Annotated in this window: 49 protein-coding genes and 7 pseudogenes; 34 read left to right on the top strand and 22 right to left on the bottom strand. The window is 58.7% G+C overall.

Annotation, left to right across the window (positions count from 1 at the left end; translation table 11 throughout):
* Positions 1 to 624 precede the first annotated feature (624 nt).
* Complete coding sequence (locus ASD03_RS11030) at positions 625 to 1368, bottom strand: NYN domain-containing protein (protein ID WP_057213483.1); 744 nt, start codon at positions 1366 to 1368, stop codon at positions 625 to 627.
* 381 nt (positions 1369 to 1749) lie between these two features.
* Complete coding sequence (locus ASD03_RS11035; protein ID WP_057213486.1) at positions 1750 to 1977, bottom strand: BrnA antitoxin family protein; 228 nt, start codon at positions 1975 to 1977, stop codon at positions 1750 to 1752.
* 325 nt (positions 1978 to 2302) lie between these two features.
* Here ASD03_RS11035 and ASD03_RS11040 point away from each other — a divergent pair.
* From ASD03_RS11040 to ASD03_RS38820, 3 genes and pseudogenes are all read left to right on the top strand, one after another.
* A pseudogene (locus ASD03_RS11040) lies at positions 2303 to 2616 on the top strand (co-chaperone GroES).
* Between the two features lie 48 nt (positions 2617 to 2664).
* Complete coding sequence (gene groL, locus ASD03_RS11045) at positions 2665 to 4299, top strand: chaperonin GroEL (RefSeq protein WP_057213490.1); 1635 nt, start codon at positions 2665 to 2667, stop codon at positions 4297 to 4299.
* 144 nt (positions 4300 to 4443) lie between these two features.
* A pseudogene (locus tag ASD03_RS38820) lies at positions 4444 to 4688 on the top strand (IS5/IS1182 family transposase); the annotation flags it as partial.
* A gap of 378 nt (positions 4689 to 5066) precedes the next feature.
* Here the strand turns inward: ASD03_RS38820 and ASD03_RS11055 are convergent.
* Positions 5067 to 5354: a hypothetical protein gene (locus ASD03_RS11055; RefSeq protein WP_057213496.1), complete on the bottom strand. Its 288-nt coding sequence runs from the start codon at positions 5352 to 5354 to the stop codon at positions 5067 to 5069.
* Positions 5355 to 5677: 323 nt separating this feature from the next.
* On the opposite strand from ASD03_RS11055, the gene ASD03_RS38825 reads away from it, so the two are divergent.
* Positions 5678 to 5848 carry a hypothetical protein gene (locus ASD03_RS38825; RefSeq protein ID WP_156407934.1) on the top strand — a complete coding sequence of 57 codons (171 nt, stop codon included), beginning with the start codon at positions 5678 to 5680 and terminating at the stop codon, positions 5846 to 5848.
* Positions 5849 to 6553: 705 nt separating this feature from the next.
* Complete coding sequence (locus tag ASD03_RS11065; protein WP_057213503.1) at positions 6554 to 6874, top strand: hypothetical protein; 321 nt, start codon at positions 6554 to 6556, stop codon at positions 6872 to 6874.
* Between the two features lie 211 nt (positions 6875 to 7085).
* Here ASD03_RS11065 and ASD03_RS11070 read toward each other — a convergent pair whose 3' ends face one another.
* The gene (locus ASD03_RS11070; protein WP_057213506.1) at positions 7086 to 7481 is read right to left on the bottom strand and encodes a PRC-barrel domain-containing protein; all 396 of its coding nucleotides are present in this window, start codon (positions 7479 to 7481) and stop codon (positions 7086 to 7088) included.
* Positions 7482 to 7918: 437 nt separating this feature from the next.
* On the opposite strand from ASD03_RS11070, the gene ASD03_RS11075 reads away from it, so the two are divergent.
* Both ASD03_RS11075 and ASD03_RS11080 read left to right on the top strand, forming a co-directional pair.
* Positions 7919 to 8173: a type II toxin-antitoxin system Phd/YefM family antitoxin gene (locus ASD03_RS11075; protein WP_057213508.1), complete on the top strand. Its 255-nt coding sequence runs from the start codon at positions 7919 to 7921 to the stop codon at positions 8171 to 8173.
* On the top strand, positions 8173 to 8580 hold the full coding sequence (locus ASD03_RS11080) for a type II toxin-antitoxin system VapC family toxin (RefSeq protein ID WP_057213511.1): 408 nt from the start codon (positions 8173 to 8175) through the stop codon (positions 8578 to 8580). The genes ASD03_RS11075 and ASD03_RS11080 overlap by 1 nt, the downstream gene beginning before the upstream one ends.
* 608 nt (positions 8581 to 9188) lie before the next feature.
* Here ASD03_RS11080 and ASD03_RS11085 read toward each other — a convergent pair.
* Positions 9189 to 9539, bottom strand: a pseudogene (locus tag ASD03_RS11085) (beta-ketoacyl-[acyl-carrier-protein] synthase II); the annotation flags it as partial.
* Between the two features lie 94 nt (positions 9540 to 9633).
* Positions 9634 to 10221 carry a TetR/AcrR family transcriptional regulator gene (locus ASD03_RS11090; protein ID WP_057213517.1) on the bottom strand — a complete coding sequence of 196 codons (588 nt, stop codon included), beginning with the start codon at positions 10219 to 10221 and terminating at the stop codon, positions 9634 to 9636.
* A 99-nt stretch (positions 10222 to 10320) separates the two neighbouring features.
* On the opposite strand from ASD03_RS11090, the gene ASD03_RS11095 reads away from it, so the two are divergent.
* From ASD03_RS11095 to ASD03_RS11115, 5 genes and pseudogenes are all read left to right on the top strand, one after another.
* Positions 10321 to 11436: an efflux RND transporter periplasmic adaptor subunit gene (locus tag ASD03_RS11095; protein ID WP_057213520.1), complete on the top strand. Its 1116-nt coding sequence runs from the start codon at positions 10321 to 10323 to the stop codon at positions 11434 to 11436.
* On the top strand, positions 11436 to 14546 hold the full coding sequence (locus tag ASD03_RS11100) for an efflux RND transporter permease subunit (RefSeq protein ID WP_057213523.1): 3111 nt from the start codon (positions 11436 to 11438) through the stop codon (positions 14544 to 14546). Before ASD03_RS11095 ends, ASD03_RS11100 begins: the two co-directional genes overlap by 1 nt.
* Positions 14547 to 14668: 122 nt before the next feature.
* A pseudogene (locus ASD03_RS11105) lies at positions 14669 to 14923 on the top strand (transposase); the annotation flags it as partial.
* Positions 14924 to 15046: 123 nt separating this feature from the next.
* Positions 15047 to 15289 carry a type II toxin-antitoxin system prevent-host-death family antitoxin gene (locus tag ASD03_RS11110; RefSeq protein ID WP_057213527.1) on the top strand — a complete coding sequence of 81 codons (243 nt, stop codon included), beginning with the start codon at positions 15047 to 15049 and terminating at the stop codon, positions 15287 to 15289.
* Positions 15289 to 15681 carry a type II toxin-antitoxin system VapC family toxin gene (locus ASD03_RS11115; RefSeq protein ID WP_057213707.1) on the top strand — a complete coding sequence of 131 codons (393 nt, stop codon included), beginning with the start codon at positions 15289 to 15291 and terminating at the stop codon, positions 15679 to 15681. Before ASD03_RS11110 ends, ASD03_RS11115 begins: the two co-directional genes overlap by 1 nt.
* Positions 15682 to 15988: 307 nt before the next feature.
* On the opposite strand, the pseudogene ASD03_RS40400 reads toward ASD03_RS11115, so the two are convergent.
* From ASD03_RS40400 to ASD03_RS11135, 5 genes and pseudogenes are all read right to left on the bottom strand, one after another.
* Positions 15989 to 16221 (bottom strand): annotated as a pseudogene (locus tag ASD03_RS40400) (IS30 family transposase); the annotation flags it as partial.
* A gap of 1 nt (position 16222) precedes the next feature.
* Positions 16223 to 16472, bottom strand: a pseudogene (locus ASD03_RS38835) (helix-turn-helix domain-containing protein); the annotation flags it as partial.
* 927 nt (positions 16473 to 17399) lie between these two features.
* Entirely contained in the window at positions 17400 to 17840 is a 441-nt protein-coding gene (locus ASD03_RS11125) for a hypothetical protein (protein ID WP_057213530.1), read from the bottom strand.
* A 204-nt stretch (positions 17841 to 18044) separates the two neighbouring features.
* Entirely contained in the window at positions 18045 to 18527 is a 483-nt protein-coding gene (locus ASD03_RS11130; RefSeq protein WP_057213533.1) for an Lrp/AsnC family transcriptional regulator, read from the bottom strand.
* A gap of 38 nt (positions 18528 to 18565) precedes the next feature.
* Positions 18566 to 19168 (bottom strand): amino acid synthesis family protein, encoded by a 603-nt coding sequence (locus ASD03_RS11135; protein ID WP_057213534.1) that lies wholly within the window; start codon positions 19166 to 19168, stop codon positions 18566 to 18568.
* 362 nt (positions 19169 to 19530) lie between these two features.
* Between ASD03_RS11135 and ASD03_RS11140 the strand changes: the two genes are divergently transcribed.
* The 10 genes from ASD03_RS11140 to ASD03_RS11185 all read left to right on the top strand — a co-directional run bounded on the left by ASD03_RS11140 (position 19531) and on the right by ASD03_RS11185 (position 30680).
* On the top strand, positions 19531 to 20874 hold the full coding sequence (locus ASD03_RS11140) for an amidohydrolase (RefSeq protein WP_199197060.1): 1344 nt from the start codon (positions 19531 to 19533) through the stop codon (positions 20872 to 20874).
* A gap of 264 nt (positions 20875 to 21138) precedes the next feature.
* Positions 21139 to 22944 (top strand): helix-turn-helix domain-containing protein, encoded by a 1806-nt coding sequence (locus ASD03_RS11145; RefSeq protein WP_057213537.1) that lies wholly within the window; start codon positions 21139 to 21141, stop codon positions 22942 to 22944.
* 178 nt (positions 22945 to 23122) lie between these two features.
* Positions 23123 to 24109: a flavin reductase gene (locus ASD03_RS11150; protein ID WP_057213540.1), complete on the top strand. Its 987-nt coding sequence runs from the start codon at positions 23123 to 23125 to the stop codon at positions 24107 to 24109.
* 1 nt (position 24110) lies between these two features.
* Positions 24111 to 25625 (top strand): aldehyde dehydrogenase, encoded by a 1515-nt coding sequence (locus tag ASD03_RS11155; protein ID WP_057213543.1) that lies wholly within the window; start codon positions 24111 to 24113, stop codon positions 25623 to 25625.
* 35 nt (positions 25626 to 25660) lie between these two features.
* Positions 25661 to 26737, top strand: a complete 1077-nt coding sequence (locus tag ASD03_RS11160) for an LLM class flavin-dependent oxidoreductase (protein WP_057213546.1) — start codon at positions 25661 to 25663, stop codon at positions 26735 to 26737.
* 2 nt (positions 26738 to 26739) lie between these two features.
* Positions 26740 to 27549: an alpha/beta fold hydrolase gene (locus ASD03_RS11165; RefSeq protein ID WP_057208180.1), complete on the top strand. Its 810-nt coding sequence runs from the start codon at positions 26740 to 26742 to the stop codon at positions 27547 to 27549.
* Positions 27542 to 27931 (top strand): carboxymuconolactone decarboxylase family protein, encoded by a 390-nt coding sequence (locus ASD03_RS11170; protein WP_057208183.1) that lies wholly within the window; start codon positions 27542 to 27544, stop codon positions 27929 to 27931. Before ASD03_RS11165 ends, ASD03_RS11170 begins: the two co-directional genes overlap by 8 nt.
* Before the next feature lie 139 nt (positions 27932 to 28070).
* Entirely contained in the window at positions 28071 to 28904 is an 834-nt protein-coding gene (locus ASD03_RS11175) for a transporter substrate-binding domain-containing protein (RefSeq protein ID WP_057208185.1), read from the top strand.
* Between the two features lie 61 nt (positions 28905 to 28965).
* Positions 28966 to 29940 (top strand): amino acid ABC transporter permease, encoded by a 975-nt coding sequence (locus tag ASD03_RS11180; protein ID WP_057208187.1) that lies wholly within the window; start codon positions 28966 to 28968, stop codon positions 29938 to 29940.
* Complete coding sequence (locus ASD03_RS11185; protein ID WP_057208189.1) at positions 29937 to 30680, top strand: amino acid ABC transporter ATP-binding protein; 744 nt, start codon at positions 29937 to 29939, stop codon at positions 30678 to 30680. The genes ASD03_RS11180 and ASD03_RS11185 overlap by 4 nt, the downstream gene beginning before the upstream one ends.
* Before the next feature lie 303 nt (positions 30681 to 30983).
* Here the strand turns inward: ASD03_RS11185 and ASD03_RS11190 are convergent, their stop codons facing one another.
* The 3 genes from ASD03_RS11190 to ASD03_RS11200 all read right to left on the bottom strand — a co-directional run bounded on the left by ASD03_RS11190 (position 30984) and on the right by ASD03_RS11200 (position 32658).
* A complete protein-coding gene (locus tag ASD03_RS11190) occupies positions 30984 to 31394 on the bottom strand; it encodes a DUF2442 domain-containing protein (RefSeq protein WP_057208192.1) in 411 nt (136 codons plus the stop codon).
* Entirely contained in the window at positions 31387 to 31635 is a 249-nt protein-coding gene (locus tag ASD03_RS11195; protein WP_244494625.1) for a DUF4160 domain-containing protein, read from the bottom strand. Before ASD03_RS11195 ends, ASD03_RS11190 begins: the two co-directional genes overlap by 8 nt.
* Before the next feature lie 576 nt (positions 31636 to 32211).
* On the bottom strand, positions 32212 to 32658 hold the full coding sequence (locus ASD03_RS11200) for a MarR family transcriptional regulator (protein WP_057208194.1): 447 nt from the start codon (positions 32656 to 32658) through the stop codon (positions 32212 to 32214).
* A 151-nt stretch (positions 32659 to 32809) separates the two neighbouring features.
* Between ASD03_RS11200 and ASD03_RS11205 the strand changes: the two genes are divergently transcribed.
* The 12 genes from ASD03_RS11205 to ASD03_RS11260 all read left to right on the top strand — a co-directional run bounded on the left by ASD03_RS11205 (position 32810) and on the right by ASD03_RS11260 (position 45199).
* A complete protein-coding gene (locus ASD03_RS11205; RefSeq protein WP_057213550.1) occupies positions 32810 to 33577 on the top strand; it encodes an alpha/beta hydrolase in 768 nt (255 codons plus the stop codon).
* Between the two features lie 294 nt (positions 33578 to 33871).
* Complete coding sequence (locus tag ASD03_RS11210; RefSeq protein WP_057208198.1) at positions 33872 to 34411, top strand: Rrf2 family transcriptional regulator; 540 nt, start codon at positions 33872 to 33874, stop codon at positions 34409 to 34411.
* Between the two features lie 215 nt (positions 34412 to 34626).
* Positions 34627 to 35277, top strand: a complete 651-nt coding sequence (locus ASD03_RS11215) for a response regulator transcription factor (protein ID WP_057208200.1) — start codon at positions 34627 to 34629, stop codon at positions 35275 to 35277.
* 340 nt (positions 35278 to 35617) lie between these two features.
* A complete protein-coding gene (locus ASD03_RS41250; protein WP_063963300.1) occupies positions 35618 to 36013 on the top strand; it encodes a hypothetical protein in 396 nt (131 codons plus the stop codon).
* Positions 36014 to 36303: 290 nt separating this feature from the next.
* Positions 36304 to 37062, top strand: a complete 759-nt coding sequence (locus ASD03_RS11225; protein ID WP_057213553.1) for an SDR family oxidoreductase — start codon at positions 36304 to 36306, stop codon at positions 37060 to 37062.
* Positions 37063 to 37408: 346 nt separating this feature from the next.
* Positions 37409 to 37627 carry a CBS domain-containing protein gene (locus ASD03_RS40405; RefSeq protein ID WP_244494249.1) on the top strand — a complete coding sequence of 73 codons (219 nt, stop codon included), beginning with the start codon at positions 37409 to 37411 and terminating at the stop codon, positions 37625 to 37627.
* A gap of 24 nt (positions 37628 to 37651) precedes the next feature.
* Positions 37652 to 39136, top strand: coding sequence for a mechanosensitive ion channel family protein (locus ASD03_RS11235; RefSeq protein ID WP_057208204.1), 1485 nt, complete (start codon positions 37652 to 37654; stop codon positions 39134 to 39136).
* Between the two features lie 51 nt (positions 39137 to 39187).
* Complete coding sequence (locus ASD03_RS11240) at positions 39188 to 39781, top strand: glutathione S-transferase C-terminal domain-containing protein (protein ID WP_244494245.1); 594 nt, start codon at positions 39188 to 39190, stop codon at positions 39779 to 39781.
* 281 nt (positions 39782 to 40062) lie between these two features.
* Positions 40063 to 42666: a PAS domain-containing protein gene (locus ASD03_RS11245; RefSeq protein WP_244494246.1), complete on the top strand. Its 2604-nt coding sequence runs from the start codon at positions 40063 to 40065 to the stop codon at positions 42664 to 42666.
* Positions 42667 to 42695: 29 nt separating this feature from the next.
* The gene (locus ASD03_RS11250) at positions 42696 to 43061 is read left to right on the top strand and encodes a response regulator (RefSeq protein WP_057208208.1); all 366 of its coding nucleotides are present in this window, start codon (positions 42696 to 42698) and stop codon (positions 43059 to 43061) included.
* A 428-nt stretch (positions 43062 to 43489) separates the two neighbouring features.
* On the top strand, positions 43490 to 44407 hold the full coding sequence (locus ASD03_RS11255; RefSeq protein WP_225906472.1) for an MBL fold metallo-hydrolase: 918 nt from the start codon (positions 43490 to 43492) through the stop codon (positions 44405 to 44407).
* A gap of 144 nt (positions 44408 to 44551) precedes the next feature.
* On the top strand, positions 44552 to 45199 hold the full coding sequence (locus ASD03_RS11260) for a hypothetical protein (protein WP_057208212.1): 648 nt from the start codon (positions 44552 to 44554) through the stop codon (positions 45197 to 45199).
* Positions 45200 to 45550: 351 nt separating this feature from the next.
* Here ASD03_RS11260 and ASD03_RS11265 read toward each other — a convergent pair whose 3' ends face one another.
* From ASD03_RS11265 to ASD03_RS11300, 8 genes and pseudogenes are all read right to left on the bottom strand, one after another.
* Positions 45551 to 46480 (bottom strand): MBL fold metallo-hydrolase, encoded by a 930-nt coding sequence (locus tag ASD03_RS11265; protein ID WP_057208214.1) that lies wholly within the window; start codon positions 46478 to 46480, stop codon positions 45551 to 45553.
* 1277 nt (positions 46481 to 47757) lie between these two features.
* Entirely contained in the window at positions 47758 to 48060 is a 303-nt protein-coding gene (locus ASD03_RS11275; RefSeq protein ID WP_057208218.1) for a DUF982 domain-containing protein, read from the bottom strand.
* Positions 48061 to 48890: 830 nt separating this feature from the next.
* Positions 48891 to 49016 (bottom strand): exopeptide, encoded by a 126-nt coding sequence (locus ASD03_RS38840; protein ID WP_107028007.1) that lies wholly within the window; start codon positions 49014 to 49016, stop codon positions 48891 to 48893.
* Between the two features lie 215 nt (positions 49017 to 49231).
* Positions 49232 to 49426, bottom strand: a complete 195-nt coding sequence (locus ASD03_RS11280; protein ID WP_146160917.1) for a hypothetical protein — start codon at positions 49424 to 49426, stop codon at positions 49232 to 49234.
* 491 nt (positions 49427 to 49917) lie between these two features.
* Entirely contained in the window at positions 49918 to 54213 is a 4296-nt protein-coding gene (locus tag ASD03_RS11285; RefSeq protein WP_082557295.1) for a putative Ig domain-containing protein, read from the bottom strand.
* A gap of 238 nt (positions 54214 to 54451) precedes the next feature.
* Positions 54452 to 55081, bottom strand: coding sequence for an outer membrane protein (locus ASD03_RS11290; RefSeq protein WP_057208224.1), 630 nt, complete (start codon positions 55079 to 55081; stop codon positions 54452 to 54454).
* A gap of 284 nt (positions 55082 to 55365) precedes the next feature.
* On the bottom strand, positions 55366 to 56391 hold the full coding sequence (locus ASD03_RS11295; protein WP_057208226.1) for a helix-turn-helix domain-containing protein: 1026 nt from the start codon (positions 56389 to 56391) through the stop codon (positions 55366 to 55368).
* A gap of 242 nt (positions 56392 to 56633) precedes the next feature.
* Positions 56634 to 57102: pseudogene (locus ASD03_RS11300) on the bottom strand (Lrp/AsnC family transcriptional regulator).
* Positions 57103 to 57175: the final 73 nt, after the last annotated feature.

The raw sequence follows: 57175 nt of genomic DNA on the forward strand, positions 1-57175 counted from the left end.
CAGCGCCGCCCGCACCATACGGAATGTCGCGACAGCGGAAGGCAAGAAGGTGCGAGCCTCAGAGCGTGGCCAAAGCAGGGTAAAGAAGAGATCGACGGCATCGCTGTCGGGACTGTTGAAATCTATCGGATGCGCTAGTCGCGTACGATGCTACAGGCGACGAGCTCGATCGCAGCAACGCGTGCGGAACGGCGATGCCACGACCGATGGCAGTCGAGCGGAGACTTTCGCGCCCGCCAAACGCCCCGGAGAACCACCCGATCATCAAGCCCGGTTCTCCGCGCAATTTTTACGGCGATTTTGGAGGGCGCCGAGTGCTTTCCCATTGTCGCAAGGTACGCGACAGTTCGTACGAACAGCTATTGGCCGCTGGAATTCCGCGCCCTCGGCTTTGAAGGGAAAAGGTTATCCCCGATGGTCGCGTGCCAGCCGATTGAGCGCGTGCTGCAGATTGTTCTGCTTCATTCTTCTGACCCCATGGTGGGAGGCCTGCAAGGCCGATCCCAGAGAGAAGCAAGGCCCCGCGATGGATTTCTTTATGACGGAGAAGGAGCTCGAAGATGGCTTGACCTCGAGCCGCCGAATGGAGAATGTGAGGGGATTGCTCGCGTCCCTGCCGAGCACTCAGGCCTTCCTTTTGGATGCTTGTTGTTTAACGCGGATCCGTAGTGGCTTGCCCTCCACATGCTCGATATCGAAAGCGTTTGTCTTGCGCACGAGATCGCTGAGCTTGCGAAAGCCGTAGGTTCGCGGATCGAAGTCCGATGCCAGGTTCGCCAATTGCGTGCCGATGGCCCCAAGCGGGACCCATCCGTCTTCGCTTTCCATCTGGGAGATGACCTTCTTGATAACGGGGGCCGCGGCGTTCGGTTGCTGGAGCGGAGTGGGCGTCTGAGCCGATTCCGCACCATTTGACGCGGCGATCGGTAGGAGGTTTTCCGTGTAGATGAACCTGCGGCATGCTTGACGGAAGCTTTCCGGCGTCTTTTGCTCACCGAAGCCGAAAACATCAGTGCCTTGCTCGCGGATCCGCGACGCCAGGCGTGTGAAATCACTATCGGACGAGACCAGACAGAAGCCATCGAAGCGACCGCTGTGCAACAGATCCATCGCGTCGATCACGAGGGTGATGTCAGACGCGTTCTTACCGGTCGTGTACGCAAACTGCTGCTGCGGTATGATTGCGTGACGCGACAGCACTTCGATCCATGCTCTCGATCGTGCACTGGCAAAATCCCCGTAGATGCGCCTGACGCTGGCCTCTCCGATCTTGGCGATTTCCTCAAACAGGCCATCGACAATTTTTGCCGATGCATTGTCGGCATCGATCAGGACGGCGAGGCGCGGAGATCGTGCTTCACCAGACATTGAACTCTCCTTTCACTTCCGCGGCGGCTCGAATGTGTTCCCAGCTCTTCGATATTTCGGCGTCATTGCGAACCAAAGGTTGGACCAAACTCCTTTCGACGGCATGACCGGCCAAATTCCAATGCCGATCTTCTCCTTCCATTAGGGCTCCTCTCGGATCGAAGCGACCTCAACGCGCCAACGAAAAGGCTAGACGCGGTTGTCGGTTTTTCTCCTTTGCCCCATTGCGAGGCGGCAGCCACGTTGACTGTGGGCGGCAGGATGGGTTTTGGCTCCGGCAATTTGTGTGGCAGTGCCATATACACCCCTGTTCCACCGTCAATCTCGCGGTTTCGCAGCTACCCCGGTTGTTGCCGGGGGATGCGAGACGGATCTGCCGGATCAAGCATCCTTGTCGAGTTCGGTTGCGTTTCGAAGAGCCTCCTGCATTCTTGAGCGCCAATGGGCGCCCGATGACTTGAACCAGTCGACCACGTCGGTATCGACGTTGAGGGTGAGTTTCGTCGTAGAACCGTCGGAGGGTAAAGCTTTCTTCTTGAGCGCTCGCGGACGTTCGAGAACCTGCTGTACCAAGTCGCCGGTAGCGTGTGTCGAATTAGCTCTAACCATTTGCCAGCCTTATGCCTTTCTGATGCCATTTCTCGCCCGAGCTGGCACGCGTTAGGAAGTGGTAGGATTCTCAAAGCAGCCTTTGTATGCTTCATACATGGACGCCCTCTGGCAAGGGCTTTATGCGGGGATTGAGTGATCGGTTGCTTTCAGGCGATCGAAGCAGGCCTCTCATTAGAGCAGGCTTAGGGCACATACCGGCCCCAGCCGGAACTGACCCCTCAAAGCCTTAACGGCTATTTCTTGGCACTCCTATCAATCGAGTGCCAAAGGTGCTATCTAAGGATTGCAGCCGCCCTATGTGCAGGCCGCAGAAAGAATCTCTATGAAAATCCGTCCACTCCATGACCGCGCCGTCATCCGGCGCGCGCAAGGCTATCTCCAATCCAAGGGCGGGATCATCATTCGCGACATTGCCGAGGAAAAGCCGCAGGAGGGCGAAGTGATCGCCGTCTGTCGAGGCTCCCGTAATGAAGGCGGCAAGCTGATTCCGCTCGACGCCAAGGTCGGTGATAGGATCTTGTTCGGCAAATGGTCCGGTACCGATTTCAGGATCGACGGCGAGGACCCCTGATCATGGACGAGCCCGACATCATGCCCCTCGTCGAAGAGACCGTCGCGGCCAAGAAAGCTGCCTGACAGTCGGTTTTCCGACCCGCAATCTCAAGACCGAACTGGACGAACACAATGCCTGCCAAAGAAATCAAATTCTCCACTGATGCGCGCGATCGCATGCTGCGCGGTGTCGAGTTGCTCAACAACGCCGTCAAGGTGACGCTAGGCCCCAAGGGCCGCAACGTTGTCATCGACAGGGCCTACGGCGCGCCGCGCATCACCAAGGACGGCGTCACCGTAGCAAGGGAAATCGAGCTGGCCGACAAGTTCGAGAACATGGGCGCGCAGATGGTGCGCGAGGTGGCCTCTAAGACCAACGATCTTGCCGGCGACGGTACCACGACGGCGACTGTGCTCGCTGCCTCCATCCTGCGCGAAGGCGTCAAGCTCGTCGCCGCCGGCATGAACCCCATGGATCTCAAGCGTGGCATCGACCTTGCTGTCGCTGCTGTCGTCAAGGAACTCCGGGCGCGCGCCAAGAAGGTCGAGTCCACAGGCGAAATTGCGCAAGTCGGTACCATCGCCGCCAATGGCGACGCGACAGTCGGCGAGATGATCGCCAAGGCAATGGACAGGGTCGGCAATGAGGGAGTCATCACCGTCGAGGAAGCCAAGACCGCCGAGACCGAGCTCGACGTTGTCGAGGGCATGCAATTCGACCGCGGCTATCTCTCGCCCTATTTCGTCACCAATGCCGAGAAGATGCGCGTGGAGCTGGAGGACCCCTACATCCTCATCCACGAAAAGAAGCTTGGCAATTTGCAAGCGATGCTGCCGATACTTGAGGCGGTCGTGCAGAGCGGCAAACCGTTTCTGATCCTCTGCGAGGATGTCGAGGGCGAGGTTCTGGCGACGCTGGTCGTAAACAAGTTGCGCGGTGGCCTGAAGATCGCGGCCGTCAAGGCGCCGGGCTTCGGCGACCGCCGCAGGGCCATACTGGAAGACATTGCCGTCCTCACGGCCGGCCAGATGATCTCTGAGGATCTCGGCATCAAGCTCGACAACGTAACGCTCGACATGCTCGGCCACGCCAAGCGCGTGCTGATCGAGAAGGACACCACCACGATTATCGACGGCTCCGGCGATAAGGCGACCATCCAGGCGCGCATCCAGCAGATCAAGGCACAGATCGAGGAGACAACCTCCGACTATGACAAGGAAAAACTGCAGGAACGCCTGGCGAAACTCGCCGGCGGAGTCGCGGTCATCCGCGTCGGCGGCGCGACCGAAATCGAGGTCAAGGAAAAGAAGGATCGTATCGACGATTCGCTGAACGCCACGCGCGCAGCGGCTGAGGAAGGCATTGTTCCTGGCGGTGGTGTTGCCCTGTTGCGCGCGAGGTCGGTCCTGGTCGGACTGACCGGAGCGAATGCGGACGTCACGGCGGGCATCTCGATCGTGCTCAGGGCGCTGGAAGCTCCGATCCGGCAGATTGCCGAGAACGCCGGTTTCGAAGGCTCGATCGTCGTGGGAAAACTCACCGACAGCAGGAATCACAACCAAGGCTTTGACGCGCAGACGGAGACCTATGTCGATATGATCAAAGCGGGCATCATCGACCCGGCGAAGGTTGTGCGAACCGCTTTGCAGGACGCTGGCTCAATCGCGGCACTTCTGATCACTGCCGAAGCGATGATCGCCGACATTCCCTCAAAAGAATCTGCCCGGCCGGCCGGTAACGGCGGCATGGGCGGGATGGGATACTGAGAACAGTGCCCGAACGGCGTCGGTGCGCGGTTCGTTTATTGGTGTCGGTTGGGCAAGAGGTTTCCGATGCAGCAATTGTAGTGCAGCCATGCCTTTCGAACACAACTCCTGCCGCCGCCATCATCTGGAGAAGATGAAGTTGAGGGTGACGAACCCGGCACAACGAACCAGCATATTGCCGCAATCAGCAGAAACGGCCGGATGAAATGGCAGGCCTTCAACGGCTACGGCAAACGCTCGCTGCGGAGACCGCCATCGGACGATACAAATCCATTATCAGGCGGCGTTTACGGGCCGGTCGCTTCCCGCTCAGCAGACCGAAGTCGCCCTCGGCTGCGCAGTCCTAAAACGAATGCTTGCCGTGCGCACGCCCGAAAACCGTCCGCAAGGCAGCCACGGCATCGTATGCCACTTCAAAGATTCCCATCCGTTCAGGTGCGGGTCTCTGCACCAAACCTGTGCAGCGGGCTTCGCGTCGCGCTCAGTATGTATTGAGAACGTCGAGGGCTTGGTCTGCATTCTCACGATTGAGGCCAGTCATTCTCCACGCATCGACCTTCGCAGGCTTGCCGCTAAAGACGTGGTAGATCGTCCAGGATCCGTCCACTTCAACACGTCGGCCGAATTGATAGCGGCCATGAATTTGGTGTGGCGCGTGGCCCTCGTTCTTCCAGCGTATAATGGTGCGTGCATGCTCTCGGTGGGGCATCGTCGTTCTCCTGTTCTTCGTATCGCAGTGAACCGCTCGGTTACGCCCAGCGGTATCTTTAAGCGTGTGGCAGCGAGTTAGGAATGTTCCCGGCACCATCCAATGTGATGATGCGTTCAAGTTCGTCGGGTTCGATCGCGATCAAGCGCATGCGATACTGATTTTCTATCGTTGCCGGCACTTTGATAAAGGTCGCAACGCGTCGGTAGGCAAGCCAGGAAAGGCCTTCGATGAGGACCTCGTCTTCGTCCACGTCGTAGTCGCCGGCCGCGAACGTTTCCACGGTGTCGGGCAACTGGAAGGGCCGATTGAAGTGGATGGATCGATGGTTGGTTCGATTGAACATGATGTCTCCTTCCGACGCCGGCGTATGCGCGGCGGCGGGGTCCTGCTTGTGTGTCGAGAATTCAGGGGATTGGGGCGGTGCGAAGTTCTACGGCGAAAGCCACATTCGGCCAAATCAACTTGTCTATAGCATAGCGGGTCGATGGAGTTCCAATTGAGGCGGTTGTGCCTGTCGGTCGACGTGAACTCTCCTATTCGTTCCGATGTTTCTCTGGAGGCTGCGACACCTGTCCCACCGAGCGATGGCCAGGTGCCATCGTGCGAGGAAAAAGCCGCGTATCCGCTGCGAATGTGGTAAGCTCTTTGTTTGGAATTGGGGACGCCATGTCCGAGCCGAACAAGCTCTACGAAAGCGACATCATCACCCTCCATAAGGCGCCGCTGATCGGCACGCTCTGCCTGGAATGCGACGAGGGCCCGATCGAAGTGGCCCTGAACCGAACGGCTGCCGAGACGTTGCAAAAGGCGCTTCTGCGGTTTCTTGCCCGCAATTGATGATCTGACCATGCGGGCCCCCGACCGTCGCTGGTCGCCTTCAATGAAGGAGAGCCACAATGTCCTCCCGCTTGGTCTTTTCACTGTTGCTGGTGGCAGTGTCGGTTATCCTTGTCTGGGCATTCAGACCGCCTCAGGGCGACGCCGATGGTCGTCCTCCCATGCAACATGCAGCGACCGGGCAGGCCGTAAACACCGACGTTGGACCGCGACTTAGCGAAACGCTTGTCCGCAACCGCTGAAATGACTATCTCGATTTACCGAATCCGCACGGTTGAGCCGCTAAACCAGCCCAGGCGCCAATGCCATTCCCGCGGGAGCTACGAGCATTGCTCGCCGATCACTCCGATGACGATAGGCATCTGCAAACTCTAGGACGTGGCGTAAAACAACAGGCCCAGATGGTCAGCAGGACACCGGCGCCTGCGACCTCGCCTTACTGTCGTCACCGCGCGAACCTCTGCAACCAATGTGTCGATCAAGGTGCAGTATGATCGCGATCAAGATCGCAATGAGGTAATCCGAGATACCACGATCGCCGAGCCGCCGTCCGCAAAGACAAGGAGGGGAACAATACAGCATCGGAAGTGTTTATTTATCAACCTTCCGCGGCGCTTGGAAGGGAGGAGAGGCCGGGAAGAAGTGCTTTCAGCGTTTCGTTTCCGGCCTTTTTACGCGGAGTGCATTTATTAGGTGGAGGCAGTCATGAACCTCGCGAACCTCCAGATCGAAGGGCTACTGATGGCGATTGCTTCCATCAATCACGTGTTGGTTCGGCGCGGCCTGTTATCGGCCGAAGACATCGAGATCGCATTGCGAAAGGCTGAGGCGATCGAGACAGGTGGCGAAGCCTGGCAGGGACTGTCGCCGGTGCATCGTGATGCGATCAGTTTCCCGATACTGCTACTGCAACTCGCTAATCGCTGCCAGCCCGAGGCGGATCTTCCATGCTTTTCCGAGTTGGCCGGCATGGTCGGCAGAATGAAAGCCCCGGGCGAAGATCAGGGTAGAACGTTCTCGAAGTAGGGACGACGGTCGACTGTAACTAGGTACGATGGCGCCGTCCGCTAACCCTCTAACCCTCTAACCCTCTAACCCTCTAATACCTGACCGCCCTTCACGGGCAGTCAGACGACCAGGCCCGTAGCCTGGAGGACCGCTCCTTCCGGATTGAGACTTCGCTTGCGAGGGAGAAGGCTCCGTCCTCAAACCTTTTCATATTTGTCCGCTACTCGGACTAGCGTTCCCAGCGGCCTTCGTATTTGAACTCCGGGGCCGTCTTGAGCTGATCCTTGGTCGCGTCCATCACCGCCGTCCACTTCTTGTCGTTTTCGACGTATGTGATTTTGACGGCCTTCGGGCTCACGATTACATAGCGATCTCCCATCCCCAGAAACCCGCCAACCGACACGATGTACCCCGTCAGCTGGTCGTCCGACAGGATCAAATCCTTGATCTCCCCGATCGCCTCGTTGGCATTGTTGGTGACGTTGAGATTGATGAGATTGTAGCTCAGCACATCGGTCGGCTTGGCGGTGACGAAGGTTTCGGTGGTCGTGGTTTCGGCCGTCTGCGCGGCAGCCGTTCCTACGATCATCGCAGTCGCAGCAAGAGCAGTCAGAATAGGTCGCATGGTCCCACTCCTTTGAGCATGTTCATGAACCCGGAAACGCCCTGATGTGAGCAAAAGTTCCAACGACCTCAGTTAATTACGCCGGTTTCGTGCACCGCTATTCGAGCCAATATGGGGGCTGTGGGGATTCAGAATCGTTCATGCCAGGCAGTCCTGTTTGAGTTACCTCCAATTGCCTTCGGCCCGATCCCAGTCCATGGGCGTTTTCTCTTGGTTTGCGTCTATACAAACAACTCACAACGTCGGAATTGGTGCGAGCCGTCGCCCGGACGGCTCGAGATCTGTTTCGAGATCTGCCGCGCAGCTCGGTTATCGAGATCGCTGATCATGTGGCGTTGCGCGCAGGTCGTCGATCGACCGCGTGGTACATTGGCACTTTCAAGGGCAGACAAATAGGACTATATAGCTAGACAGTCTAGCCAAAATGGAGCGAAACTATGGAATGGCAACTGCAGGACGCCAAGAACCAATTCTCGAAGGTGGTGCAGAAGGCGCGCCATGAAGGGCCGCAGACTGTCACGCTGCGCGGTGAGCGCACGGCCGTCGTGCTGTCCGCTCACGACTACGACGCTCTGCGCGCCGGCCGGCCAACGCTGGTCGACGATCTGCTTGGCGGTCCTTCTTGGGACGATCAGCTCGCTGATGTGGTGACTGTACGCGTCAAGACGCCAAGCCGCGATGTGGCCTTCTGATGTATCTGGTTGACACCAACATCGTTTCAGAGGCGCGACGCGGCACGCCGCAGGCGGTGTCTTGGCTGCGCTCTGTCGATCCGCTCAGCATCCACCTGAGTGCGCTCACCCTCGGCGAAATCATGTGCGGCATTGCCCTGAAACAGAGGTCGGATCCAAAGACTGCCGCGCACCTGACCGAATGGTTGCGCAAGCTGCGCCACGACCATGGCAACCGCATTTTGCCGATAACCGCCCAAATCGCGGCCGAATGGGGCCGCATCGCGGCAATCCGCCCTCGCGGCGATATTGACGGGTTGATCGCCGCGACTGCGATCGTCCACGATCTCATCCTTGTCACACGCAACGTCAAGGATTTCGAAGACACAGACGCCTCCGTGATCAACCCTTGGGAGAAGTCGGCGTGAGGCGTCGGTCACCCGTTGTATGCCGGATTTATTGAGTCCATTCGACGGAAGTACCGGTTTCCTGTTTTCGATCTGCGGACTTATGCGCCCCATGTCTTTGACACCGATTTTGTTACCGTTGATGGGGACGGGAGGCCTTCAGACGACGGCTGATCCAGCTCTTATCCGCGGGTTGGTTACCGCACTTCCGTAATTCGTTTTGGGCCATCCCTGTCTAAAAGTCGGGCGTTGGAATCTGATATCCGGCCACATAGAGTCGCCGGGAATTCCCCACCGCGGCCCATCCCGTCTCTGTGCTGCCCTGATGTCCGCCGAGGCTCCGGCGCGGGCAAAGCCCCTCAATGAGGCGGCGCCCCGTGCTGGGGGCAGCCCACAGGGACGCTGCCATCTCGCGATCGCCGCAACGACATGGGTTTTTCTTGCCCGCAGCCTTCAGGCGCCGTTAGCGGTCGCACAGCCGTGTATGCACTTTCCAGGCGATCTCCCGCACCGCCTTCGGCAGACCCTCAAGCCGGACGCGAATGGTTTCCGTCACCCTGGCGGGGTGGCGATAGCTCCAGGCGCCTAAACAGGACGCGGCGCGCGCGGCGGTTTCCGGCCAGCGCCCCTTCTGCCCAGCGCCGGAAGCGTGCACTGGCATTGACCCCGCCAAAGCCGAAGCCATTTCGATGGCGTATTCGTGTGCTTCGTTCGCGACGAAATCGATACCGTCGGCTTCCGGATCCGGAGCATTCAATTTCAAGGTCCGTGGTTCGATCTGGTTGATGAGCGCCAGAACCGTGAATATGGCCTTCAGTCCTCCGGCCGCGCCGAGCAGATGTCCCGTGGCCGATTTCGTCCCGCTGACAGCCACGGTCCTTTTTGGAACCAAAAACGCCCTTGATCGCCCTGATTTCACCGAGATCCGACCGGTTCGAGGTGGCGTGCGCGTTCAGATGACCGATCTCAAGCGAAGAAATTCTAGACGTACGGCCTCGTAGACGCTCTCTCCCGAACCGGGCGGTAATTAAAGCTGGTCCTTATTCGCGCCGAGTCATCGAACCAGCTCAGCCTTCAGGCGACATCGTCACCACGCGCAATGCGTCTGACTTCGCTGGCCGCCGCGTCGAGGATCCCTTGCGACAAATTCTCGTCTTCCATGATCCGTGACAGCGTAACCGCCCCCACCATGAGTGACAGTATGGCCATTGCCCTACTGCTGGGATTAGAGGCCTTTTCGTCGCCGATCAGTTCATTCAGAACTTCAAAGTGAGCCCGGATCCCGTCTTCAAATGGGCGCCTTACCTCTTCGCTCTGGCGAGCCGCGTCCGATCCCAACGCCACCAGAGGGCAACCCTCTGCTTTTTCGCCTCTGTGGTCCGAGGAGAGATAGAACTCCATGACGGCTTCAAGCGGATCCGGACTGTTCGCCGCCGCCGCTGACCATCTTCGGGTAGCACTTTCCATTGCGCGCCTCGAGGCCAGCGCAGCAAGGTCGTCCTTCGACGCGAACTGCTTGTAGAAACCACCTTGGGTAAGGCCAGCACCCTTCATCAGATCCTTGAGCCCGATGCCATCGAAGCCATGTTCTCGAAAAAGACGACTTGCGACGTTGATCACCGTCTCGCGGTTCTCCTCGGCCTGTGCCCGGCTCACTCTCATATCGACCTCCGTTTAGATTTAATTTGACATCTATAACGCAATTAGAGTTAGATCGCAATCTAAATTATCCTTATCACCGGTCAAGAAGAGAAACTGAAAATGAAACCCAAACATGTCCTGACGATCGTAGGTCTCGTGGCAGCGGCAGGGGCAGCCGGTGCCTTTTTCCTGGTTTTCGAACCCGCCAGACGGGAGGCCGAGGCTGCCGACCCAAGGACAGCTTCACCACTGGTAAGAGTGGCTGAGGCGGCGAGGACTGGAACAGCGGAACGCTCGTTTACCGGCGCGGTCGCTTCCCGGGTACAGAGCAATCTCGGATTTCGAGTTCCGGGCAAGATCGTTGAGCGGATGGTGGATGTGGGACAGCAGGTCAGGCAAGGTCAGGCTCTGATGCGCATTGACGAGACCGATCTCCAGCTTGCGCTGACAGCGAAGCGCAATACCGCTACCGCAGCACGGGCCGTTCTGACCCAGGTGCAAGCAGACGAGAAACGCTATGCGGTGCTGGTGAAAAATGGCTTGGCAGCCACTCCACAACGCTATGAACAAGCTAAGGCGGCGCTCGACACGGCCATGGCACAACTTGCAGCAGCTGAAGCGGAAGCCGAGGTCGCGGAAAACGCGGCCAGCTATAGCGCTCTTCTAGCAGATTCGGATGGAATTGTCGTCGATACTCTCGGAGATCCCGGGCAGGTCGTTGCAGCGGGTCAGACCGTCATTCAACTTGCCCAGGCGGGGCCGCGTGAAGCTGTTGTCTGGCTACCAGAGACCCTGCGGCCGAAGATCGGTTCCGAAGCGCAGGCCAGTGTCTATGGAGGCGGGGGTCTAAGCGGCAAGGCAAGGCTGCGACAGATTTCCGATTCTGCCGATCCCCAAACTCGGACTTACGAGGCGCGTTATATTCTCGAAGGCAACGCGGCCTCAGCCCCGATTGGCTCGACTGTGACAATCAGAATTCTGGATGCTGACCGCCAATCGGAGGTTGCCGTGCCAGTCGGCGCCATTCTGGACGACGGTAGTCGGACAGGTGTCTGGGTGGTCGATAACACATCTTCATCCGTGAAGTTTACGCCGATCGAAGTGAAGCGGATCGGCGAAGAGACGGCGTTTGTTATCGGAGTGGGGGTTGGCCAACAGGTTGTCGCTCTCGGCGCGCATCTGCTTGAAAATGGCGCGACCGTCAGGGTTGCCCCGAAGCAAGAGGTGACAAAGTAATGAACCTCAACCTTTCCGCCATCGCCGTTCGCGAACGCGCCGTTACCTTGTTCTTCATCGTTCTGCTAGCAGCTGCGGGCGCCTACGCCTTCGTTAAGCTGGGACGCGCCGAGGATCCCTCCTTCACCATCAAGACATTGACAGTCACATTGGTTTGGCCGGGTGCCACAGCGCGCGAAATGCAGGATCTTGTGGCGGAGCCCCTAGAGAAGCGTATCCAGGAACTCACATGGTACGACCGTGTCGAGACGACAACGCGGCCAGGCTACGCATTCCTCACAGTTACGCTCAAGGACAACACGCCAGCATCTGCCGTCGAAGAGGAGTTCTATCAGGCTCGCAAGAAGCTCGGTGACGAAGCCCGAAATTTGCCCCCGGGCGTTATTGGCCCGTTTGTCAACGACGAGTATTCCGATGTCAGCTTCGGCCTTTACGCATTGAAGGCGAAGGGGATGCCGATGCGCGACCTCGTCCGGCAGGCCGAGGTCATCCGCCAGGATCTCCTGCATGTCCCCGGAGTTAAGAAAATCAACATTCTCGGAGAGCGCCCAGAACAGATCTTCGTCGAATTTTCCTATGCCAAGCTGGCAACACTTGGAATATCGGCGCAGGATATCGCTGCTGCTTTACAGAGACAGAACACAGTCACGCCCGCGGGCTCAATCGACACCAGAGGGCCACAGGTCTTTATCCGGTTCGACGGGGCCTACAATAGCGTGCAGGCGATTGCCGACACGCCCATTGTTGCTGCTGGACGAACACTTAAGCTCTCCGATCTGGCCGATGTGCGACGCGGTTATCAGGACCCCGCAACCTATGTCATCCGCCATGAGGGCGAACCCGCGATCATGCTGGGCGCGGTGATGCAAGCGGGCTGGAACGGACTGGATCTCGGCAAGGCGCTTGAGGCTCGGTCCGCCGCGATCGCGCAGACACTGCCGCTGGGCATGACTCTCACGAAGGTCAGCGATCAGGCCGTGAACATCGATGAGGCGGTCGGTGAGTTCATGCTCAAGTTCGCAATGGCGCTTGGTGTCGTTCTGTTCGTAAGCCTGGTTGCACTGGGCTGGCGTGTCGGTATCGTCGTGGCCCTTGCCGTGCCGCTCACACTTGCGGTTGTCTTCCTCATCATGCTGGAAACAGGGCGGTTTTTCGATCGCATTACGCTCGGCGCCTTGATCCTTGCACTGGGGCTTCTGGTTGACGATGCCATCATCGCGATAGAAGTCATGGTCGTGAAGATGGAAGAGGGCATGGACCGCATCAAGGCGGCCGCCTATGCCTGGAGCCATACCGCGGCGCCGATGCTGTCGGGCACGCTGGTCACGATCATCGGACTGATGCCCGTGGGTTTCGCAAAATCAACGGCTGGCGAGTACGCTGGCAATATCTTCTGGGTCGTCGGTTTCGCGCTGATCGTATCCTGGATCGTCGCGGTGACGTTTACGCCCTACCTTGGCGTAAAGATGCTGCCAAACATCAAGCCAGTCGAGGGCGGTCATCACGCCATCTACGATACGCCGAACTACCGTCGCCTGCGTTCCGTCATCGAGTTCGCCGTCCGGCATAAATTTATGGTATGCGCCGTGGTTGGCATCGCCATGGCCGTCTCGGTCGTCGGGATGGGCGGTGTGAAGCAGCAGTTCTTCCCGACATCGGACCGCCCCGAGGTGCTGGTTGAAGTGCGCATGCCCGAAGGCACGGGCATCGAGGCCACATCATCGGCGGTGAAGAAAGTCGAAGATTGGCTACAGGCTCAGCCAGAGACAAAGATCGTCACTAGCTATGTCGGGCAGGGCGCACCCCGGTTCTTCTTTGCCATGGCTCCGGAATTGCCAGATCCCGCCTTCGCCAAGGTCGTCGTGCTGACGCCGGATGCCCATGCACGCGAAGAACTGAAGCACCGCCTTCGTGCCGCAATATCGGAGGGTCTTGTTCCCGAGGCCTCCGTGCGCGTGACCCAGCTCGTATTTGGACCGTATACGCCGTTCCCAGTCGAGTTCCGGATCATGGGGCCTGATCAGGATGAACTCTACAAGATTTCCGAGCAAGCTCTGGCAATTATGAAAACTGTGCCCGATGTCCGTCAGGCCAACCGGGATTGGGGCAACCGTACGCCGGTGTTACGCTTTATTTCGGATCAGGAGAGGCTTAATCTGATCGGTCTTTCACCGTCGGAGGCGGCTCAGCAGATGCAGTTGCTGCTCAGCGGTATTCCTGTCACACAGGTTCGCGACAATATCCGCAACGTGCCTGTCGTCGCACGCAGCGCTGGCGAGAATCGCCTCGATCCATCAAGGCTTGCCGACTTTTCGCTGATGAGCCGGAATGGCCGCCAGGTTCCCCTGGATCAGATCGGGCATTCCGAGATCCGCTTCGAGGAACCGATCCTGAAACGCCGCGACCGGACCCCGGTCATCACCATCAGGTCGGACATCAACGAGGCGACACAGCCTCCGGAGGTCTCGCAACAGGTCATGAAGGCCCTTCAGCCGCTGATCGCATCGCTTCCAGTTGGATACCGCATCGAAATGGGCGGCAACATCGAGGAGTCCCTGAAGGCCAACGTTGCCCTTGTGCAGGTTTTCCCACTGATGATCACAGCTATGTTGATCGTCATCATCCTGCAGGTTCGCAGTCTATCGACAATGACAATGGTGATGCTGACCGCACCGCTTGGTCTTGCCGGAGTGGTTCCGACCTTGTTCTTGTTCAATCAGCCATTCGGCTTCAACGCTATTCTCGGATTGATCGGGCTCGCAGGCATCCTGATGCGAAACACGTTGATCCTCACTGAGCAGATCAAGGAGAACCAGGCGGCTGGTCTCGATGGCTACCATGCTGTCATCGAAGCCACTGTGCAGCGCACGCGCCCTGTCATCCTGACTGCTCTCGCGGCAATCCTGGCCTTCATACCTTTGACCCATTCGGTGTTCTGGGGGTCGATGGCTTATACTCTGATCGGTGGCACAGCGGCAGGCACAGTGATGATCCTGCTCTTCCTTCCGGCCCTGTATGCCGTGTGGTTCCGTATCAAGCCACCCAAAGCAGATGGGAAAGAGGAAACGGTCGAACATCTGGCACAGCCGATGGCGCTGGCGGCAGAATAGGGGCGTCCATGCCACGTATCACGATCCCACAGGGGCGCACGGGCACCGAAGTCGAGATGTGGCGCGAGCGTATACTCGATGTGACGGAAGGACACTTTCGCCGCATCGGTTACCGGAAGACAGCCGATCGCGCTTATGATGCAGACAGCCTGCATGACCTCATCCTTGATCAAGGCGGCGAACCAGTCGTTCCGCCGCGCCGGCATCGCAAGCATCAACATGTCAATGATCGCATCGCTTACAAATAGCGATGGGGCATCGATAGCTTCTTTGCCAAACTCAAACAATGGCGACGCATCGCTACACGCTATGACAAGCTCGCCGCCAATTTCCTCGGCTTCATAAAACTCGCAAGCATCATGCTCTGGCTCAAATGATTAATTCGTCACTGCAGCCTAGTTCTTCTCTGGGCCGCTTGGCGTCAAAGTCGATTCTTCGCGGGGCTTCGCTTGCTATCAGGCCGAAACCTAAGTTTATAAGACTAAGTTCGAGGTAGGGCCATGCACACTGTAAATATTCACGAGGCGAAAACTCATTTGTCCCGGCTCATTGAGAAAGCAGCGAAAGGCGAGTCCTTTATCATCGCCAAATCGGGTAAGCCTTTGGTGAAGGTCGTCGCGGTCGAGACTCCTGCCGCCGACGAAACTCGTCGCGTCGGATTCATGGCGGGGCAGTTTTCCGTACCGGAAGACTTCGATCGTATGGGTGACGAAAATATCGAGAAACTGTTTGGCGGCGAATGATGAAACTCCTGCTGGATACGCGTCTTCTGCTTTGGGCTGCGGGAGAGCCTGGGAAACTGCCGCCCGCCGCTTTGGCTGAAATCGAGAATACCGAAAATGTCTTGCTATTTAGCGCGGCGAGTCTTTGGGAGGTGGCCATCAAGCGCGGACTTGGCCGGGCCGATTTTACCGTAGATCCACGACTACTTCGCCGCGGTCTCATCGATAACGGCTACCAAAAGCTCCCAATCACCAGCGAACACGCAGTAGCGGTGGATGGACTGCCAGCGATCCATAAGGACCCCTTTGATCGGATTTTAGTCGCTCAATCGATCGTGGAGGGTGTCACCTTGTTGACTGTCGATGAACTGGTCGGGCAGTATCCAGCTCCCATTCGCTGTATGCAAAAATAGCGCGAAATCCCCTGCTCGCTCATTCGGAGCGCGCCGGTGTGGACGAATTCCCCAGTGTTAGTGTTTCCCTCAGTCGCGCCGAGGCGTAGGCGCTTCAAGGACGTTCATTTATCTTTGCGATTGCACCGAGCTGGACGCACGATTTGCGCCCCCGGCGTCAAGTACCCAGACGTTCTACTTGTTTGGTAATGATGTTCCCGCAGGCTTAAGGTTGAATTGCGTGCGATCGAGGAGGCTTGGAGGCGCTTGTCAAAACTTTGCTCAAGAAATCGCAGAATGTATCGACTTCAAAGCTCTATAGGGAGCCTTCCGGTAGATGCCGATAGAGCTCCAGCGCCTGATCTTCCTTGCCATAGATGAAGCGATAGATCGTCTCGGTGCAGACACGCACGGCGCTCACGCCATCGGCGAACAGGCGACCGGCGATCTGTTCCGGTGACCGCAGCGCCTCCAGCTGCTCGATGACCAGTGCGCGCAATTGCGGGTGCCGCATCAGCTTCCTCAAACGCCGCCGCCGCTCTTTGCGGATGTCGTCGGCAANACAGCGCCTCCAGCTGCTCGATGACCAGTGCGCGCAATTGCGGGTGCCGCATCAGCTTCCTCAAACGCCGCCGCCGCTCTTTGCGGATGTCGTCGGCAACCGTTGGGAAGTAGCCGCTGTATTCGGGCAGTTCGCGATCGTGGAATGTATTGCGCCTGATCTCGCGATAGATGGTGGAACGGTGACGACCGAGTTGGCGCGCCATTTCATTGATCGGCACCTTGCGTTCGACAAAGTGATAGAGGCGGCGNCGCCTGATCTCGCGATAGATGGTGGAACGGTGACGACCGAGTTGGCGCGCCATTTCATTGATCGGCACCTTGCGTTCGACAAAGTGATAGAGGCGGCGACGATCCGCCAGATTCAGCTGCGAATAGCTTCGTGACATCCCAAAATCTCCAAGGGGAAACCATTGAAATCATTGGCATGTCGCACTTCGAATTAGAATGTACCTCCCATTTCGAAATGAAACGGGTAATCGCCGGAGGCGTGAAGAATGCGCCTCTTTCCTTGCGGAGAACGGGAGTGTCGATAGGGTCGCGATGGGTAACGAAAGTCACGGCTAGCTCCCGAATCGTGCACGCATGGGTTCGCTGTCTTGCCGGTTACCTATTCTATACAGATGAATTTCTGTCTACTCTTTGTTCTATTTCCAATCTGCCGATCCAGCGGAAAAATTGCGGCAAAACATTGCGCAGCAATGCCTACTTCCATCCAGAACTGTAGTGCGCCTATGGGTAGGTGTGCAGCCCATCAAAATCAGGCGCTTAGCGCTCTGGGGTCGACCGTTCGGATCCTTCAAGGCGATCGTCGCTGATCGTTGCGGCTGATGCGCGGGATACCGGCTTCCACGCTCCTCTGGTTGACGACACGCGCTGCCGAGGCACCCGACACTATCGGTGGCCCTGGATTATAAGGTCAAAGAACACGGCATCAATCCTCTCGACATCGAACATGCCGACTGGTGCATATTGCCAGCTTCCGATCGTCTCAGTCGGTGGAACTTTGCGGTTCGACTAGCCATCGGAACGAACAAGGAGCGCCGGGAGTACCAAATCGAATCCTCTAACGTTGCGTTCGGGGCCGAAGTGGAACGGCCGCTTCTTAGATGGCAGCGCTGGCCTTTGTATTCAGCGTAGTGGACCGACTGCAGGGACGACGATCGGAGCGACGGCCCTTACTTCACCGTGATGGCAATGCCGCTGAGATCGGCGTTGACTTGCAGGCCTACCTGCTTGCCTGAGAGTTCGAGTCGGGCGCCCTTGTCATTGGTCATGACGATTACTTGGGCCCCTTTGCCGAGCGCGCCGCCACCGCCCACCGCACCGTAGACCCCCGTCACATCCCGGGCGCGGCGAATGTGGCTAACCGTACCCTGGAAATAGGTCTTCGAAGCCCCGAAGGCGAGGCCGCCCGAGAGGCCCCCGACAGAGATGGGATAGCGGCGACCATGGAAGGTCAGCGTGCCCTCGCCCCCAGAGCCACCCACAAAGAAGGCAGCCTTGTAGACTGAGAAGCTGATCGTACCGCTGTCGGCATGCGCGGAGCCGGCAAAGCTGATTCCTGCTACAGCGATAACCGCAGCCGCGACTGAACGAAATCTGGACGAAATCTTCATGATGCAAATCTCCTCAAAATCGAGGCTTACCCAGCCAGGAGGGCACGTCAGCGTCATGCCAAAGAGTCACAGCTCAAACCGTCTCGCCCGTCATTAGTTCCAGGCACGCGGCCTGAATCCGTCTGGAAGAAGGCCGCCACGAAACGAGGTGGATGGCACACATAGTCTCGGTGGCAGGGTCGGTGGCAGCCAACGCTCGGCTGCTTAGGCTCCATCGGCCACGAGCACAGAAACGGGCACGACTGGATCTTCCTTCACGGTCTTGGTAACGATGTAGGTAAAGTAGCGGGCGATGCCGAGTTCGCGGTCGAGAAGCGCGTCGATCAGGCGCTGGTAGGCATCGATATCGGCTGCAACCACCTTCAGGATATAGTCGACGCCGCCGCCGACCGACCAGCAGCAGACGATCTCGCGAATGTCGCGGACGACCCTTTCGAACCGGTCGAAGTCGGCCTGGCGGTGGTTGGCCAGGGTGATCTCGACCACCAGGCTGGCGACCGGGGCGACGCGTCGCAGCGACAGGCGTGCATGATAGCCGCTGATGATGCCGGCCTTCTCCAGCTTGCGCAGTCGCATCCAGCACGGCGTTGGAGAGAGGCCCGCCTTTTCGGCGAGCGCGAGTTTGGTGATGCGGCCATCCCGCTGGATGGCGTCAAGGATGCGCAGGTCAATCGCGTCAAGTCTCATGGCAAACTCCTGCGCCGGTCTCCGCGTGCTTGCCTTGGTCAGGCCCTGCTGAGCGAGGCCATTTTTTCGGCTTCCATTTCGGCGATGTCCTGGAAGCGGTCGGCGATGCGTGCATGGGCACGACCGCTATCGGAAGCGCCGATGGCAACGATGATCTCATCCGGGCCTGGCGCATCGGCGATCTGGAAATTGGCTGTGAGGAAATGCGATCGCTTGCCGTTCTCACTCTTGTGCATCATCGGCAGGCACAGAAGAGCACCTGGCGCATTGCGGGTATTGGCAAATTCCAGATAGTTGGTGCCGCCGATCGCTTCGCGGAAGGGATTGCCGAACCGCAAAGTATGGATCATCGCCGAGGCATGTTCGATCTCTCCGTTGATCCCGACCGCGGCTGCCTTGCCGCAAGCCTCGATCCTTTCCGGAGCCAGCTGGCGCAATAGCCGGTCGGTCATTTCATGGCTCAGTTCGCCGGCGATGCGGATGATCTCCGGCCGGAGATCGTCGACAAAGCCTCGCCCGGCCCAAGGGTTACGGATTACCGCTGCCACGACAACGATATTGACGGGACGGGAGGCCGCCTTGCCGCCTTCTACGAAGGTCTCTTCCAGGAAAGTGCAAATTTTTCTGATGCCGAGGGTCATGCTCTGAAGCCGCTGATAGTGGAAACTTGCGACAACCTACCGCGATGCCCGGTGAATTCTTCCTATGTTCGGATGAAGAGAAGCGTCGAACGATCCTGCGAAAGAAAGCAGACCAATGTGCTGGCCGGCAGCGTCCAAGGCTGATGGGGCCCGGCAGGTTCCATCTCTCCAGATGACTGGATCGCTGCGGCCCTTAAGTAATCGATCTCTGAAATGCCTCTCCAGATTGCAGACTTTAGATCAGTGGCGAGAAAAATTGCCGCTGCTTTTCCTCTGTATAGGAGAATGCCCCCGCTGCCGGTGCTCCTCATCATGGTCCCGTCAAGAAACGTCTTGTCGTAATGAGACTGAAGGGGACCCAAATGAAGACGATACTGGCCAATTCGAGCGCTCTGCTTCTCGCGCTGCAGGTTTCTGCAAACCCGGCTCTTGCGGACACCGTAAAACTAGACGCACTCATCGAACAAAAATATCCCGAACTTGAAAGGGTTTACCGGGATATCCATTCCAATCCCGAACTCGGATTTCACGAAACTCGGACCGCAAAGCTGCTGGCAGCTGAACTTGACAAGCTCGGCTTCGAGGTAACTGCAGGCTTCGGTGTCGAATCCGGTCTCGTCGGTGTCTTCAGGAATGGTGACGGACCGACGATTATGCTTCGCACCGAACTCGATGCCCTTCCGATGGAGGAAAAGACCGGACTTGACTATGCTAGCCGGGTACAGGTGCCGGCAACCCAATGGCCCGGGAACACCGACGCCTCCGCAAAGGTCTTTGTCGCCCACAGCTGCGGCCACGATATCCACATGGCGTCATGGCTCGGGGCTGCGCAATTGTTGGTCGACATGAAGGATCATTGGCGCGGGACGCTCCTTTTGGTCGGCGAGCCAGCCGAAGAAATCGGCGGCGGCGCGACGGCGATGCTCAAGGCGGGACTGTTCGAGAGGTTCCCAAAGCCGGATTTCGGTTTCGCGGTGCATGTGAACGGCGAGCCTGCCGGCAAGATTACCGTGAAGGACGGGGCCTTCAGCGGAAACTCCGATACGTTTGACCTGACCTTCAAAGGCCGAGGGGCGCACGGTAGCGCACCACACCTTTCGATCGACCCGATCGTATTGGGCGCCCGCTTCGTCACCGATATCCAGGCCGTCGTCAGCCGCGAGAAAGACCCGCGCGAGCCCGGTGTGATCACAATCGGCAGCTTTCAGGCGGGGACAGCCGGCAACATCATCCCTGATCAGGCCAAACTCAAGCTGACGATGCGTTCGACCACGCCCGAGACCCGTAAGCTGCTGCTTGAAGCAATGCACAGGGTGGCCGGCACGACGGCACAATCGGCTAAGGCCCCGGAGCCGGAATTGCTGCGCATCGGCGGCGGCGCTGTGGCCGGCACAAATTCGTCGCAGCTGATCGGTGACATCAAGCCGGCATTGGATAGGTCTTTCGCAGATATCGTGTATGTACCAGCCGCCGTGCAGCCAACGCTTGGAGTGGAAACCTATCCCGAGTTTATCGAGGCGGGCGTGCCCTCGATCTTTTATTGGATCGGCGGGAGTTCTCCCGAACAGATCGAAGAAGCCCTGCATGAAAACAGACCTGTTGCTTCCAACCATTCGCCCTTCTTTGCGCCGGCTCCGGAGACGTCCATCAAGACGGGTGCAAAGATCCTTGCGATCTCTGTGCTCCAGAAGGCGGCCGTGGACTAAGACATAGTTCGGCAGAAACTCCAGCTTTCGTGGTCATCGGGAGCCCGGTGGTCACGAGGTCTGAATACACTCGCATGACACGTGCTGGATGCGGGCTCGGATAAGTAAGCCGGAGATTTGATTGTCTTTCGCAAGCTGCACCTGCGGAAGCTTTTGGTTCCTATGTTTCGTCGGATCAACCGTCCAAATTTTCCTATGAAAGATAGTGGATTTATACGGTCTGTGCGCGCATGGTAGTTGACGGAAGTCAAGAGGCGAGCCGATTTGGATCAGAAGTCCCGGATATTGTCGCTCCGCGACGTCGCCAGCCAAATCAACAGCGGCGGCGACTTGCGGACCGTACTGCAGCAGCTCATCGCCGCCGCCTGCCGTCATGCCAACTGGGCCTTGGGATCGATAATGGGCATCGATGCGGCACACGGCTACGCCCATGTGATCGTGCGCCACGATCCCACGCTGATTGATCGGCAACTGCCGGACAAATGGGAACTGGCGACAAGCCCGTCACTGATCGCGCTCCAGCGCAACGAGCCAGTCTATATTCGTGACGCGCGGGAAACGGTCGACTTTCCAGGCTATCGAAAAGAAGCCTTCGAGCGCGACTATCGCACCGTTCTCGTGATGCCGATGAATTGCAGGGACGCGGAGGGCCGCCCTATGGTGCTCAGTGTCATTGCGCGGCAGGTGACGGAGGTCTCAGAGGATGATCTCGCCTTTCTCGGGTCGATCATCCACCTTGGTGCCATTGCGGTCGAGCGCGAACATCAGCTGGAGGCACAGAAAGTGTCTGCGCAGCGTCTGGAGCGGACGCTCAAGGCGCACACCTCGCTTCTGGAGCATGTGTTGAGCGACGGATCGGTGTCATCGCTTTCAGCGATGGTTGGCGCAATGATACCCAATCCAACGGTTGTCGTCGATTTCACCGCAAACCACGTCATGGCCGGCAGGTCGCCGAAGCCGACGCTGATCGATGACAATGGCTGGCAGGATGCGGCCTCGACTTTGCTCGCCCGTGCGCTGATGAAGGCGGCGCGTGATGCGGCCGAAAGGGGCGCGAGCGAAGAGACAAGTCTGTTTCTCGATCTCGGTAATCACCGTTTCAAGATTTCCGCGCGCGTCGAAGCGCTCATGGTCGACATGCAATTGGTCGGCGCACTGATCATTTTCCCTTCGCCGCAGGAATTCAGCGACCTGGATCTGATGATGCTGGATAGCGCCAAATTTGCGCTGAGTGTACAGATGATGCGCAGCTTCATTCGCTTCCGCTTTGAGACGCGAACCCAGACTGAGCTTTTCTTCGAGGTGGTGGAGGGCCGCTGGCGCGACGCGAATGATATCTCCCAGCGTGCTCAGCGCCTTGGGCTTAGTTTCTCCGTGCCTCAGCAGATGATCGTCATCGATTTTCCCGACAAGACCAAGGCTTTCGGCGGCGCGTCCGTCGATGTCGAGCACACGCTTTCGCGCATCATGCAGCAGGCGTCATTGCCGGCGGGTCTGGTCGCCATCGCTGGTGGTGCCGTCTGCCTGGTCCCTTACGACGCCAGCAAGCGACAGGAGCGCCTGGTAAAGCTCACACGCCGCATTGCGGAGGAGTTGGGCCGATATTTTGATGAGGAGCCGATCGTGGTGGCCGGCAATCGCTGCGCGGCGCTCGCCGACTATCCGGCCGCTTGGGAGCGCTGCGCCCGCATGATCCGGATCGGCCGCTCTTTCGGCTTGACCGGATCGCTCGCAGCCCAGGACTTCGGTCCGCTTCCGATGCTGGTCGCTGCTTGCGAGGCCGGCGATGTCCGAGGCTTCGTGGAAGAAAGCATAGGCGCCATTGCCGACCACGACCGCCAGAACGGAACGCCCTACCTGGAAACCTTGTCGATCTATTTGCAGGAGGGCTGTCGCAGTCAGGCCTGCGCCGATGCGATGGGCCTGCATGTGACAACACTGCGTTACCGGCTGTCGCGCATTCAGGAGCTTTTCGGCATAGATGTCGAAACGCCGGAGAAGCGTTTCGCCGTCGAGCTCGCGATCCGCCTCAACGGCGTCATCGACAATCGCTCCGCCGCCCGCGGCTGATTTTTCCTCCTGGTCTGACCACCTGTTGCGCGGCGATCGCAGCGCTCGTTCTCGGCCTGCTTCATGCTCCTATGGATCGGCGGAGACGTTTTCCCTTTGCTCCTACGAAGGCGTGGAAGAATGGTCGGTAACTCGGGGATAGCCTCTACTCAACCTGATGGAGAGGAGGCATTGAGGAATGACCGAGACAGCCGCATCGACCGACGCGCCTATCGATCCCATAGCGCTGCGTCGCGCCTTCGGCACGTTCGTGACCGGTGTTACCGTGATCACGACGCGTGACGAGGACGGCACGCCGCGCGGCATGACCGCAAACTCCTTTACCTCCGTTTCGTTGGACCCGCCTTTGCTGCTCGTGTGCGTGGCGAAGTCGGCATCGAGCTACCACGCCTTCACCAGAGCCGGATGCTTTGCCGTCAACGTTCTGCATGAGGGACAGGTCGATGTTTCCGGGATCTTCGCCTCGAAGTCGCAGGACAAGTTCCAATCGGTGACGCATGACCACATCCACACGGGTGCGCCGGTGCTGACAGACAGTTTGACCTGGTTCGACTGCACCACCTCAAACACGGTTGACGCCGGCGACCATGCGATCTTGATCGGTGAGGTTCGCGCCTTCGGCACAAGCCCGACTGCGCCGCTTGGCTTCTGCAGGGGGCGCTACGCCAGCGTGAAGGATCCGCTGCCGAATGGCTGGCTTGCTTCTCATGGCATGATCATCGGCTATCTCATCGAAGCTGGCGATGGTCTGCTGCTGCGCTCGGACGGCAAGGGCAACTGGGTGCTGCCATCGGCACGGCGTCGAAAGGCGGATAGCCAGCTCGTCGTCGACGGCGGCGATGCGCTTCGCCTCGTACCGGAAGAAACGTTTCTCTATTCCGTATTCGACGTTGCCGACAGCGATCCGGGTTATCTTGTTTACCGCGCCCGCCTTGCCGGCGAGGGGAGCAGCCTACCTGGTGATCTTCGCTTTTTCTCGATCGACGATTTGCCCTATGACGCGATCGCCACCCATGAACTGCGTTCCATGCTGCGGCGCTATGTGCGCGAGCGGCAGGCGGGGCGCTTCGGCATCTACATGGATTCTGATGACGGCGGTCGCGTCGCGATGATCGACGGCGAAGCCCGTGCCTGGCTTCAAGCCTCCCAAGACCAAGGACAGTGATATGAAGACGACAGTTACCTCCATCGAAGGATCGCGCCAGCTCGTGTTCATCGATGGGCAGTTCGTGAAGCCCAGAAACGGCACGTATATCCAAAGCTATGACCCGACGACGGGCAAGCCCTGGTACGAATTTGCCGATGGCGATGCGGACGATGTCGACGCCGCCGTTGCCGCGGCCAGCACCGCCTTTCGCAACCCGGCGTGGCGGCGCATGACACAGACCGACCGCGGCGGGTTGATGCGCCGTCTCGCCGAGCTCGTGCGTCAGAATGCCGATGCGCTTGCAGCAATCGAGACCCGCGACAACGGCAAGCTGCTCAAGGAAACCACGGCGCAGATGCGCGCCATGCCCGACAGCTACCACTACTTCGCCGGCATGGCCGACAAGCTGCAGGGCGAGACGATCCCGATCAACCGGCTCGACACCTTGAACTTTAATCTTCGCGAACCCTTGGGCGTCATCGGAATGATCACGCCGTGGAATTCGCCGCTGATGTTGCTGACCGGCACGCTGGCGCCATGCCTGGCGATCGGCAACACGGTCGTCATCAAGCCTTCGGAACATGCAACTGCTTCCACGCTGGCGCTTGCCGAGCTGATCCACGAGGCGGGTTTTCCAGCTGGCGTCGTCAATGTGGTAACGGGTACGGGAAAAAGCGCCGGGGAGGCGCTGACGCGCCACCCCGGTGTCGCGAAATATGTCTTTACGGGCAGTACGGTCACCGGTCGACGGATCGCAGGCAATGCAGCTGAGAACCTCATTCCCTGCTCAATGGAGCTTGGTGGTAAGTCGCCCCATGTGGTCTTCGGGGATGTCGATATCGAACATGCCGTAAATGGGGTCGTCTCCGGCGTCTTCGCGGCTGCCGGCCAGACCTGCGTGGCAGGCTCACGCTGCTTTGTCGAGGCGGGTGCCTACGCCAGGTTCATCGACGCGCTCGTCGCCAGGACCGAGCAGATTTGCGTCGGCCTGCCGACGGCCGACGACACGGATATCGGCCCGCTCGCGCTCGCCGACCAACTTACGAAAGTGGAGGGCTACGTCGCATCCGGCGTCAGGGAAGGCGCGAAGATCGCCACAGGCGGCCGCCGACCCCAGCGAGAAGGACTTGCTGAAGGAGGCTGGTACTTCGAGCCGACCGTCATGATCGACGCGCAGAACGACATGACCTTCATGCGCGACGAACTCTTCGGCCCTGTGGTCGGGGTCATGCCGTTCCGCGACGAGGAGGAGATGATCCAACTCGCCAACGACACGCGCTATGGCCTCGCCTCTGGCATCTGGACCAAGGACATCGATCGGGCGCTGCGCTTCGCCAATCGGATCGACGCCGGCACGGTGTGGATCAACACTTATCGATCCGCCTCCTTCATGTCCGCCAATGGCGGCTTCAAGGAAAGCGGCTACGGCCGGCGTGGCGGCTTCGAGGTCATGCACGAGTTCTCGCGGCTGAAGAACGTCATCGTCGATTACTCCGGCGCGATGCAGGACCCCTTCGTCATTCGCTTGAAGTAACGACAAACGCACCGGCACAGGAAAGGCAGAAAACCATGAAGTTCGCAGTTTCCCTCACGATGGAACGCTTCTCTCCGGACGTACCGATGGAGCGGGTGAAGAGCAACCTGCTTCAGCTCGCGCGAATTGCCGATGAAGGCGGTTTCGAGGCGCTGTGGACCGCCGAGCATCATACGCTTGAATGCACGATTTCTCCGAACCCGTTCCAGACGCTCGTCTGGCTCGCACAGCACACCGATCGGATTCGGCTAGGCACATCAACGCTGGTTGCACCCTATTGGAACCCGATCCGGCTGGCGGGCGAGTCGGCGCTTTGCGACCATCTGACTAATGGCCGCCTGGAATTCGGTATTGCGCGCGGCTCCTACCAGTATGAGTTCGATCGCCTGGCCGGCGGTATGCCGCAGCAAGAAGGCGTCGCCTACATGAAGGAGATCGTCCCGGCCGTGAAGAAGTTGTGGTCCGGCGACTACACGCATGAAGGGCGCTACTGGAAATTCCCTCGGACGGCGGCCGTGCCCAAGCCGCTACAGCAGCCGCATCCGCCGATCTGGGTTGCGGCGCGCGATCCCGGGACATTCGACTGGGCGATTGCGAACGGTGCCAGCATTCTGTCGACGCCGCTCTCTGCGCCGGCTGCTGAAATCCAGGTGCTTTCTGACAAGTTTCACAAAGCGGTCGCTGATCACCCGGAAGTTCCGCGACCGCGCTTCATGATGCAGCGCCGCACCTGCGTCTACGACAGGCCGGATGGTGGGGAACTCGCCGTCAAGCACAGCATGGACTACGGCCGCGCCTTCGAAAACCTCATGCAGAATATCGGCGCGGTGCGCGACGGCTTCCCGGAAGCCGTGCCTTATGAAGCGGTCAAGGGCAAGGATAACTACAATCCGGAAAACATCCGCAAAAACCTGATGTTTGGGACACCGGACGAAGCGATTGAGAAGCTGCTGGCCTATGAAGCGGCTGGCGTCGACCAATATTGTCTTGGCCTGACCTTCAACCTGCCGTTCGAATTGCAGAAGCGGACGCTGGAGTTGTTCATCTCGGAAATCATGCCCTTCTTTGCGGCGCGCGAGAACGAGCAGAAGCGCGTCGCGGTGGGGCGCTGACGATGGCGGGGACCCAACGCCATACCATCGGAGAGGTTACGCTCAATTACCGTATCGACGGTGAGGGCGAGCCGCTCATCTGCATTCACGGCGTCGGATCTTATCTGGAGGCGTGGTCGGGGGTAGTCGAACGGCTGAAGGATCGCTTTACGATCCTGACTTTCGATTTGCGTGGCCACGGCCAGTCAAGCCGGGTCAAGGGGCGATACGAGATCGACGACTTCGTCAACGAGACGTTGGCTCTGGCCGATCAGGCGGGCTTCTCCACCTTCAATCTCGCGGGCTTCTCACTCGGCGGGCTCATCGCCCAGCGTCTTGCCTTGACCCATCTCGGCCGACTGCGCCGGCTTACGCTGCTTTCGACGGTTGCCGGACGAACGTTGGCCGAACGGGAGCGCGTGCTTGAACGCCTGGCGGCACTCAGGGCGGGCACGCCCGCTGATCACCACAACGCGTCGCTGTCGCGCTGGCTGACCGAAGACTTCCAGGAGCGCAATCCCGAGATCATCGCGAGGCTACGATCACGCGATGCCGAAAACGATCCGGATTGTTATGTCGCTGCTTACCGGGTGCTCGCCGAGACGGATTTCGGCGGCTTCCTTGACCAGATCCGTTGCCCGACGCTGATCGCAACCGGTGAGGACGATGCAGGCTCCAATCCTCGGATGGCCCGGTACATGCACGAGCGCATCCCCGGGTCCGCACTCCGGATACTGCCGGGCCTGCGCCATTCCATTCTTGTCGAAGCGCCGGAGCTCGTAGCGACGTTGATGGCCGATTTTCTGAGACAGGGGGAAAAAGTCGATGGATGAGGCGCTGCAGGCGAAGGGCGAGGCCGTGAGGCGTAGGGTGCTCGGCGACGACTATGTCGATCGGGCAATCGGCAACAGCGACGCCTTCTCGCGTCCCTTCCAGGATCTTTTGAATGAGTATTGCTGGGGGACAGCCTGGACGGACGAGGGGCTCGATCTCAAGCAGCGCAGCCTGCTCAACCTCGGTATGCTGGCGGCTCTCAACCGCATGCATGAATTCGCCATCCATTTCCGCGGCGCGATCCGCAATGGCCTGACCGACGAGGAACTTCGTGCGGCACTCGTCCAGATCGCGATTTATTGCGGCATTCCCGCGGGCGTCGAAACCTTCGGGATCGCGCGGACTGTGCGTGACGAGATGGACAAGAAAGAAGAGCGCTGACTTCCACGGTTATTAGGAAAGGGCGGCTCCGCGCTGCCTCGTATCGCCGGAAGACAGAAGGGCGCTTGAGAACTCAAGATCACCCCTATGGCAGGAAGAGGACCCTGCCCAAACCAGAACGACAAGAGGGAACGACCGAATGAACACTTTCGCCAGATTGACAGCGGCGGCCGCATCGATGGCCATATCATTCACGGCGCTTCCGGCCAATGCCGGAGCCGTGCTCGAGCGCGTGCTCGACGCAAAGACCTTGAAGGTTGCAACCGACGCCAGCTGGGCGCCGCAGTCCTTCATGAACGACAAAAACGAGATGGACGGTTTCGACATCGATGTTGCCAAGGAAATTGGCAAGCGCCTCGGTGTCGGCGTCGAGTTCGTCACCCCAGGCTGGGATATCATCACCGCCGGCAACTGGCAGGGCCGCTGGGACATGCATGTGGGCTCGATGACGCCGACCAAGGAACGGGCCAAGATATTCGACTTCCCGGCCGTCTACTACTACACGCCGGCGGCGGTCGCTGTGCACAACGATAGTCTCGCCGTCACGTTGATCGACCTGGACGGCAAGGTCGTCGGAACGACGGCAACGTCGACCTTCGAAGCTTACGCGAAGCAGGAACTGACGCTCGATGCCGCGGGGGCTCCCGCCTTCGAATACGCGTTCAAGCCGAAGGAAGTGAAGTCCTACGCCAACTCGACAACGGCCTTTGACGACCTGCGCCTCGGCGACGGCGTTCGCGTCGATGCGGTGGTGTCGTCGCTGCCGAGTATTCGCGATGCCATCAAGGCCGGATATCCGATCAAGCAGGTCGGCGATCCGGTCTTCTATGAGCCATTGGCCGTTGCCATCGAGCACGGTGACAAGGAGCTGAACGACAAGATCGCCGAAGCGATCAAGTCGATGCAGACCGATGGCACGCTGAGCAAGCTCTCGGAAAAGTGGTACGGCGTCGACTACACGGTCGTGAAGTAGGCTTGTCTACGTCTGGCGGTCCGGGTTGGTCCGGATCGCCTTTTTGTCCAGAGGGACTAACATGCTCTATCCGGATACCGTTGACTCCGAAATTCTCGTCCACAAGCCTCCGTTCGTGGCGTCGGTTTTCGCAGCCGTCCTGGTCGTCTTCATGGCTTTCAATCTGACCGGGACAACGATGGGCGAACTGATGCGCCCGGTGATAGGCGAGCCGCTGGAGAGCGGCTTCTACGGACGTTTCGCCATTGCTCTTGTCGTGGCGGCGCTCTTCTGCCTGAACATCGTGCTCATCGGCTTCGCCAGTCTCAGGCTGCAGATCGCCATCGTCTGGATGGAGCTTCTGGTGTTGTTTCTCGCCTTCTTCCAGACCTTCCACCTAAGCCTGCCCTTTATCGAGGAGAAGCTGCCTTTCCTGATCGCGCAAGGCCTTGTGACGACCGTCTATGTCTCAGCCGTTTCGATCTTGATTGCCTCGCTCATCGCAATCCTTGGCGCGGTTGCGAAACTTTCGACCAACGGTTTCGCCTATGCGATCGCAAGCTTCTACACATCATTCTTCCGCGGGCTCCCGCTTCTGATGCAAGTCTATCTGATCTATCTGGGTCTACCCCAACTTGGCATCATCATCGATGCGGTTCCAGCCGGCATCCTGGCGCTTTCGCTCTGTTACGGCGCTTACATGACCGAAATCTTTCGATCGGGCATTCAAAGCATCGACCGCGGCCAGTGGGAAGCGTCGCGTTCCATTGGCTTTGGCTTCGGGCTTACCATGCGCAAGATCATCCTGCCGCAGGCGCTGCCCGTCATCATTCCGCCGACCGGCAACCAGTTCATCTCTATGTTGAAGGACAGTTCGCTCGTCTCCGTCATCGGTGTCTGGGAACTTATGTTCCTCGCCCGCACGCTTGGGCAAAAGAGCTTCCAGCACATGGAAATGCTCATATCCGCCGCCATGCTTTACTGGATCATGTCCATCTGCCTCGAACTCATCCAGTCCCGCATCGAACGTCATTACGCCAGGAGCAAGGTCCGATGAGTGCTGAGACTATCATCGACGTCAGGAACGTTTCCAAATGGTACGGTGCCTTTCAGGTCCTGACGGATATCAACCTGACGGTCCGCAAGGGCGAGCGCATCGTCGTCTGCGGCCCTTCCGGCTCCGGCAAGTCGACCCTCATCCGCTGTTTCAACCGCCTGGAGGCACACCAGGAGGGTGAGATTGTCGTCAACGGTATCAGCCTGCACAGCAAGATGCGCAATGTCTCCGAAGTGCGGCGCAACGTCGGCATGGTGTTCCAGCACTTCAATCTCTTCCCCCACATGACTGTGCTGATGAACTGCATGGTTGGGCCGATGTGGATCAACGGTGTTCCGGCAGCAGAGGCGCGGGCGCGGGCGTTGACGTTCCTGGAGCGGGTGCGTATCCCCGAACAGGCCAACAAGTACCCGGTGCAGCTTTCCGGCGGCCAGCAGCAGCGCGTGGCAATCGCACGCTCGCTTTGCATGCAACCGGCGGTGATGCTGTTCGACGAGCCGACCTCCGCACTCGACCCTGAAATGGTTTCGGAGGTTCTCGACACGATGACAAGTCTTGCCCGGGACGGCATGACGATGGTCTGCGTTACCCATGAAATGGGGTTTGCCCGAGCTGTTGCTGACCGGGTGATCTTTATGAATTCCGGTCAGATCGTCGAACAGGGGAGGCCGAAAGAGTTCTTCACTAACCCTCAGCATGAACGTACGAAGCTGTTTCTTAGCCAGATCCTCAAGCATTGAGCGTGAAATAGCATCGATCGATTCAACTCTACTCGACAGAAAGATGCCTGTTTTACATCGCACTTACATGCGCCAGAGGGTTTTCAGCAGCTACGTGATGACGGCACGCTGTGTGTGGGCATCACACCAAGTGGCCAGGATCGTTTTTCTCGCTCTGCCTGAGTTCAGGTGTGCTAAGAAAGACAATGAAGTCAGTACGCGACTGAAATACCCTGCTTCCGCCGAAGGCGACCCCTTGTACATCCGATGTTTTCATTTTTTGCTTCGGAATGTATCGGCTGAAAGAGCGCGGCGATTGGCCGGCTAGCTGATCTTCCGGGGACGCCCGCCCTTCGCGCCGTTGGCTCGGCTTGCCTCGATCTTCGCGGCGGACCGAGATTGCCCGCCTCGGCGCTGAGCCTCCATGAACTTCGCAGTTCCGAATATGCCCTTCATTAAACCGAGGATGGTGAAATCCACGTCTAAGGTTTCCCAATGCAAGCCAGTTTCGCCCAAAAGCTCGACTTCCGCCAACTGGGCAGGCGTTGCATTCTCCAGGCCTTGTATCGATCGGGCAGGCACCATGAAAGCTGCGCCGTTTGTGAAATCCACGACAATGCGGCTGGAAGGTTCATCGAAACGGACCGAAGATGGGATCGGGGCGCGTGCACGCTCTGCGTCCCCTTTCGAGGTAGCTTCTCGGTAGTGACGATCTTCAAAGATGACTTCACCCATGAATGCTCTCCCATTTTTCGATGAACAAGCGCTGGTTTGCCTGGACAATAGTGAGAGCCACGCTCAAATCTCGCTTTTTCATCCCCCGGTTCGATAATACGGTGAGATCGAGAATGTTGATACGGGCTTCACCGTCTCCGTAGACATGGGCGTGCGCGGGTTCGTGGTCATTTGTGTAAATGATAAAATCGCATGCCAGCGGCGCGGAGAACGGTGACCATGAATCAACATAACCTAACAACTTGGGTTATGCAAGATCTTTAGTCCTGGCCGCGGATCGCGTAACCTAAACAAGCAAAGCACGCGCCATCACGACGACCCGCAACGCGCTCCTGATCACGACCTAGACCCCAAGATCTTTCGCACCTTTTGCCAGACTTCATCGAGTGTCGCCATCACGGCCGAGCATGGCCGGCGCCCTGTCTCGGAGCAGGCGAATTCCTGGAAAATGGGTCTGGTCAGCCATTGATGTCTCCCGCAAACACAGCTGCGGGGAACGGTGCGCATGCTTCCGAGAGCCAGGATGCCGCCGGCAGTGATGAAGATTGAGCTGGCGATCATGCTCCGGTCGGGACGCTAGCGCCAAATAATGCTGCCCGCAATCACCGATGCCGGGATGGCGGCATACCGTAACGACGCTATTCCAGCGAGGGTAGCGATCCGCGTCGCCTGCACCAGCATCCAGTTCGCAACGGCGGCGTCCTGTCCGCTCGATCCGCCTGCCGAACTTTTGCCATGCCGCCGTTGATGAACCGCCACCATCGTCTCGCTCGGAAATGCATGTGAGGCGGCCTGTCGCTGTGAGCAGGTTTTCGAACTATCCCGCCCCTGCCTGAAGCCTGTTGCGTAGATCGTCGATCGTTTCGCGGAGGATATCTAGGGCCTTCGCGTCAAGCGCTACCGCATCGCCGATGCAATGCATGACATGATCGGCCTGCCCCTGCAGAGCGCGGCCTTTCTCCGTCAGGTGCAGAAGCACCTCGCGTTCGTCCCGGGGGTTGCGCGTTCTCGTGATGAACCCGGCAATGTTCAGGCGCTTGAGCAACGGCGTAAGCGTGCTGGAATCAAGGAAGAGATTGTTACCCAGCTCCTTGACGTTCTGCCCGTCGCGTTTCCAGAGCGACACCATGACCAGGTACTGCGGGTACGTCAGGCTCAGCTTGTCCAGCAACGGCCGGTAAAGCTGGGTGAATGCGTGGCTTGCGGAATAGAGGGAAAAGCAGAGCATTCCGGCGACCCCGGGATGGTCGTCTGGCTTCGTCATGGCGATCTCCTTTCCAAACAGATAAATCGTGCACGATTTATTTGCAAGCGGTTGACAACCACGTTTCGGCAGCATAATAGATTGGACACAAATGAATTGCACACAAATAAATAAGACCTAAACCGAGATCCGAACCACGAAGGAAGTCGTCATGTTCAAACTCGCCGCCACCGTTGCCTTTGCCGCCGCCCTCCTGTCCGGCAGTGCACTCGCCCAGCCTGCAAAGCCCACTGTCGTTCTCGTCCACGGCGCTTTCGCCGACTCCTCGAGCTGGAATGGTGTGACGAAGATCCTTCAGAAGGACGGTTACACAGTCGTTGCCGCGGCCAATCCCCTGCGCAGTGTCGCCGGCGATGCGGCCTATGTTTCCGACATCATCTCGAGCATCACAGGATCTGTCGTCTTGGTCGGGCATTCCTACGGAGGCCAGGTGATCTCGACCGCTGCCAATGGCAAGGACAATGTCAAGTCGCTGGTCTATGTGGCAGCGTTTGCTCCGGAAGCAGGGGAAGCAGCTGCCGATCTCGCCGGTAAGTTCCCGGGCGGAACGCTTGGCCAAGCGCTCGCCGCTCCGGTCAAGCTGGCAGATCGCGGCGTCGATCTTTCCATCGACCAGGCGAAGTTTCATGACCAGTTCGCCCACGACGTTTCGATTGAGGATGCGGCATTGATGGCCGCCGGCCAGCGCCCGATCACTGAAGCCGCCTTGACGGAAAAGTCCGGTTCGCCAGCCTGGAAGACGCTGCCCTCCTACTTCATCTATGGGGACGGCGACAAGAACATCCCTGCGAAGGCACTCGGCTTCATGGCCGAACGGGCAGGCTCAAAGCACACTGTCGTGATCAATGGTGCATCCCATGTGGTGATGGTGTCGCAGCCCAAGGCAGTCGCGGACCTAATCGAAGAGGCTGCACAGTAATCTTTGCAAATTGCTGGTGATCAAAGGCCGCCATCCGGAAGGGTGGCGGCTTTGCCGTAAGAGCACGGCTCAACCAGTCACGTTCGCGAAAATCCATCGGTGTCAGGATGTGCGGCATGCCCAATCGCAACTCACCCAAATCTGCCAATTGCCGAACTCCGATGATGGCTTTAGCGGAATTGAGAGACGTTCCTGTCTCCGGCGGTCGCTGATTTTGTACCGCGACAGTACCGCTTCGCCGGCGGTTCAAATTAGTGCTTGCCAGCCAAAACGCGGATAATTATAGTCCGCGTTATGGCGCATATGACGGCAGGTGTGGAATACGGGCTGCATTGTCTCCTGTGGTTGGCAAGTTCGCCCGGAACGCCGCTGAGCAACCGCGACCTGGCGGATTTTCAGGGAATTTCCCCTAGTTTTCTGGCGAAGATATTTCCGAAGCTGGAAAAAGCGGGGATCGTATCAGCTTCCGAGGGTATCAAAGGGGGATATCTGCTCGCAAAGCAGCCTGGAAATATCACGGTTCTGGAGGTTGTTGATGCGATCGAAGGTAGGAAGCCCTTATTCGACTGTCAGGAGATCCGTGGTCGCTGCGCCGTATATCGGGAGCGGCCGCCGTCATGGGCAACGAAAGGCGTATGCGCAATCCACGCGGTGATGTTGCGCGCGGAAAAGGCCATGCGGGATTCCCTTGGAAGCGAGACGTTGGCCGACATTGCCGGCGACTTAAGCCGCAAGGCGCCGCCGGAATTTTCTGACGAAGTCCGTAAATGGCTTGCCGACAGGACGAAGGGCCGGACCCGAAGCGGTGCAATAGAAGACGGAGCATTGTCCTGACGGGCTGGAAAAGCGGACATGGGTTGCGGCTGGCAATTGCGGCCGGGCTGGCAGAGATGCGGCCGGCTCGGGAAGATGAGGATTTAGAGTGATGAAGGATATATTCATCTTGGCCGGCAACGGCACCCTTCACTCGTCGGCGCGTATTCGGTCGCAGTGCGGCAAGGTTAGCGCGCTGCGCATGGTAGCGCCTACAATCTGCCGGAGTTGATGAGATGGGCACCCCAGCTGTCGTTGCGGATAGTCCGCTGGTTCTTGTAGTCGATGATGACGAAAATGTTCGCAACTCCCTGCAGGAACTCATCGAATCGGTCGGCCTCGACGTCGCCTGTTTCCCTTCGCCCCGCGAACTGATGAGCGCCGGCCTTCCCGACCGGCCCGGGTGTCTGGTGCTCGACGTCCGCATGCCGGGCGCGAGTGGCCTCGATCTGCAGCACCAACTCTCGACGCGTGGGGTAACGAAACCCATCATCTTCCTCACGGGATACGGGGACATACCGATGACCGTGCAGGCCATGAAAGCCGGGGCCGTCGATTTCCTGACGAAACCCGTGCGCGACCAGACGCTGCTCGACGCCGTGATTGCCGGTATTCGGCGGGACGTGGAGCAAAGGGCACAGGCAGAAAACATCCACCAGCATTCCACCCGATTTGCGACCCTTACCCCACGCGAGCGGCAAGTTCTTCGAGAAGTGGCGCGCGGGCGCCTCAACAAGCAGATCGCTTTCGAACTCGGCATCAGCGAGATCACCGTGAAGCTCCACCGCAGCAATATGATGCGCAAGATGCGAACTACTTCCGTCGGAGAACTCATCCGTGCATGGGATTCACTGCCTTCCAGCCTGCGCGAGAAGCCGCAAGCGTGAGCTTGCGGCGGCGCCGTCGCGCCGCTTTACGTCCATTCTCATTTCTTAAAAAAATGTTTAGTCGCGGCGCACAGCGCCGCGCGATGTCGTACTTCACTTTTTCGCCAGATACGTGAAGACTGCGAATTCGCTACAAAACTTTGTGCAGCCGATCATGAGCTGAAGCCGTTGCTCTTAACGAACTGCGATGGGGTGAACTCAGTCAGGGCGCATCCTAATCACCCGATCTATCATACCTGTACTCTGGGACTAGATGGCCGATGCATGGGTTCGATAGGCCGGCGGGCCGCCGTGATGCATTCTCCTGACCGGCCGAAAAGGCTCTAACTGGAGACGTAAGATGCGCGATATCATCAAAGCTCTCGCGCTCGCCGCAGCGGTGGGCACCATAGCTACCGCGTTCGCACAAGCAGCCGATTCCCAGGACAAGCCGACAATCGTGCTGGTGCATGGCGCGTTTGCGGAGTCGAGCGCGAACGACGTGATCGGTGCACTGGCGGTCAACACCGAAACAGCCAGCGGAAATGCGAATGTGACGGCCTCGGTCGACCTCGCCGCCGTCGCTCCGGAGGCAGGTGAATCCAGCGTAAGCCTTTCGGGAGAATTTCCCGGCAGCACGCTGGCCGACGCGTTAACGACGACTACGCTGCCGGAGGGCGGCAAGATCTCTACATTCGGCCGGACCGGTTCCACGATCAGTTTGCCGCCGATGTGCCCGAATACTCGGCGCGGCTGATGGCAGTTCCTCAACGTCCCGTGGCACAGGTCGCCGAACGGTCGGGCGTCGCCTCGTGGAAGACGCTGCCTTCCACGCAATTTGCGGTTCCGCAGATCGCAACATCCCGCCGGCGGCAATGAGATTTATGGCGAAGTGTGCGCTTACCTTGAAGACCCTTAGCATTCAGGGCGGGTCACATGCCCTGACGGTCTCGCATCCATCGCCTCGCTATCGAGGAAGCAGCCTCCGCGAAGTAACGCCGGTGCGCAACCCGCAAACCCGAATCAAGCTAAACTAGGAGATTGAACATGAAAATCGTCGTCATCGGAGGCACAGGCCTCATTGGATCGAAGACCGTTGAACGGCTTCGCAAGCGTGGCCACGAGGTGTTGGCTGCCTCTCCGAATTCGGGTGTAAACACAGTTACCGGAGAAGGCCTCGTCGAAGCGTTGGCCGGTGCGCAGGTCGTGATCGACCTGGCGAACTCGCCAAGCTTCGAAGAAAAGGCCGCCATGGAATTCTTCGAAGCGGCCGGCCGCAACCTCTTCGCTGCAGAAAAGACTGCAGGCGTTCGCCATCACGTAGCGCTGTCGGTCGTCGGTACCGACCGCATGCAGGCGATGGGGTATTTCCGCGCCAAGCTGCGGCAGGAGGAGCACATCCGGAATTCCGGCATTCCCTACACGATCGTCCACGCGACGCAGTTCTTCGAGTTCGTGGGGGCCATCGCTCAATCGGCGACCGAGGGAACGAATGTTCGCGCGCCCACGGGCGCTTTCCAGCCGATAGCAGCAGACAATGTCGCCGATGCCATGGCCGATGCCGCTCTGGCCGAGCCGGTGAACGGCGTAATCGAGATCGCCGGTCCGGAGCTAGCCCCTATGAACGAGTTCATCGCGCGTTACCTCAAGGCTACCAACGATCCGCGCACCCTCGTCGCTGACCCTAAGGCCTGTTATTTCGAGATCGAGATCAATGACCGGACACTGGTTCCGGACGACAGCGCCCGCCTCGGCGCGATCCACTTCGAGGATTGGCTACAGTCCCCCGCCGCCCAGAAGAAGTAAGCGCCCGCGCATATTCCATTTGGGTTCGCCGTCCCGGCAGACCTCTGCTCACCGACCCTAACCGCAGCCCTTGTCTGGCATCGACAACGCTATGGCTCCGGTGGCCGGCGCCATAGCGGTTCTAACCAACACCGAGATACCCGGCTGTGCCGACGAGCGCTGTCAGGAGGAATCCATGCGCATTGAAAAGCTCTATCCCATGACGTCGGCTGATGTTGATCGATGTCGCCGCGACGCTGCAGGCTGCTGCCCTGACGCTTTCCAATCCGGGGATCGAATTGGCCGTCGTCAGCGAGGAAGGCGGCAAGGCGGCGGGGGTGCTCAGCAAATCCGATCTCATTCGCTGATGAGTCGCAACATCATTTCCTGCAGCTCGGGCGACGATTTGCAGGCCGCATGGCAGGTCATGATGGAAAACCGCATCCAGAACATGCCGGTCCTCGGCAACGATGCGAAACCGCTCGGTGTCCTGGATATCCGCGACGCGCTGAGAGTGCTGCTCTTCGAGCAGGAACAACTGCAGGAACATATGTTGGCGAACTACATCGCTGGCATTGGTTACTAATCGCCGGATCTTGGGACGATCGTCATGTTTCAAGCATATCTGATTGAAATCGCCGCTGCGCCGCTGGCATGGCTGATCATTCTTGGCCTGACCGGAATAGCCGTGTGGAAATTCATCGGTCCGACGCGCTCCAATCTGCGGCTTGTGGTGCAGATCATCTTCTTTACGGCCATGACTTCCGTCATCGTTCTCGCAGATATTCCGCTTGGTCAATCGCAAGGCCTGGGTATTGGCGACGAGCAGGCGGCTTTCATCGTCTTCGCCCAGTTGCTGTGGTGGCTCCATCTCTCTTGGGCCGTCATCGGGTTCGTGCGGATCTATCTGGTTCTGGAAGGTAGGCCACGCGAGGCCCGTTTGCTGCAGGATATCGTCGTCGGCGCGGTTTACATGTGCGTCACGCTCGCCGCCCTCGCTTTCGTTTTCGGCGCCCCTGTTGGAACGCTGATTGCGACTTCCGGCGTCATAGCCATTGCGCTCGGCCTTGCTCTTCAGAACACACTCGGCGACGTATTTTCCGGTGTCGCTCTCAATCTCGGGCACACCTATGTGCTGGGCGACTGGATCCTCCTTGAGGACGGCACGGAAGGACGCGTCATTGCAAGTACCTGGCGCTCGACGCAGATTCTAACGGGCGCCAACAATATCGTGGTCCTGCCCAACAGCGTCCTTGCGAAGCTAAAGCTGACTAATGTCAGCCGGCCGGATGAGACGCATCTTCTCAAGATGACGGTGCGGGTGGTACCGACGCACGCTCCTTCGATTATCGAGGAGGCCATGCTGACGGTTCTGGCGGGCTGCAATTCCATCATGCGGGAGCCGCCGCCCTTGGTTTCGCTGAGCGGCGTGGATGCAACCGCGCTGGAAATTCATCTGTTTTTCCGGGTGAGCAATCCGATGCTGAGGATGAAGGCGCAAAACGAGGTGATCGACCGCTTCTACCGACATTGCCGATCCGCCGGTATCCAGCTTGCGATGCCGCCCATGGCCACCATCAATGGAACCCCGTCGAATGAAACAGCCAGGCCACCTGATGTGACGCTGCAGGAGGTCATCGATGAAAATCCAATCTTCTCCGGACTGACGCGATCCGAAAGAGAAAAATTGGCCCAATCGGGCATAGAGCGTGAATATCGCAAGGGGGATGTCATCGTCTCCCAAGGACAGTCGCTGCCCTCGATGACGATTATCCGCACCGGCGTCGTATCGATGCAGCATGACCAGCAGGAAAAGCGGCGCCTTTCGGCGGGCGACTTCTTTGGTGAAACCGGGCTCCTCGCGGGAATGCACGAAGCTTACACGCTGCAAGCGCTGACGCGGATCGCCGCCTACGAGATCGACCAGAAGAGTTTCGCGCGCCTGATCGCCGACCGTCCGGCGATTGCCGAGGAGGTCGCGGCGATGCTATCCGCATGTTCCGGCGACAACAGCCAGCTTCCGATGGCAGCGGCAAAACACGAACGGAGCGCCTCCGCTTTCTTGAAGTCGATCCGGACGATCTTCAGCACCTGAATGTCGGCCGCAGGCCGAAAACCATCGAAAACACCAAAGAAGGACGAGACCATGGGCGTGAAACTCTTTTACGCGCCGGGCGCCTGCAGCCTGGCGAGCCACATCTGCCTGATCGAGGGAAACATTCAGTTCGAAGCCGAACGTGTCGATTTGAAAACGAAGATTACCGCGTCGGGGGATGATTTTCGCGCGGTGACCGCCAAGGGATATGTGCCGGCGCTGATGCTCGACAGTGGCGAAGTCGTCACCGAAAATGTTGCGGTGTTGGCTTATCTAGCGGGAGAACTGCCGGCGCTCGACGTCAGCGGCGAGTTGGGCCGTACCCGGCTTATCGAGGTGCTAGCCTATCTCTCCACGGAAATCCACAAGAGCTTCGAATCCTTATTTCTGGGTGCCAACACGAAGGAACACGCCAAAACTAGCGCCTCCATCACCTATCGCCTTCAGTATCTCGCCGACCATATGCGTGACGAATACCTGTTCGGCGATCATCCGAGCGTGGCCGATTTCTATCTGTTCGTGATGATGAGCTGGGCCAAGATCTTCGGCGTCGAAATCCCGGCGCCGCTGCTTGCGCTCGATAGGCGCCTGCTGGCGCGGCCTTCGGTCCAGGCCGCGTTGAGGAGTGAAGGGCTCGCCACCTGACAACCGCCCGCGTCTCTCCAGACAGGCCTTTTAGGCTCCGCCGCGTCAGCGGCGGACGTCTGTCCGGCGCTCATAGTGGGTACGCCTCAGCCGCGTTTAAGGCCAAAATTGCCTTGCGAATCTTCGCCCTATCCTTCGGAACAGGTGTTTTTGTCGCAAGCTCCCATATACCTTTCTCATAAAATAGGCCGTAGTGCTGTCTCGCTCTAAGACGCACCATGGCAATTCCTAGTGCAATGGGGTCGGGTTGAGGCATGTCGAACTCCGCCGGAACGTCGGGGATGGATAGTAGTGGTGGATCGCAAGGCCCACCCGATATCGATGCCCTACAGGCGGCGAAGCTGGTCGAGCGGATCACCGGCAATGCCTGGGCCGCCGATGCCGCGGGCAAACTTATCTATGTGACACCGGCCGCGCTCGCCTTTTTCGGCGCAAGCCCGGAAAGCCTCAATTCGCAGCCGGATAAGAATAGGTTCGACTGGAGTCGGGTCATCCACCCGGAAGATTACGATGCAGCCGCTGTCGCATGGCGCCGGTGCTTGCAGACGGGCGAGCAATACACTGTCGAGCACCGAACGCTGCGTGCGACCGGAATCTATGGCTGGGTGCGCAGCACCGGGCAGCCGATCCGTGACGGGGAGGGCGCAATCGCCGGATGGTGCGGCACGCTAATCGACATCGCCCTCCCCGAAGACACCGATAGCCCGCATGCCGGTCGACCCGCTCGGGACCCCCTTTTGTCGATGGACACGGTACATCCGCACGACAGGCTAACCGACGAGCAGGCGGCTGCGCGAGCCTTCTTTCACGGCATCCCCCAGATCAGAAGCTACCGCCAGCTTCAGGCGGATAGCAGCTACGAGCGGGTTGCGTTTCGTGTGGAGCCGGATCACGGGATCAGCATCGAAGTCGATCCGGCTGTGGCACGCCAGGCCGAGTCCTGGATGACCGCAAGCTCGTTCGGTGAGACGGCTGATGCGGTCCAGGCCGCTCTTGCCATCGAAAAGCTCTATGGCGGCGCTTGGGCGATCGACGTCACCGGACAATTTACCTATGCAACTCCAGCGGTGCAGACCTCTATCGCGATGACGCTTGAGGATCTCAACCTTCTGCTGGATGGCAAATCCTTCCTGGAAGGCGGGCGTCAGGGCTGGCAGCGCGGCACGCATCCCGACGATAGCGAAAGAATGGGAGAGACAGTACGACACGCGCTCAGGACAGGCGAGCATTGGAACTTCGAATGCAGGATCCTGCGTGCCAACGGCGCTTATGTCTGGCACTGGGCTGCAGCCCGCCCGACGCGTGATAGGCAGGGACGTGTTACCGGGTGGTATGGAACTGCATTGGACATCGACGTGTATAAGAGAACCGAGGCTGCACTCCGCGAGCGCGAACGGCAACTGCAGCAGCTTATCGACACCGTGCCGGCGCTGATCTGGAGCGCGATGGCCAACGGAGCTCCGACCTATGTCAACAAACCCTTCACGGAAGTCACCGGGGCCACGCTCGAAGATATGATCGCGCCGGATCAATCGGCTTCGCTCGGCGTCGTTCACCCCGAGGACAGGGCGGCGGCGCGAGAGGCTTTCCTACATTCGGTCGCGACAGGCATCCCGTATATTCAAAGATACCGTCAACACCGTGCCGGCGGTGACTATCGCTGGACCGAGACGCGGGCCGAACCGCTGCGGGATGAATTGGGCACGATCGTCCAATGGTGTGGCGTGAGCTCCGACATCCACGACCTCATAACCACCCAGGAAGCGCTACGCGAGAGCGAGCAACACCTCCAGCAACTCGTCGAAACGCTGCCCGCGTTGGTCTACTGCGCCTTGCCGGATGGCAAGCCGATATATCGCAGCCAGCGGCTCCGCCAATATCTCGGTTTCAATCTCGAGGAAACGGATGGTCTCGGAAAATCCCGACTGGAAGGCACGCTCGACGCCGTGATCCATCCGCACGATCTAGCTGCCGTGAAGGAACGGTATGCCCATTCGCTAGCGACCGGCGAGCCCTATTTGCTACGACATCGCCTAAGGCGCTTTGACGGCGTGTACCGTTGGGTGGAGACCCGTGCTTCGGCAATGCGCAATGGTGACGGCGAAATCGTTCAGTGGAACGGCATCTGCCTGGATATCGACGATCAGGTCCAGACCCAAGAGGAGTTGAGCCGTGCCCAGGAAAATCTCGCCCGCTCAAGTCAGGCCGCCAGCCTGGCAGAATTATCAGCCTCAATCGCGCATGAGGTGAACCAGCCGCTTTCGGCAGTGATGAACTATTCCAGCGCCTGCCAGCGCTGGCTCACCGCCGAGCCGCCCAATATCGAACGCGCCCAGAAAACGCTCGATCGCATAGTTCATAGCGCCAATTCCGCAGCAGATGTCGTCAGCCGCATTCGCGCCCTCTTCAAGCAGTCGACGGATAAGCGTGACAGTTCCGAGCTTGGCGCCGTCGTCAGGCAGGCGCGTGACCTGCTTGCAGAGGAGGCGGGTCGGCGACGCATCAGGATGGATATCGAAGGCGAGAGCGGTCTCCGGCTCGTCCCATTCGACCGGGTGCAGATTCAGCAAGTGTTGGTCAATCTCATGCGCAACGGCATGGATGCGATGGCTTCCGTTTCGAACGACCGTGTTGTCCAGATCCGCGCCTTCCGGGCGGGGGATATGGTGCGCGTTGAGGTCAAGGACAGGGGGCGAGGCGTCCAGTTCCCCGACAAGATTTTCGAGCCGTTTTTTACAACCAAAGATCAGGGCATGGGCATGGGCCTCGCAATTTCCCGCTCGATCGTAGAATCGCATGGCGGTCAGTTATGGGCAGAAAAGAATGAACCGAGCGGCGCGAATTTCGTGTTCACCCTGCCGCTCGACGTGGCGAAGATGCCATGAACCAATAGCCTGCCATAGGGAGGAACGGTATGAACAAGTCTGTGGTAGCGCTCGTCGACGACGACCCGAGCGTGCTTGCTTCATTGGCGGAACTCCTGGAATCGGCGGGATACGAAACCCGCAGCTTCCTCTCGGGCGAGGCGTTGCTCGCTTCCGGGCTTAAGGGCGTTGACGTGTTGATTACCGATATCGGGATGCCCGGTACTGATGGATTCGAACTCCGAGATCTTGCCCGGCAGCAGAACCCGCAACTGCCGGTATTCCTGATCACGGGGCGCCATGAAATCGCCGATCAGGACCGCGCACGCTGCATTGACGGGTTTTTGCGAAAGCCTTTTGCAGGGCACACCCTGCTTGCGGCCGTTCGCGATGCCCTGGACGATCGACAGTGCTGATCAGAATCCACGCTTTGGCATAGCTCCGTCCGCCCGGGCATCGCGACTGTCTTATCAAACAACCAACCGGGTGGAGGGGGCGCAAATGTCTGTTTACATCGCCGGTCGCAGAGTTTCGCGTGGGAGCGCAACACGCTCAACGCGGCCGTCTGTTTTGATCAATCGCAATCACGCCCTATTTTCGGGACGCCCTTTTAAATGCCAGCTCAAGCAACACTGAATCCTCGCGTTCGTAAACGAACAAGCCAGCCTACCCTATTCTCTAGTGTAGCCTATCCTCTCCCTTGACCCCAATCGACTGCTCAGATGCCCCCCAATACACTCAGCCGCATGGGCCGTGCCCGGCACGTTCCAACCCCGCAGAACAGGAGCGCATCATGACGCAGGCAGAAGCAAATCCCCGTACGATGGGGCAGGAGGAGACAATCATGAGCTTGGATAACACCCTACGTGGCGGCCGATCGGCAACCGAAGAATTGGTTCCATCGCGCTACGCGGTGAAGGTCGGCGAAATTGAAGTGCTGGTGATCAGCGATGGAGTGCTACCCCTTCCAACCGCGATGTTGGGACACAATGCCGACCCGACGGAACGCGCCGCATGGCTGGACAATATGTTCCTGCCGCAGGAAGCTTTCGACTGGGCGCTGAACGCGGTGGTGGTGCGCAGCGGCGTGCAGGTGATCCTTATCGACGCCGGTCTGGGGCTGGATCCGGAATTGAACCTGCCGCGGGCCGGGCAATTGGTGAAGAGACTTGAGAGTGCCGGCATCGACCTCGGGTCCGTGACCGATGTCGTACTGACCCACATGCATATGGACCACGTTGGCGGGCTGCTCGTCGAAGGCGTCAAGGATCGGTTGCGTCCGGACCTGCGCATTCACGTTGCCGCCGCCGAGGTTAAGTTCTGGGAGGCGCCCGATTTCACGCATGTCAACATGCCTGCCGGCTTTCCGGATGCACTTCGTGCGGCCGCCAAACGGTTCGCCAAGGAATACCATGACCAGCTGCGGCTGTTCGATGAGGAACACCAGGTGGCTCCGGGCGTCGTCGTCTCTCGCACCGGCGGCCATACCCCCGGGCACAGCGTGGTCCGCGTTGCGTCCGGGAACGACCGGCTGATGTTCGCCGGCGACGCCGTGTTCGCGGTTGGCTTCGAGCACCCCGACTGGTTCAACGGCTTCGAGCACGATCCTGAGGAAGCTGCCCGTGTTAGGGTCCGGCTTTTGCGAGAGCTGGCGGCGACTGGGGAACTGCTGGTAGCTACTCATATGCCGTTCCCGTCGGTCGGGCACGTTGCGGTTGACGGCGACGCCTTTCGTTGGGTGCCGGTTTTCTGGGACTATTAACCGAATATTGACCTAGCCGCCAATCAAGCGACCGCATGCGATCGGACATCCTTGGAGATCGCGTGCGGTTCTTCGCGGCACGGTGCTGATGCGCCGCGCTCTCCCCAATTTTTTGCCCTGCAGCAGTCAGGAAGAGGTTGTGACATGATTGCCATGGAAGCACGCATCGTCGCCGGCACTTCGGTTCCGGGAACGCCGCTCGTCGGCCGAGCGATCGATTATGCGCGGGAGGCTTGTGAGCCCTATCTCTTCAATCACGTCATGCGATCCTGGCTGTTTGCCGCAAAGATCGCCGAGCTGCAGAACATAACGCACGACGCCGAGGTGCTCGCAGTCGGCACGCTGTTGCATGATATCACCCTGAATGAGCGATTTGCAGGGCCCCGCCGTTTCGAAGTGGAAGCCGCCGATCTGGCTCGAAAGTTCGCGACGGAAGCCGGACTCGATGGACGGCGTGCCCAGCTGATCTGGGACAGCGTCGCCCTCAACTCGACCCCCTCGATCGGGCTCTACAAGGAAGCGGAGATCGCACTTTGCACGGCAGGAATCTGCTTTGATGTTGTGGGCCTCAAATACAGCCTCATTCCCTCGTCCGAAGTGCGGGCGATCATTGCCGAGTTTCCCCGGCTTGGGATGAAGAAAAAAATGACCGCATGTTTTTGCCACATCGCCAAAACGCAGCCCGAAACCACCTACGACAATTTTGTCCGGGATTTCGGCGAGCGCCTGGTTCCCGGTTACAGTGTCCCTTCCTCGGTCGATCTCATCGCCGAAGCCCCCTTCGCTGAATGATGCAGCGATATCGGCTATCATTGATGCCGATGCTAAAAACCGGCAGGGGCGTAGCAGGCGCCTCAAAGGCCCAGAGTTGATGTGGCCTCTCGTCTCCTGCTTCTCCGCACGTTTGAGTAGTCGCCACCACAGATCGGACGACAGGAAAATCTTGGAGTGCGTCGGCTTTACGGGGCAAAGCGGCGTGGCCACCTTCATCCTTCGTGCACAGCCGTTTAGCGTGAAGGGTCGCGCAGGATAGGCTCCAAATGTTCTCGTTTCGATTGACCGGTGGATCGAGGGCCATACCGCCCTAGGATCCACCGGTCAGTCAACCCAACGCCTTAGGTCGGATCCTAATCGCCGTAGGGATCAGTAGTCCCACCAAGCCGGGACCCAGCGATAAAGGTCGCCGGCGGCTGCCACACGACCGACCGACGGGAACGGCATGTGCGTCGACACCAGCCAAGATCCGGTTTCCGCCAGCTCTTTCATAAGACGGAGCCGGACGCGGGTTGCTTCCTCTGGGTCGTGTTCAAAGCCGTTATGCCACTCAGGATGGTCGAAGGAAACCGGGAATAGGGCGTCGCCCCCGAACATAAGCCGTTCGCCGCGAGACGAGATCCGGACCACGCTATGCCCTGGGGTGTGGCCGCCGGTGCGTGCGACAACCACCCCCGGCGCCACCTCGGACTGCTCATCAAAGGTGCGCAAATGACTGCCGAACATGTCCATGAACTCGAGCGACGCCTTGCGTGCCAGATCCGCAAGTGCCGGTGGCATGGCCGTAAGCGAGAAATCGGGTGACTTCCAGAATTTGGCTTCTGCCGCGGACACATGGACGCGCAGATCTGCACGCATCCTCTCTTTCACGCCTTCGACGAGCAGCCCGCCAACATGGTCGAAGTGCATGTGCGTCAATACAACGTCGGTCACGGATTCAAGATCGACGCCGGCGGCTTCCAGACGATGGCCAAACTGTCCGGCTCGGGGGAAGTCGGGGTACTCTTCGCCGATACCGCTGTCGATGAGAATCGTCTGGTCGCCGCTACGTACCACCACGGCGTTCAACGCCCAGTCAAAGGCTTCCTTCGATAGAAACCTTTCGTCTAGCCACGCTCCACGTTCGGCTGGGTTGGCATTGGTGGCCATTGACTCGGCTGGAGGTGTCAGCATCCCATCGCTGATAACCACCACTTCGATCTCACCCACCTGAACCGCGTAGCGTGACGGAACCAGTTCGTCCGGCGTCGGTCTTTCCTGCTGGATGATTTTTCGGGGGCTGATTTCTGCTTTCGACATATGCGCTCCTGTTTTCGCAATTCATACGTGCCGGTCGGGCTACATCAGGGAATCTAGTTTGGAGCGTTTTAGCAGTCGACCTACACATGAGTATGGGGCGGTCACGCTCATCCCGCCCGGACTCAAGGAACACAGCCAGGTCTCCTGGTTTGCGTCCGAAATCTCATAATCTTCCGACCGGAACCGGAGCGGAACCGCGGCGTAGTCTCGCCTCCTCGTGCATGTTGATGGATGTCGATACGAGAACGCGGGTGACCAGCGATGTAGGAAAACGGACCTAGGAAGATTCGTTTTTTGAGGATCGATACGGACGATCAATCGTCGGCGCGGAAGGACTGCTCCGGAGATAACGCGGCGGCTCAATGCCGACGGATGCCCGTTCTCGTTCAGGTCTTCGGCGTGGGCAACTCTATTCCCCCTGTTTCCGGCAGCCACCGTCGCGGCGAACTGCCAGCAACTCGTCGAGTCGCGAGGCAACCCAAATCACGGTCATCGACCCCTGCGCGAAGCGATAGCCGAACTCGAAGTCTTCTGTCTCAAGTCTAGCATGAACATGTCGGACAACGGCTGAAGCTACACAGCCGCAGTGATCACCCGTCTTCGTGACCGCTGCAATCGGTCCCTGACCGCGCTGCCAAACCGCGGAGATACTGGCATGATCAGTTCAATCGCTCATCTTCGCCGGAATTTCCTCGCCCGGTACTGGGGTAATGTCGGGCGCTTCTTCCGGGACATCATCAGGTCCCGGCTCCTCAATTGGGCGATCTGGGTCGGGCAGCGAATCGGGCGGAGTATCTGGTGGAACTTCCTCGGGCCTTTTCGGGTCTCTGGGGCCTGGGACGGTAACAACCTGGGGCTCCGAGGGCGTCAGGCCTGCCGGGCCGGGCATCGGAATTGGTTCAGTAGGTTTCGTGCTCACGATGGACTCCTCCTCAGGAGGGCAACTGATACCGCGCCGTTTTTGTTCCGCAAGCAGGGAGGCGAGGCATGAGCGCCGACCCCGCTTCATGCTCGATGGCCACACCATGTGCGTCGGGCTCGCATTGAGGCCATGCCAAGGTGCCGTCGGGCTCATATTGCGTCGTCCACCGCCATACGCTCGGCAAGCATCTTGCGCAGTATCCTAGTCGAGCTCAACCCGGATTACGCGGATGTCGCGGTTCGCGCGTAGCGAAAGCGCGCCCATAAACCTGACGAAGAACCAGCATGAGAAATCTTTCCCATCCGTGCCGGTGGGACCAGAGAGGCCGCCATCGCAGCCCCTCTTTATGGTCATGTCACGGAGATACGCGGCCACCCCCAGACGTTCCCTTGAGCATCCACGGCAGAACCGCGGGCGCTTCAACAAGAATCCCCTTCTTCTTCGCAAACGCACAGAGCGTATCGCGCGCGACACTGATGGGCTTCAGCCCGTCGTGAGCCAGGTAGCACGTCTTCAAGGTCGCATCGTGGATAACATCCTGATCTCCTTCGGACCACTCCTCAAGGAAGTCGATCGCGTCGGCCAGGTTGGTAATCTCGATGACCAGGTCCTTCCTTTCACTCAGGTAAACTGGTCGATCAAACATCTTCGTTTGCATTTCTACCTCACTGAACTGATTGTTTTTCAACAAGGAAAGCGCTTTGCGCTCGACGAAAATTTATTTTCGACGCCGCGCCAGTTCAAGAGGTCTAGCGCGTTTTTTCGCCAAATCTCGCCATCAGTGCCGCCAGACCCTCCTTGGCGCCTACGCCAAATACGGTCCCGACGCAATCACCATCCCTGACGCTTTGAACATCAAGGAAGACGTGCCTCATCAACATGAAGATGGACCATGATCGCCTCGGCCCACCCGTTTGCCAGCGGTCCGCGGCGAGCGCTCCTCGAAAGCCCGCCCCGTTCGCCGGCTTCGACGAGACGGCCGAACGGAAAACTATACTAGCAAGTTTATTGCGGACGTAGATTAGAGGGAAAACTCGCCGGGCCTGAGGCAAAAGCGAGGGATGCCACAGCTGTAATCATGATCTTCATCGGTAGTCTCCTAGGTTCGAACCTCCCGCCAAGGATTGCGGGAGACTTTGGCCTAGGACTATTGCGGAGACGGCGACATAAGGCAGGTGTCGTATTTCGACCGTTCCGCGATCCGCGACGCCTCCAGGTGGTTAGCGACTTGTTTCGAACACATTGGCCTCCTATACCTCGTCGTTGGCATTGCTATGAGCGCTGAATGATTCGCCGCTCGCAAATGCCTCGTCGCTTTAGACTTTTGACCACGGATGTACTGGCACTGGGCCTTTTTTCATGGGAATTGATCTCAATTTGTTCCTACTCCGGACGAGCTAATTGAGCTTAGACATGCGCGGTATGTCCTGTGGATGTTCGCTGCTCGTTCTCGCGTTTTAGATTTAGCTTGAAGGCGCACCACCTAGTTTAGCGGGTGATTGGTGGTGTCGGCGCTGTTTCTGATCCGAATTCCGGTTCAAACGCCATGATGCCAAGCACGATCCCCACGAGAATGCAGAGCAGCACGATGAAGATGAGGCCGGATTTGTCCATCGCTCACTTCAGGCTCAGAATGCGAGCAATTCGTGGCAGAGCGTGATCAGAGCAGGGCGTCCGCTTCCAGATCCAGCGCCATGGTAGTGGTGACCTTTGCCTCGCGCCGAGAGGTGGATGAATCCCGTAACAATTTCCGCAGGCAGGACAAACGGTAAGTCGCGTGGCCCATGACCACGAAGAACCGGGTCCATGCCCAGGCCTGCAACCAGTCCTCATTCTCTCCAGTGCAGGCGGCGCGCGCCACATGATTTTTGCCTGACGTTCAATTTCATCGGGGGAGCGGTGCGGTACTTTGCGGCAAGGGCCAGCGCGAGAGCCCGGAGGTTTGCGAGAATGTCTCGGTGCTCGTCGGCTGCTTGCGCCTGGGCGTTTAGCTCCGCCAGCAGGCGCTCATCATCGTCGGCCATTGGTGCCTCCATTAAGCGCTGGCCTTCCGATCCAGCGACAATCTCGGGAGCGTGCAAACTTTCAATTTTCTCGAAATCAGTATTGGAAGCTTCAACTTGGATCACAGGTCGAACCGCAGACTGATTTCGTGGCGGCTATGATGAAAACTATCATCAAGGCGTCGGCCGTCTGGTCGATCCTGACATGAACGATGTCTCCGCGCGCTGGAAAGCGCTCCGGTCCAGGAACAGTTGGCGAGTCAGGCACTCAACATCGCCAACGATGAGTCGAAGAGCATTTTTGCACTCTTCAGGTAGTCGAGTCGTCCGCGCCGAGACTGCCGTCTATGCCGAAGCGCCGTCGCGGATTGCCTCGAAGGAAGAGCCTTCTCAAATGCCTTGCGAGCACCGTAGGCTCACCAATCGCGGCAGCGATCACAGCAAAATCAGTAGGACCAAGGGAAACCGAACTGATTGACGCCGTAGCCCGTCGCCGCCCGTCAGGTCGTGGCCTAGAAGTTGCCGCCGATACGAACGCCGAATGTGTGGTTCTGCGCATTGCCGTCGAAGCCGAAAGCAGTGCGATAGTCGAAACTGAGCGTCATGTCGTTGTTGAACTTGGCGTCGATGCCAAGCCCGACCGTCAGGTAATCGCGCATGTAACGGTCTAGCTCGAGCGCGTAAGGCATGGTGCCGAGATCAGAATATCCCATGCTGGCCTGGCTCGATCCAGAAAAGTCGTGGGTGTACTCCAGCCGCCCGCGCGTGTTGAGCACACCCCACTCCATCGGATTTGCGTGTTCGGCGCGCATGCCGATAACCCCCGCCAGCAAATCGAACGTCTGATCACCAAAGGACAGGCTATGCGGTCCTGCCCCCGTCTCGGTAAAGCCATCGAGGCGGGTATGGGCGGCCTCGATCCTCCCGTAGGGTGAGAACATCAGACCGTTGTTTCTGTGTTCATAGCCGGCAGACAGTGATCCAAAGAATTGTGTACCATCCCGGCTTCCGGTGGCGAAGTCGCCAGTCGAGGTCACATAGCGCGTGCTGTCGAAGTCGAGACGGCTCACCCCCAGCAGACCGTCGAGATAGAACGGTGTGGGATGATAGCTGCCATAGAGCGCGGCGCTGAATGCCTGTCCGGTGCTTGTTGTGGCGCTTGAACCGATGTCGGTCCTGTCGCGACCGTAACCGAAACCGAATCCGGCGACCATGTCCGGCGCAAACCGATGATCGACGCCGCCGCTGACGCCGACGAGGGTGTGCCCGAGATCGATGTTCCCGCGTTCACTGGTCCCGAAATTGACGACCCCGCCAGTCCAGAAGGCCGTGTCGCCAAACATGGCGTTTATCGGCTCCACTGCGTTCCCAGCTTCCGCATCTGGTTCTTTCTGCGGCCCTCCCATGGTGCGACCAACGCGATCATTGCCTGGTCTTTCCTCCTCAGCTCTCATAGGTTCGGCCCGGTCGGCGTCTTGCGTGACGCCCATGCGAATATTGAGCGATTGCGCATGTCGGCTCTCGTCGCCGTGCAGCCGCTCCAGGCGATCGTTGAAATTGCTGATCTGGGTGGTGGCAAAACGCTGAGCAGCCTGTGCCTGTGCGTTGATGAGGCCGATCACCTCCGCATCCTGCGACGGATCGGGGCGATAAATGCCGCCAAGCGCCAGACTGTAGGTCGCCGTTCCGGTCAGCCCGTTCTGGTCGCGAGCCGTGAGGACGAGGGTGTAGTTCCCCGGTGTAGTCGGCAAGCCGTGGATCGTGCCCGTGCGCGCTTCGATGTCCATCCCTTCCGGCAGTCCGGTTGCCGAGTAGCTGTAGGGTGCCGTGCCGCCTGATACGGAAACAGCCCGGGTGTATTCGACGCCGGCGACCCCTCCTGGAATTGAGCCTGACGCCGGCGAGAAGGTGAGGGTGGGTGCGATATAGGTAAAAGCGGCAGGCAAAGTGGCCGTACCGCCTGGCGCCGTCACTGAAACATCGGTTGAACCCGCGGCATTGGCCGGTGCGATGGCGGTGATCTGGGAATTGCTGACAACCACAATGCTGGCTGCTGCCACGCTGCCGAGCATCACGCTAGTCGTGCCAATGAGATGATTGCCGGTGATCGTGAGGGCTGTTCCACCCCTCGTGGAACCGGTTGCAGGAGAAATCCCCGTCAGGCTTGGTGGAGCAGGAGCGACAACAATTGTGTAGCTGGCCGAAGCCGAGCCTGAGGTTACAGCGGTCGCGGTAACGTTGATGGTGAAGGCACCATCTGCGGTTGGTGTTCCAGTGACCTTACCGGAAGCCTCGTCGATGATGAGGCCAGCTGGCAGCCCGGTAGCGCTGAACGTGATGGTGCCGACACCGCCGGCCGCGGAAATCGAACCATCGTTGTACGCGGCACCGACCACACCCGCGGTCAAGGCAGAGCCTTCAGCCGGTGTCAGGGATACAGGGAGTGGGGCCGCCGCGATCACGATGATATAGCTCGCGACGGCGACCCCCGAGGTTGCTCCAGTTGCAGTAACAGCAAGGGTGAACGTCCCAGCGGCCGTCGGCGTTCCGGTAATCTCACCGGTCTCAGGATGAATGGACAGGCCTGATGGCAGACCGGTGGCACCGTAGGTGATAGTGCCGGCACCACCAGACGCGGAGATCGAACCATCGTTGTACGCGGTGCCGACCACGCCCGCGGTCAACGCAGAGCCGTCGGCCGGTGTCAGGGATACAGGCGGTGGGGCCGCCGCGACGACGATGGTATAACTCACGCTGGCCGTGCCGGAGGTTGCTCCGGTTGCGGTAACAGCAACGGTGAACGTTCCATCGGCCGTCGGCGTTCCCGTGATCGCACCGGTCGCAGGATCAATGGACAGACCGGAGGGCAGACCGGTGGCACTGTACGTAATGGTTCCGGCACCACCGGTCGCGGAAATCGAACGATCGTTGTACGCGGCACCGACCAAGCCATTCGACAGGTTCGAGCCGTCGGGCGGCGTGAGGATCATCGAGGGAGCAACGTTCCAAGGTGTTCCACGGGTAAAAGCCAGATTGCTATTTCCTGCTATGTTGCTGATGGCATTTGCCAGAACATCAAGGCGAAGGGTGCCTGATCCGGATATATCGTCGACCCGGACGGTATAATGAACGTTGTCCGAGGTCTGGATTAACGCCAGCCTCCCGATAGCGGTGCCGGTCGATGTCAGCACCAGGTCGGAGCCGGTAAAACCCGTGACGGCTTCGGAGAACGTGACATCAAACGTCACGCTGACGGCGCCGGACGCAGGGTCGCCGATCACCCCGGTTGAAATAACCTCAGGTCGCATAGCTGCTGCTTCGACTATAAGCGTATAGGTCATCGCTTTCGAATGGGCACGCGCGTTAGCCGCCTGAACGGTGAAGGTGAAACTACCCGTTTCCGTCGGCGTTCCCGACAGTTCACCGGTATCGGCCAGCGTCACACCTGCGGGCAACGTGCCACTGGTCAGCGTATAGACAAAATCCAGATTGCCGCCCGTTGCGGCGATCGTCTGATTGAAGGCGACGCCGATTGTTGCGTTGACCAACGTCGCAGGCGAAATGGTAATTTCCTCAAAGCTGAAAGAAATCGAGCAATCCGACGTGATGGGATTGGTGTACCATGCAGCGCCCACAGCATGAATACCGCATCCGCTGGGCTCACGATATGTCGCGGCCGCATCCGGTGAGACGTTCCAGAATGCTATTATCCGCTCTTCGGAAACTTCCACAGGACTACTGATCGTCGTCTGGGGATCGTCATTGAAGGTGACATTGATAACACGGCCCGGGCCGTTGGATGACCAGGAAACCGTGTGGTCCTGGGCGGGCGCCGCAATCACCCGGACTGTCTGTGTAGCCTTTTGCGAGTCGTTGAAGTTGGCGTCTCCCATATGTTGGGCGCTCACCACGCAATCACCAGCATTCAGAAAAGTGACAACACCGTTGGAAACAGTGCATATGTCGCCGCTTTCCACCTTGACCTCGACAGGCACGCTCTGGCTTACGCGCATCGCGTGAGCGGTCACATCATATGTCTGACCGACAATTGCCTGCCTAGGTGGAATTGTGTCGAAATAGATGCTTTGGTCGGCCTTGGCGATATCGATGACAACGCCACTGCTGATGCCGGGCTCATGGTTCTCGTCCCCGGAGTAAACAGCGGTGATGATATGCTGGCCAGCGCCAAGCTCATTGGTGGTGATCGTTAGACTGGCCCCATTGCTGGTATCGAACGAAACTGTGCCAATCCTTGTATTTCCATCCATGAAGGCAATTTCGCCGTTCGGTTTGCCGCTCGTCCCTATGACGAGCGCCTTAATTTCCACCGTCTGGCCGTAAACTCTGCCTTTCGGCAGTTCGTCCACCAAGACGATCGAAATTGCCTTTGTGATTGTCAGCGTCGCCGGCCTTGAATAGGCGCTCTCACCGTCCTTGCTGACGACAACGCGATATCGTGTGCCGGTTTCGCTGACGCGGACGGGCTTGAAGGTGTATGTACTCTCGATGGCACCTGGAATTGTCGAGAAATCATGCCCGTTGGTACTGACCTGCCATTGATAAGTCGCATCGCTAGCGCTGGTCGCGACGGAAAACGTGACGATTTGCCCGGCCGCTACCGTCAGGTCCTGGGGTTGCTGCGTGATAGCAGGAGGGGCGGCTTGCGCTGGCGAGCCGCACAATAGCATGAGCGTTACCAGCAGAAATACTGACCAGCCGCGTCTCAGAGTCTTCCACGCCTGTGCCGAATCCCAGCGCGCTCCATGGAGGCTTTGATTTTTAAAGAAAAAGGTCTCAGTCGGGATCATACGAATAAGAAGCTCAGTGGGAAATAAGAAGAAGCGCAGCCTTCATTGATGCACTTGAGTGGCCCCCGCGGAACGAACCGGCGCCACCAACGATCGCCACCATGGCAGGGGCCTGCCGCCGGCCGGCGATCGTCAACCCGGCAAGACCCGACGGCCTTGAAAGCCTGATAATGCTCGCAAGCCTACGAGGGGGCGTTCTTTCAACCTCCGTCGCCTTCGTCATCTCCGTCCGTCGCCACTAGAATTTTACGCCCAGACCAATCTTGACGGTCTGCTGGTCGACATCGACGTTGATGCCCTGCAGGTCTTTATCCCCGTAGTCGCTGTACCTGTATTCGGCGCGGCCGAAGATGTTGCTGGTGAAGGCGTAATCCAAACCGGCGCCGACCGTGTAGCCGTTGAACGTTGCTTCCTCTTTGCCCAATCCCGGCACATCGACATAGCCACGCGTCGCCGCCCAACCGGCTGTGGCATAGATGAGCGCGTGATCTAAGGCATAGCCAACGCGTCCCCGCACCGAGCCTGCCCAATCGGTGCCGAAATCTGCGCCGAAGATTTTCTGTTCGTTCCAGTTGTATTCGAGATCGCCTTCAACGCCGATGATGAGCCTATTGTCGAATTGATAATTATAGCCGGCGAACCCACCAAAGAGGCCGCCATTGGCATCTTCGGATCCGGCGATGCCGAAGCCGGAGAATTCACCATTGGCCCAACCGCCGCCGCCCTGAACACCGAGATATGCTCCCGACCACACAAAGGTCGACGCATCGACAGCAACAGACCGTGCGCTATTTTCGGGAGCTACATCAGCAGCCATTGCCGTAGATGCGGTGAGCACAAGAATGGCAGGTAGAAGGAATGTTCTCATGTGGTCGGCTCCGATTCCGTGCGAAACTATCGTTGAATTGACGGCCCGCCGGACTGGCAGGCAGCCATCGTGAATTAACGTCGCCGAGGAGCGACGTCCCGTGGTGATGGCAGCGTGAAGGCTTCCAGCCCGCGCCAATTGCGCCCAGACAATCAATATTCCGGAGCTGATGGTAAGTATGAAAAAGAGCGGCCGCGTAAATCTATCCCAGCGCGCAAACGGCACCGTTCAAAATAATCACATTACGCAAAAGTCAGCTGGCTGCCTGCGAGCGCATGCGGCAACTACCAACGTCCCCATTGGGAAGCTCGGTCGAACCAGTTTTGCGATTCGCTGATCCCGGCCATCCGATATCTTTGCGCTACGGCCGCCCGCGCCTCGCGCGGCGTGATGCCGTAAAGGCGCTGAAAAGCGCGCGTGAAATTGTGAGCGTAGGTAAAACCGTGTTCGAGACCGATTTCTCCAATGGATCTGTGTGCCTGAGCGGGATCGCGAAGGGCCCGGCGCGCCATTTCCAGGCGCCGCTCCTGAATATAGGAGGCAACGCCGCCATCTTTTGAAAAGAGATAGGCGAGCTTGCGCAATGACATCGTGAAGTGTGCTGCAATCTGAAAGGGCGACAGATCAGGATCCAGTGCATGAGCATCGATATAACGGCGGATCGTTGCCAGTTGCGCCCCGGCTATTCCGCGCATCGTATCTTCTCTCGGGACACCATTGAGGGTGGCGGCGACAAGTTCGAGCGTCGGCGCTACCAGCGTCGCCGCCTGCTTCTCGTCGAGTTGCGGCAATAGCCGGAAAAGGCTGTCGATGTGGTTGCGGAGCAACCCGACCATCGGCTCATGAGCCGCGAGGACTCGCATATTGTGGTCATCGGGGTTGATCAACAATCGCGCCAGCAGTGGGCGGGGGACGAAGAGAGTAAGATTGCAGAAATCGCTTGCTGATCCCGCATGGGCCTGCGCCGCGTCATGAACGATCATGTCTCCCGGCCCGGCGTAAGCTTCTTCTCGTCCGTCATGGCGTCGCCAATGACCATCGATGAAGAACTGTATTTCGAAGTGGTCGTAACCGTCCGCGCCGATGCGATAGTTGGAACGACTAAGTTTTTGGGCCACGCTAACACAGTGTGTAAGCAACAGGTCTCCGAGGCGAAATGTACAATGTGCGGTATGAAATTCATTTGCCTGGAAAATGTTGAAATCGTAGAGCGAACCGGCTGATTCTTCCCAGAATGCGAGAGCTTTCTTTAGAGGGATCGCGCGCGTATCCGTTTTGAACAAAAGCGTGGGATGCTCTTTTTTGGTCATCGCTCTTCCAGTTTCTCTCCACAGCAGCATCAGAATACGTCTTCATCAACATCCTAGGGTATCTGCGCGGCATTGCCCTACAAGTGTCTCACGGGTCTTGGAAAGAACCATTTGTAGGTCGCAGATCGATCATCTTACAAGTCCTGTCGATTGCCGAGTTTCCCCGTCAGCATTTGGCACGGATGATTATATGGCTCTGTTGCCAATTTTTCATTTTGGTTATGAAGTGCCAACTCATCCGCTTATTTCCTAACGACAGAGGAGAGTGCGAATGCCGTAAAGGTATCCCTTACGCCCGGAAGTTCAGAGATCAGTTGCCAGCTCTGGCGGATACGATCGGCGGGACTCTACCCGTACCAGCAGATCAAAATCGACCGCCATCACATCGCAACCGACGACCACCGGAATTTTTCGCAAAGCGTGGATGACCTCGCCACCCTTCATGCGATCCTGGCGGTAGACAAAAATCAATGCGGTGGTGATGTGGCTGTCGTTTCCGCCACCGTTAGTGACGATTGTATAATCCTTGATGAAGCCTTCGCGTTCAAGCCGTTCTATCCGAACGCGAACAGCATTTCGCGACAGATTGACTTTACCTGACAGTTCCGCATGAGAGGCACGCCCGTGGGATTGCAAGGCGCAAAGTACCCTTGAACCCGATTTGGGTAGGCTGTTTCGATTGTTGGAGCAAGTTTTAGGCTGATTACACAGTGCCTACAGTTGTCTTCTCGTGCGCTGGTGTCCGTGTCCGCGGCGCTCCGCACACGGTTCTTGAAGAGTTCTC

Origin of the sequence: Ensifer sp. Root127, from assembly GCF_001425225.1 — a bacterium.
GTDB lineage: Bacteria > Pseudomonadota > Alphaproteobacteria > Rhizobiales > Rhizobiaceae > Ensifer > Ensifer canadensis.

Excerpts from the sequence above, each read along its gene's own strand:
- ASD03_RS11070 (WP_057213506.1), bottom strand. The coding sequence starts at position 7,481 with ATGCGACCTATTCTGACTGCTCTTGCTGCGACTGCGATGATCGTAGGA.
- ASD03_RS11065 (WP_057213503.1), top strand. The coding sequence starts at position 6,554 with ATGAACCTCGCGAACCTCCAGATCGAAGGGCTACTGATGGCGATTGCT.
- ASD03_RS11215 (WP_057208200.1), top strand. The coding sequence starts at position 34,627 with ATGGGCACCCCAGCTGTCGTTGCGGATAGTCCGCTGGTTCTTGTAGTC.
- ASD03_RS11100 (WP_057213523.1), top strand. The coding sequence starts at position 11,436 with ATGAACCTCAACCTTTCCGCCATCGCCGTTCGCGAACGCGCCGTTACC.
- ASD03_RS38825 (WP_156407934.1), top strand. The coding sequence starts at position 5,678 with ATGTCCGAGCCGAACAAGCTCTACGAAAGCGACATCATCACCCTCCAT.
- ASD03_RS11210 (WP_057208198.1), top strand. The coding sequence starts at position 33,872 with ATGGCGCATATGACGGCAGGTGTGGAATACGGGCTGCATTGTCTCCTG.
- ASD03_RS11150 (WP_057213540.1), top strand. The coding sequence starts at position 23,123 with ATGACCGAGACAGCCGCATCGACCGACGCGCCTATCGATCCCATAGCG.
- ASD03_RS11110 (WP_057213527.1), top strand. The coding sequence starts at position 15,047 with ATGCACACTGTAAATATTCACGAGGCGAAAACTCATTTGTCCCGGCTC.
- ASD03_RS11160 (WP_057213546.1), top strand. The coding sequence starts at position 25,661 with ATGAAGTTCGCAGTTTCCCTCACGATGGAACGCTTCTCTCCGGACGTA.
- groL (WP_057213490.1), top strand. The coding sequence starts at position 2,665 with ATGCCTGCCAAAGAAATCAAATTCTCCACTGATGCGCGCGATCGCATG.
- ASD03_RS11080 (WP_057213511.1), top strand. The coding sequence starts at position 8,173 with ATGTATCTGGTTGACACCAACATCGTTTCAGAGGCGCGACGCGGCACG.
- ASD03_RS11190 (WP_057208192.1), bottom strand. The coding sequence starts at position 31,394 with ATGGGTGAAGTCATCTTTGAAGATCGTCACTACCGAGAAGCTACCTCG.
- ASD03_RS11170 (WP_057208183.1), top strand. The coding sequence starts at position 27,542 with ATGGATGAGGCGCTGCAGGCGAAGGGCGAGGCCGTGAGGCGTAGGGTG.
- ASD03_RS11130 (WP_057213533.1), bottom strand. The coding sequence starts at position 18,527 with ATGAGACTTGACGCGATTGACCTGCGCATCCTTGACGCCATCCAGCGG.
- ASD03_RS38840 (WP_107028007.1), bottom strand. The coding sequence starts at position 49,016 with ATGGACAAATCCGGCCTCATCTTCATCGTGCTGCTCTGCATTCTCGTG.
- ASD03_RS11285 (WP_082557295.1), bottom strand. The coding sequence starts at position 54,213 with ATGATCCCGACTGAGACCTTTTTCTTTAAAAATCAAAGCCTCCATGGA.
- ASD03_RS11175 (WP_057208185.1), top strand. The coding sequence starts at position 28,071 with ATGAACACTTTCGCCAGATTGACAGCGGCGGCCGCATCGATGGCCATA.
- ASD03_RS11135 (WP_057213534.1), bottom strand. The coding sequence starts at position 19,168 with ATGACCCTCGGCATCAGAAAAATTTGCACTTTCCTGGAAGAGACCTTC.
- ASD03_RS11095 (WP_057213520.1), top strand. The coding sequence starts at position 10,321 with ATGAAACCCAAACATGTCCTGACGATCGTAGGTCTCGTGGCAGCGGCA.
- ASD03_RS11185 (WP_057208189.1), top strand. The coding sequence starts at position 29,937 with ATGAGTGCTGAGACTATCATCGACGTCAGGAACGTTTCCAAATGGTAC.
- ASD03_RS11260 (WP_057208212.1), top strand. The coding sequence starts at position 44,552 with ATGATTGCCATGGAAGCACGCATCGTCGCCGGCACTTCGGTTCCGGGA.
- ASD03_RS11075 (WP_057213508.1), top strand. The coding sequence starts at position 7,919 with ATGGAATGGCAACTGCAGGACGCCAAGAACCAATTCTCGAAGGTGGTG.
- ASD03_RS11245 (WP_244494246.1), top strand. The coding sequence starts at position 40,063 with ATGGATAGTAGTGGTGGATCGCAAGGCCCACCCGATATCGATGCCCTA.
- ASD03_RS11155 (WP_057213543.1), top strand. The coding sequence starts at position 24,111 with ATGAAGACGACAGTTACCTCCATCGAAGGATCGCGCCAGCTCGTGTTC.
- ASD03_RS11115 (WP_057213707.1), top strand. The coding sequence starts at position 15,289 with ATGAAACTCCTGCTGGATACGCGTCTTCTGCTTTGGGCTGCGGGAGAG.
- ASD03_RS11255 (WP_225906472.1), top strand. The coding sequence starts at position 43,490 with ATGAGCTTGGATAACACCCTACGTGGCGGCCGATCGGCAACCGAAGAA.
- ASD03_RS11165 (WP_057208180.1), top strand. The coding sequence starts at position 26,740 with ATGGCGGGGACCCAACGCCATACCATCGGAGAGGTTACGCTCAATTAC.
- ASD03_RS11280 (WP_146160917.1), bottom strand. The coding sequence starts at position 49,426 with ATGGCCGACGATGATGAGCGCCTGCTGGCGGAGCTAAACGCCCAGGCG.
- ASD03_RS11225 (WP_057213553.1), top strand. The coding sequence starts at position 36,304 with ATGAAAATCGTCGTCATCGGAGGCACAGGCCTCATTGGATCGAAGACC.
- ASD03_RS40405 (WP_244494249.1), top strand. The coding sequence starts at position 37,409 with ATGAGTCGCAACATCATTTCCTGCAGCTCGGGCGACGATTTGCAGGCC.
- ASD03_RS11250 (WP_057208208.1), top strand. The coding sequence starts at position 42,696 with ATGAACAAGTCTGTGGTAGCGCTCGTCGACGACGACCCGAGCGTGCTT.
- ASD03_RS11030 (WP_057213483.1), bottom strand. The coding sequence starts at position 1,368 with ATGTCTGGTGAAGCACGATCTCCGCGCCTCGCCGTCCTGATCGATGCC.
- ASD03_RS11290 (WP_057208224.1), bottom strand. The coding sequence starts at position 55,081 with ATGAGAACATTCCTTCTACCTGCCATTCTTGTGCTCACCGCATCTACG.
- ASD03_RS11200 (WP_057208194.1), bottom strand. The coding sequence starts at position 32,658 with ATGACGAAGCCAGACGACCATCCCGGGGTCGCCGGAATGCTCTGCTTT.
- ASD03_RS11205 (WP_057213550.1), top strand. The coding sequence starts at position 32,810 with ATGTTCAAACTCGCCGCCACCGTTGCCTTTGCCGCCGCCCTCCTGTCC.
- ASD03_RS11180 (WP_057208187.1), top strand. The coding sequence starts at position 28,966 with ATGCTCTATCCGGATACCGTTGACTCCGAAATTCTCGTCCACAAGCCT.
- ASD03_RS11265 (WP_057208214.1), bottom strand. The coding sequence starts at position 46,480 with ATGTCGAAAGCAGAAATCAGCCCCCGAAAAATCATCCAGCAGGAAAGA.
- ASD03_RS11035 (WP_057213486.1), bottom strand. The coding sequence starts at position 1,977 with ATGGTTAGAGCTAATTCGACACACGCTACCGGCGACTTGGTACAGCAG.
- ASD03_RS11240 (WP_244494245.1), top strand. The coding sequence starts at position 39,188 with ATGGGCGTGAAACTCTTTTACGCGCCGGGCGCCTGCAGCCTGGCGAGC.
- ASD03_RS41250 (WP_063963300.1), top strand. The coding sequence starts at position 35,618 with ATGCGCGATATCATCAAAGCTCTCGCGCTCGCCGCAGCGGTGGGCACC.
- ASD03_RS11140 (WP_199197060.1), top strand. The coding sequence starts at position 19,531 with ATGAAGACGATACTGGCCAATTCGAGCGCTCTGCTTCTCGCGCTGCAG.
- ASD03_RS11090 (WP_057213517.1), bottom strand. The coding sequence starts at position 10,221 with ATGAGAGTGAGCCGGGCACAGGCCGAGGAGAACCGCGAGACGGTGATC.
- ASD03_RS11275 (WP_057208218.1), bottom strand. The coding sequence starts at position 48,060 with ATGCAAACGAAGATGTTTGATCGACCAGTTTACCTGAGTGAAAGGAAG.
- ASD03_RS11235 (WP_057208204.1), top strand. The coding sequence starts at position 37,652 with ATGTTTCAAGCATATCTGATTGAAATCGCCGCTGCGCCGCTGGCATGG.
- ASD03_RS11125 (WP_057213530.1), bottom strand. The coding sequence starts at position 17,840 with ATGAAGATTTCGTCCAGATTTCGTTCAGTCGCGGCTGCGGTTATCGCT.
- ASD03_RS11295 (WP_057208226.1), bottom strand. The coding sequence starts at position 56,391 with ATGACCAAAAAAGAGCATCCCACGCTTTTGTTCAAAACGGATACGCGC.
- ASD03_RS11055 (WP_057213496.1), bottom strand. The coding sequence starts at position 5,354 with ATGTTCAATCGAACCAACCATCGATCCATCCACTTCAATCGGCCCTTC.